This window comes from Pseudomonas sp. CDFA 610, from assembly GCF_021147865.1.
Classification (GTDB): domain Bacteria; phylum Pseudomonadota; class Gammaproteobacteria; order Pseudomonadales; family Pseudomonadaceae; genus Aquipseudomonas; species Aquipseudomonas alliivorans.
On record NZ_JAGTPM010000002.1, the window covers coordinates 288,357 to 346,027 of the forward strand.

The 57,671-nt window shown below is 60.1% G+C and carries 51 protein-coding genes and 3 tRNA genes (2 of these 54 cut by a window edge); 11 read left to right on the forward strand and 43 right to left on the reverse strand.

Annotated features, from left to right (window positions below; translation table 11 throughout):
- The 5 genes in view from KDX39_RS04295 to KDX39_RS04315 are tightly spaced (at most 40 nt apart) and all read left to right on the forward strand, a layout consistent with a single transcriptional unit that may run on beyond the window.
- A protein-coding gene (locus tag KDX39_RS04295; RefSeq protein WP_231659505.1) for a VWA domain-containing protein crosses the window boundary here: on the forward strand, positions 1-58 show its 3' end. It extends 1,661 nt beyond the left edge of the window; only the last 58 of its 1,719 coding nucleotides appear in the window; its start codon lies beyond the left edge, outside the window; the stop codon is at positions 56-58.
- Positions 55-1,719 carry a BatD family protein gene (locus KDX39_RS04300; RefSeq protein WP_231659506.1) on the forward strand — a complete coding sequence of 555 codons (1,665 nt, stop codon included), beginning with the start codon at positions 55-57 and terminating at the stop codon, positions 1,717-1,719. The genes KDX39_RS04295 and KDX39_RS04300 overlap by 4 nt, the downstream gene beginning before the upstream one ends.
- A 40-nt stretch (positions 1,720-1,759) precedes the next feature.
- Positions 1,760-3,004, forward strand: a complete 1,245-nt coding sequence (locus KDX39_RS04305) for an exonuclease SbcCD subunit D C-terminal domain-containing protein (RefSeq protein WP_184319311.1) — start codon at positions 1,760-1,762, stop codon at positions 3,002-3,004.
- A complete protein-coding gene (locus KDX39_RS04310) occupies positions 3,001-6,648 on the forward strand; it encodes an AAA family ATPase (RefSeq protein WP_231659507.1) in 3,648 nt (1,215 codons plus the stop codon). Before KDX39_RS04305 ends, KDX39_RS04310 begins: the two co-directional genes overlap by 4 nt.
- A complete protein-coding gene (locus KDX39_RS04315) occupies positions 6,645-7,244 on the forward strand; it encodes a glutathione S-transferase (RefSeq protein WP_231659508.1) in 600 nt (199 codons plus the stop codon). The genes KDX39_RS04310 and KDX39_RS04315 overlap by 4 nt, the downstream gene beginning before the upstream one ends.
- A gap of 246 nt (positions 7,245-7,490) precedes the next feature.
- Here KDX39_RS04315 and KDX39_RS04320 read toward each other — a convergent pair whose 3' ends face one another.
- From KDX39_RS04320 to KDX39_RS04345, 6 genes are all read right to left on the reverse strand, one after another.
- Positions 7,491-7,673, reverse strand: coding sequence for a hypothetical protein (locus KDX39_RS04320; RefSeq protein WP_099228107.1), 183 nt, complete (start codon positions 7,671-7,673; stop codon positions 7,491-7,493).
- Positions 7,674-7,860: 187 nt separating this feature from the next.
- Complete coding sequence (locus KDX39_RS04325; protein WP_231659509.1) at positions 7,861-9,033, reverse strand: lactonase family protein; 1,173 nt, start codon at positions 9,031-9,033, stop codon at positions 7,861-7,863.
- Positions 9,034-9,141: 108 nt separating this feature from the next.
- Positions 9,142-9,684: a hypothetical protein gene (locus KDX39_RS04330; protein ID WP_231659510.1), complete on the reverse strand. Its 543-nt coding sequence runs from the start codon at positions 9,682-9,684 to the stop codon at positions 9,142-9,144.
- A 112-nt stretch (positions 9,685-9,796) separates the two neighbouring features.
- Complete coding sequence (locus tag KDX39_RS04335) at positions 9,797-10,081, reverse strand: DUF5629 family protein (RefSeq protein ID WP_231659511.1); 285 nt, start codon at positions 10,079-10,081, stop codon at positions 9,797-9,799.
- 254 nt (positions 10,082-10,335) lie between these two features.
- Positions 10,336-11,328, reverse strand: coding sequence for an AraD1 family protein (araD1, locus tag KDX39_RS04340; RefSeq protein WP_099228101.1), 993 nt, complete (start codon positions 11,326-11,328; stop codon positions 10,336-10,338).
- Positions 11,329-11,361: 33 nt separating this feature from the next.
- Positions 11,362-12,675 (reverse strand): MFS transporter, encoded by a 1,314-nt coding sequence (locus KDX39_RS04345; RefSeq protein ID WP_099228099.1) that lies wholly within the window; start codon positions 12,673-12,675, stop codon positions 11,362-11,364.
- A 215-nt stretch (positions 12,676-12,890) separates the two neighbouring features.
- Between KDX39_RS04345 and KDX39_RS04350 the strand changes: the two genes are divergently transcribed.
- Together KDX39_RS04350 and KDX39_RS04355 are read left to right on the forward strand one after the other, a co-directional pair.
- Positions 12,891-14,633: an IlvD/Edd family dehydratase gene (locus KDX39_RS04350; protein ID WP_231659512.1), complete on the forward strand. Its 1,743-nt coding sequence runs from the start codon at positions 12,891-12,893 to the stop codon at positions 14,631-14,633.
- 120 nt (positions 14,634-14,753) lie between these two features.
- Entirely contained in the window at positions 14,754-15,467 is a 714-nt protein-coding gene (locus KDX39_RS04355; protein ID WP_231659513.1) for a FadR/GntR family transcriptional regulator, read from the forward strand.
- A 206-nt stretch (positions 15,468-15,673) separates the two neighbouring features.
- Here KDX39_RS04355 and KDX39_RS04360 read toward each other — a convergent pair whose 3' ends face one another.
- The 17 genes from KDX39_RS04360 to KDX39_RS04440 form a co-directional block, all read right to left on the reverse strand.
- Positions 15,674-18,064, reverse strand: coding sequence for an efflux RND transporter permease subunit (locus KDX39_RS04360; protein ID WP_231659514.1), 2,391 nt, complete (start codon positions 18,062-18,064; stop codon positions 15,674-15,676).
- A 27-nt stretch (positions 18,065-18,091) separates the two neighbouring features.
- Positions 18,092-19,138 (reverse strand): WD40/YVTN/BNR-like repeat-containing protein, encoded by a 1,047-nt coding sequence (locus tag KDX39_RS04365; RefSeq protein WP_231659515.1) that lies wholly within the window; start codon positions 19,136-19,138, stop codon positions 18,092-18,094.
- Positions 19,139-19,351: 213 nt separating this feature from the next.
- Positions 19,352-20,509, reverse strand: a complete 1,158-nt coding sequence (locus KDX39_RS04370; protein WP_231659516.1) for a glutathionylspermidine synthase family protein — start codon at positions 20,507-20,509, stop codon at positions 19,352-19,354.
- A 12-nt stretch (positions 20,510-20,521) separates the two neighbouring features.
- Entirely contained in the window at positions 20,522-21,331 is an 810-nt protein-coding gene (locus KDX39_RS04375; protein ID WP_231659517.1) for a DUF1190 domain-containing protein, read from the reverse strand.
- Between the two features lie 27 nt (positions 21,332-21,358).
- On the reverse strand, positions 21,359-21,784 hold the full coding sequence (locus KDX39_RS04380) for a DUF350 domain-containing protein (protein WP_184319287.1): 426 nt from the start codon (positions 21,782-21,784) through the stop codon (positions 21,359-21,361).
- Between the two features lie 13 nt (positions 21,785-21,797).
- Positions 21,798-22,460, reverse strand: a complete 663-nt coding sequence (locus tag KDX39_RS04385) for a YjfK family protein (protein WP_231659518.1) — start codon at positions 22,458-22,460, stop codon at positions 21,798-21,800.
- Entirely contained in the window at positions 22,457-23,482 is a 1,026-nt protein-coding gene (locus KDX39_RS04390) for an ion channel (RefSeq protein WP_210040634.1), read from the reverse strand. Before KDX39_RS04390 ends, KDX39_RS04385 begins: the two co-directional genes overlap by 4 nt.
- A gap of 73 nt (positions 23,483-23,555) precedes the next feature.
- Positions 23,556-24,122: a rhomboid family intramembrane serine protease gene (locus KDX39_RS04395; protein WP_231659519.1), complete on the reverse strand. Its 567-nt coding sequence runs from the start codon at positions 24,120-24,122 to the stop codon at positions 23,556-23,558.
- A 30-nt stretch (positions 24,123-24,152) separates the two neighbouring features.
- A complete protein-coding gene (locus tag KDX39_RS04400; protein WP_099228085.1) occupies positions 24,153-24,860 on the reverse strand; it encodes a PspA/IM30 family protein in 708 nt (235 codons plus the stop codon).
- Between the two features lie 26 nt (positions 24,861-24,886).
- Positions 24,887-25,540 carry a YjfI family protein gene (locus KDX39_RS04405; RefSeq protein ID WP_184319281.1) on the reverse strand — a complete coding sequence of 218 codons (654 nt, stop codon included), beginning with the start codon at positions 25,538-25,540 and terminating at the stop codon, positions 24,887-24,889.
- Positions 25,541-25,781: 241 nt separating this feature from the next.
- Entirely contained in the window at positions 25,782-28,448 is a 2,667-nt protein-coding gene (gene pepN, locus KDX39_RS04410; protein WP_231659520.1) for an aminopeptidase N, read from the reverse strand.
- 12 nt (positions 28,449-28,460) lie between these two features.
- A complete protein-coding gene (locus KDX39_RS04415) occupies positions 28,461-29,294 on the reverse strand; it encodes a DUF2797 domain-containing protein (protein ID WP_210070209.1) in 834 nt (277 codons plus the stop codon).
- Complete coding sequence (locus KDX39_RS04420) at positions 29,291-29,551, reverse strand: YeaC family protein (RefSeq protein WP_004884522.1); 261 nt, start codon at positions 29,549-29,551, stop codon at positions 29,291-29,293. Before KDX39_RS04420 ends, KDX39_RS04415 begins: the two co-directional genes overlap by 4 nt.
- A 28-nt stretch (positions 29,552-29,579) precedes the next feature.
- The gene (locus KDX39_RS04425; protein WP_231659521.1) at positions 29,580-30,452 is read right to left on the reverse strand and encodes a rhomboid family intramembrane serine protease; all 873 of its coding nucleotides are present in this window, start codon (positions 30,450-30,452) and stop codon (positions 29,580-29,582) included.
- Entirely contained in the window at positions 30,449-31,420 is a 972-nt protein-coding gene (locus KDX39_RS04430) for a metallophosphoesterase (protein WP_231659522.1), read from the reverse strand. The genes KDX39_RS04425 and KDX39_RS04430 overlap by 4 nt, the downstream gene beginning before the upstream one ends.
- Positions 31,420-32,310 (reverse strand): NAD(+) kinase, encoded by an 891-nt coding sequence (locus KDX39_RS04435; protein ID WP_004884525.1) that lies wholly within the window; start codon positions 32,308-32,310, stop codon positions 31,420-31,422. Before KDX39_RS04435 ends, KDX39_RS04430 begins: the two co-directional genes overlap by 1 nt.
- Positions 32,311-32,406: 96 nt before the next feature.
- Entirely contained in the window at positions 32,407-33,492 is a 1,086-nt protein-coding gene (locus KDX39_RS04440) for a GGDEF domain-containing protein (protein ID WP_231659523.1), read from the reverse strand.
- Between the two features lie 290 nt (positions 33,493-33,782).
- On the opposite strand from KDX39_RS04440, the gene KDX39_RS04445 reads away from it, so the two are divergent.
- The gene (locus KDX39_RS04445) at positions 33,783-34,766 is read left to right on the forward strand and encodes a DUF1853 family protein (protein ID WP_231659524.1); all 984 of its coding nucleotides are present in this window, start codon (positions 33,783-33,785) and stop codon (positions 34,764-34,766) included.
- Here the strand turns inward: KDX39_RS04445 and KDX39_RS04450 are convergent.
- The 5 genes from KDX39_RS04450 to KDX39_RS04470 all read right to left on the reverse strand — a co-directional run bounded on the left by KDX39_RS04450 (position 34,732) and on the right by KDX39_RS04470 (position 42,028).
- Entirely contained in the window at positions 34,732-36,012 is a 1,281-nt protein-coding gene (locus tag KDX39_RS04450; protein WP_099228073.1) for an arsenic transporter, read from the reverse strand. The two genes, KDX39_RS04445 and KDX39_RS04450, sit on opposite strands and share 35 nt — an antisense overlap.
- Positions 36,012-37,220, reverse strand: coding sequence for an MFS transporter (locus KDX39_RS04455; protein WP_210070206.1), 1,209 nt, complete (start codon positions 37,218-37,220; stop codon positions 36,012-36,014). Before KDX39_RS04455 ends, KDX39_RS04450 begins: the two co-directional genes overlap by 1 nt.
- A 313-nt stretch (positions 37,221-37,533) precedes the next feature.
- Positions 37,534-38,880 (reverse strand): MFS transporter, encoded by a 1,347-nt coding sequence (locus tag KDX39_RS04460; RefSeq protein WP_231659525.1) that lies wholly within the window; start codon positions 38,878-38,880, stop codon positions 37,534-37,536.
- Positions 38,881-39,001: 121 nt separating this feature from the next.
- Complete coding sequence (locus tag KDX39_RS04465; RefSeq protein ID WP_231659526.1) at positions 39,002-39,937, reverse strand: 1-aminocyclopropane-1-carboxylate deaminase/D-cysteine desulfhydrase; 936 nt, start codon at positions 39,935-39,937, stop codon at positions 39,002-39,004.
- 51 nt (positions 39,938-39,988) lie between these two features.
- Positions 39,989-42,028, reverse strand: a complete 2,040-nt coding sequence (locus KDX39_RS04470; RefSeq protein ID WP_231659527.1) for an NADPH-dependent 2,4-dienoyl-CoA reductase — start codon at positions 42,026-42,028, stop codon at positions 39,989-39,991.
- Positions 42,029-42,252: 224 nt separating this feature from the next.
- On the opposite strand from KDX39_RS04470, the gene KDX39_RS04475 reads away from it, so the two are divergent.
- Together KDX39_RS04475 and KDX39_RS04480 are read left to right on the forward strand one after the other, a co-directional pair.
- On the forward strand, positions 42,253-43,395 hold the full coding sequence (locus tag KDX39_RS04475) for a nitrilase-related carbon-nitrogen hydrolase (RefSeq protein ID WP_231659528.1): 1,143 nt from the start codon (positions 42,253-42,255) through the stop codon (positions 43,393-43,395).
- 2 nt (positions 43,396-43,397) lie between these two features.
- Positions 43,398-44,438 carry an AraC family transcriptional regulator gene (locus KDX39_RS04480; RefSeq protein ID WP_231659529.1) on the forward strand — a complete coding sequence of 347 codons (1,041 nt, stop codon included), beginning with the start codon at positions 43,398-43,400 and terminating at the stop codon, positions 44,436-44,438.
- 6 nt (positions 44,439-44,444) lie between these two features.
- On the opposite strand, the gene KDX39_RS04485 is transcribed toward KDX39_RS04480, so the two are convergent.
- On the reverse strand, positions 44,445-44,615 hold the full coding sequence (locus KDX39_RS04485) for a hypothetical protein (protein ID WP_231659530.1): 171 nt from the start codon (positions 44,613-44,615) through the stop codon (positions 44,445-44,447).
- 393 nt (positions 44,616-45,008) lie between these two features.
- Between KDX39_RS04485 and ilvA the strand changes: the two genes are divergently transcribed.
- Entirely contained in the window at positions 45,009-46,544 is a 1,536-nt protein-coding gene (gene ilvA, locus KDX39_RS04490; RefSeq protein ID WP_269439810.1) for a threonine ammonia-lyase, biosynthetic, read from the forward strand.
- A 95-nt stretch (positions 46,545-46,639) separates the two neighbouring features.
- Here the strand turns inward: ilvA and KDX39_RS04495 are convergent, their stop codons facing one another.
- From KDX39_RS04495 to KDX39_RS04560, 14 genes are all read right to left on the reverse strand, one after another.
- Positions 46,640-47,470 (reverse strand): DUF2242 domain-containing protein, encoded by an 831-nt coding sequence (locus KDX39_RS04495; RefSeq protein WP_231659531.1) that lies wholly within the window; start codon positions 47,468-47,470, stop codon positions 46,640-46,642.
- 220 nt (positions 47,471-47,690) lie between these two features.
- A tRNA-Asp gene (locus KDX39_RS04500) sits at positions 47,691-47,767 on the reverse strand.
- Positions 47,768-47,881: 114 nt separating this feature from the next.
- Positions 47,882-47,958 (reverse strand) — tRNA-Asp (locus KDX39_RS04505).
- A gap of 66 nt (positions 47,959-48,024) precedes the next feature.
- Positions 48,025-48,100 (reverse strand) — tRNA-Val (locus tag KDX39_RS04510).
- A 141-nt stretch (positions 48,101-48,241) separates the two neighbouring features.
- Entirely contained in the window at positions 48,242-49,006 is a 765-nt protein-coding gene (locus KDX39_RS04515; protein WP_231659654.1) for an SDR family oxidoreductase, read from the reverse strand.
- Between the two features lie 50 nt (positions 49,007-49,056).
- On the reverse strand, positions 49,057-50,268 hold the full coding sequence (locus KDX39_RS04520; RefSeq protein WP_231659532.1) for an O-succinylhomoserine sulfhydrylase: 1,212 nt from the start codon (positions 50,266-50,268) through the stop codon (positions 49,057-49,059).
- Between the two features lie 20 nt (positions 50,269-50,288).
- The gene (gene purF / locus KDX39_RS04525; RefSeq protein ID WP_004884541.1) at positions 50,289-51,797 is read right to left on the reverse strand and encodes an amidophosphoribosyltransferase; all 1,509 of its coding nucleotides are present in this window, start codon (positions 51,795-51,797) and stop codon (positions 50,289-50,291) included.
- 12 nt (positions 51,798-51,809) lie between these two features.
- Positions 51,810-52,397, reverse strand: a complete 588-nt coding sequence (locus tag KDX39_RS04530) for a CvpA family protein (RefSeq protein WP_004884542.1) — start codon at positions 52,395-52,397, stop codon at positions 51,810-51,812.
- Between the two features lie 129 nt (positions 52,398-52,526).
- Entirely contained in the window at positions 52,527-53,192 is a 666-nt protein-coding gene (locus tag KDX39_RS04535) for an SPOR domain-containing protein (protein WP_231659533.1), read from the reverse strand.
- Positions 53,176-54,480: a bifunctional tetrahydrofolate synthase/dihydrofolate synthase gene (gene folC / locus KDX39_RS04540; protein WP_231659534.1), complete on the reverse strand. Its 1,305-nt coding sequence runs from the start codon at positions 54,478-54,480 to the stop codon at positions 53,176-53,178. Before folC ends, KDX39_RS04535 begins: the two co-directional genes overlap by 17 nt.
- Positions 54,477-55,397: an acetyl-CoA carboxylase, carboxyltransferase subunit beta gene (accD, locus tag KDX39_RS04545; protein WP_004884545.1), complete on the reverse strand. Its 921-nt coding sequence runs from the start codon at positions 55,395-55,397 to the stop codon at positions 54,477-54,479. Before accD ends, folC begins: the two co-directional genes overlap by 4 nt.
- Positions 55,398-55,647: 250 nt before the next feature.
- The gene (locus KDX39_RS04550; RefSeq protein WP_099230028.1) at positions 55,648-56,268 is read right to left on the reverse strand and encodes a phosphoribosylanthranilate isomerase; all 621 of its coding nucleotides are present in this window, start codon (positions 56,266-56,268) and stop codon (positions 55,648-55,650) included.
- 59 nt (positions 56,269-56,327) lie between these two features.
- Positions 56,328-57,152, reverse strand: a complete 825-nt coding sequence (gene truA, locus KDX39_RS04555) for a tRNA pseudouridine(38-40) synthase TruA (RefSeq protein WP_231659655.1) — start codon at positions 57,150-57,152, stop codon at positions 56,328-56,330.
- A gap of 154 nt (positions 57,153-57,306) precedes the next feature.
- Positions 57,307-57,671, reverse strand: the 3' end of a protein-coding gene (locus KDX39_RS04560) for a FimV/HubP family polar landmark protein (protein ID WP_231659535.1). The gene runs 2,497 nt beyond the window's last position; only the last 365 of its 2,862 coding nucleotides appear in the window; its start codon lies off the right edge, out of view — the gene reads right to left on this strand; it ends in the stop codon at positions 57,307-57,309.

The window sequence follows — 57,671 nt, forward strand, 5'->3', positions numbered from 1 at the left end:
CGAGCTGCTGCGGCGCAAATTCCGCTACGAACAGCAACATCAGGAAAAGACCCGATGAGTCGCGCGTACCCTTTATTGACCGGCCTGCTGCTGAGCCTGTCTGTCCTGTCGTCACACGCGGCCGAATTGACGGCGAGCGTCGACCGCACGCGTCTGAATGCCGGGGAAACCTTTGAGCTGACGCTGGAAACCGATGACGTCACGCAGTTCGGCAAGCCCGACCTGGCCGCGCTGGACAGCGATTTCGAGGTGCGCGACACGCGTCAGGTCAACCGACTGACCACCCTGGGCACCAACAATCAGGCGACCACGCGCTGGATCGTCACCCTGCTGCCGCGGCAGACCGGCAGCGTGACGATTCCTTCCCTGCAACTGGGTGAACTCAAAAGCCAGCCGCTGACCCTGCAAGTGATTCAGACCGAACCCAGAGAGCAGGAACAGGATCGGCAACTGGCACCAGTGTTCATCGAGGCAACGCTGGATCAGGACAGCGTCTACGTCCAGGCCCAGGTCGTGCTGACACTGCGCATCTACCATTCGGTTCAGCTGTTCGACGACAGCAGCCTCAGTCCGCTTCAAGTGCCGGATGCCCGTATCGAGAAGCTGGGCGATTCGCGCACCTATGAAAAACTGATCAACAGTGTGCGTCATGGCGTCATCGAGATGCGTTATGCGCTCTATCCCCAGCACAGCGGGGTGTTGATCATTCCGTCCCAGGTGTTCAGCGCGACGCAGGTACAGCCTCAAGCCAGCACTGCACAGAACCAGGACGCCAATCCGTTCGGCCCGCAGCCGGGCAAGGTGATGCGCGTCAGCTCCGCCGAGATCCCGCTGAGCGTCAGGGCGGTACCTGCGGACTATCCGGCGCATATACCGTGGCTCCCGGCCCGCACGGTCAGCCTCGAAGAAAGCTGGAGCCCGGAACCGGGCAGGACTCAGGTCGGCGACTCACTGACTCGCACCATCATTCTCAAGGCCGAAGGTCTGGCCGGTGCGCAATTGCCGCCCTTGCCTGCCACAGAGGTGCCCGGCCTGCGTCGTTACCCGGACCAGCCACAACTGCGCAATCTGCCCAGCGAGCGCGGCCTGATCGGCACCCGTGAAGAACGCGAAGCGCTGGTGCCGGCACGTGCCGGTGCGATTGATCTGCCGGCCGTGGAAGTGACCTGGTGGAACACCCGTGAAGATCATCTGGAGCACACCAGCCTACCCGCCCGCACCTTGCAGATCAGCGGCAACCCCGGCCTTGGCGTTGACACACCGGTCAGCAATGACACAGGCGGCCTGACCGTCATTGGCCCGCCCGTCTGGCCGTGGCAGATGAGCACCCTGTTCTTCGCCTTCACGACATTGCTGGCCTGCCTGCTCTGGTGGCGCGCGCGCGGCCAGCCGGCAATCGCCAAAACCGTGCAGGCAGGCCCCAGCCCGCGTACTGTGCTCGACGACCTCAAGCGCGCCTGTCTGGCCAACGATCCGCAGGCCACGCGCCAAGCCCTGGATGCCTGGGCGCGCCAGCAACCGGAAACCCTGGCCGACATGGCCGCCCGTTTCGTGCCGTTGTCCGATGCGCTGGATGGCCTGAACGGCGCGCTCTACAGTGAGACCGGAAAACTCTGGCTGGGCGAGGACCTGTGGCGCGCGATTCGCTCCCTGCCCGCCGCCGAATACATTCAGGACCCGGCAGGCGATGCCGGGTTGCCGCCGCTGTATCCGAAGTGAGGATGCAGCCGGGCACACCTCTTCACGACAAGGTAATTCAATGCGTCTGTTCCACACTTCCGACTGGCATCTGGGTCAGAACCTTCACGGTCAGGAGCGCGATTTCGAACACGCCTGCTTTCTGACCTGGCTGCTGGCCCGTCTGGCCGAGCGCCAGCCTGATGTGCTGTTGATCGCGGGCGACATTTTCGACACCGTCAACCCGCCGGTCAAAGCCCAGGAGCGGCTGTACGACTTCATCGTCAACGCCCACGAACAGAATCCGCTTCTGACCATCGTCATGATCGCCGGTAACCACGACTCAGGCTCGCGCATCGAATTGCCCGCGCCGCTGATGCGTCGTCTGCGCACCCACGCGCTCGGCCGGGTGTTGTGGCTGGATGAAGGCGTGCTGGATGCCGAGCGGCTGCTGCTGCCTCTGCCCGACGCCGAAGGCCAGGTCCGCGCATGGTGCCTGGCGCTGCCGTTCCTGCGCCCCGCCGAAGTCACAGGTCCGACGCTGGGCGACGATTACCTGAAAGGCATTGCCCGGGTTCACGAGCGCCTGATCGAAGCCGCCAACCTCAAGCGACAGCCGGGTCAGGCGCTGATTGCCGTGAGCCATGCGCACATGGCTGGTGGTTCGGTGTCCGAGGACTCCGAACGCAGCCTGATCATCGGCAATGCCGAAGCCCTGCCCGCCAGCCTGTTCGGACCCAGCATTACCTACGTCGCCCTCGGCCATCTGCACAAGCCGCAACGGGTCAACGGTGAAGAACGCATCCGCTACAGCGGCTCGCCGATTCCGTTGTCATTCTCGGAGATCGGCTATCAGCACCAGATCCTGGAAATCAACTGCGACGGTGAAACCCTGACCAGCGTCGATACCTGCCTGATTCCACGTGCCGTCAACCTGCAACGCTTGGGCCCTGCGCCGCTCGCTGAATTGCTGGTACAGCTCAAGGAACTGCCCAACGTCGACCTGCTGGCCGACCCGGACCGACAGCCATGGCTGGAAGTGCGCGTGCGCCTCGACGAGCCGCAGCCGGACCTGCGCAACCAGATCGAAACCGCCCTGCAAGGCAAGGCCGTGCGGCTGGTGCGCATCGGTGCCGAATACGCAGGCAAGGGCAGCGCCGACGGCAGTGATGAGGATGCCGCACTGATCGAACTGGATCAGCTCAGCCCTCAGGAACTGTTCAGCCGCGCCTGGCAGGACAATTTCGGCAGCGAGGTGGATGAACAGACCCTGACCGACTTCGCCACACTGTTGCGTGAAGTGCAGCAGGAGAGCGAACAGCCATGAAAATCCTCGCCATTCGCCTGAAAAACCTGGCCTCTCTGGCCGGCCCGTTCGAACTGGACTTCACCGCAGAACCCCTGGCCAGCGCCGGTCTGTTCGCCATCACCGGCCCGACCGGTGCGGGCAAGAGCACGCTGCTTGATGCGTTGTGTCTGGCGCTGTTCGGCGCCATTCCGCGGTTGAGCAACATCGGTCAGTCGAAAGTTCCGGACATCGACGGCGACATCACCACCAGTGATCCACGCACCCTGCTGCGTCGTGGCACCGGCAGCGGCTATGCCGAAGTGGATTTCATCGGTATCGACCAGCGCCGCTATCGGGCGCGCTGGGAAACCAACCGCGCGCGGGACAACGCTGCGAAGAAACTTCAGGCCAGCCGCCAGACGCTGACGGACCTGGACAGCGAGCAAATCCTCAGCAATCAGAGCAAACGCGAATTCGAACAACTGATCGAGAGCCGTCTGGGCCTCAATTTCGAACAGTTCACCCGCGCCGTGATGCTCGCCCAGAGCGAGTTCAGCGCCTTCCTCAAGGCCGACGACAAGGAACGCAGCGAACTGCTGGAGAAGCTGACCAATACAGCGATCTACAGCCAGCTCGGACGCCGCGCCTACAGCAAGAGCAAGGAAGCCGAAGAAGCGCTCAAGACCCTGACCGCTCAGGCCAGTCATCTCAGCCCGCTGGATCCCGAGCAGCTTGCCGAACTCGAGCAGCGCATGAGCGAGGCCGGACAGCAGCTCAAGCTTCATCAGGCTCAGCAACGCCAACTGGAACTGCGGCAGCAATGGCTGACCGAGCTGCATCGGCTGCGCGACGAACAACTTGCCGCTCGGGAAAGCCTGACCGCCGCGCAGCAGGTGTGGGACGATCAGAGCAGTCAGCGTCAGACACTGGGGCAACTTGAACGTCTCGGTCCGCAACGGCATCGTTTCGCACGCCGGATCACTCTGAACGCGCAGCTCGCGCCACTGGCCGAACAGATTCGCCAGCACCGCGAACAACAGATCACGCTGCAGACCGGCCAGCAGCAGTTGCACGATCAACGCAGCCAGGCGCAGGTTCGGTTGCAGGACGCCCAGCAGGCGCACAACGTCGCCAAACCGCTGTTGCAGCAGGCCTTCGACGCGCAAAGTACCTTGAACCGGTTGGCGCAGGAATTGGGCAAGGCGTCGGAACAGCATCAGCAGGCCGAGCACCTCTGCAACCAGGGCCAGACCGCTCTGCAAATGCTGCTCGACCAGCAACAGCAGGTTGCCCGGCGCCTTGAGCGCATTGCCGAGCAATTGGCGAACAGCAGCGATCTGGCGCCACTGGCCCAAGGCTGGAACGCGTGGCGCGACCGCCTGAAAACCCTGACGCTCACCGCCAATCGCCTCAAGCACGGCAACCACGAGTTGCCTGCGCTGCAACAGCGCGCCAGCGAGGCCGAGCAACAACTGACAGCGCAACGCAGCACGCTGGAATTGCTGTACCGCGAGGCCGACTGCGAAGTCGCTGCCGTCACCGAACAACTGCAGATTCTCGGCAGCCTGTTGCAGGACAACCGCAAGCAACAGCGCGCTTTCGAAGAGTTGACGCGTCTGTGGGCCAGCCAGCAGGACATTGAACATCAATTGCAGGAGCTGACTCGTCAGCAACAGGATGCCCAGCAGGAACGCGAGGTATTGGTTACCCAAGGCATCAAGGTCAAGGACGAACTGGCCGTCGCAGAACAGACCCTGACCGTGACACGCCAATTGCTGGAGCGTCAGCGTCTGGCCCGCAGCGCCAGTGTCGAAGAACTGCGCGCCCAGTTGCAGGATGATCAGCCCTGCCCGGTCTGCGGCAGTGCCGAGCATCCCTGGCATAAACCGGAAGCCTTGCTGCAAAGCCTGACCCGACACGACGAAGATGAGCAGGCCGGCGCACAAAAGGCCGTCGACATCCTGACCGAACAGCGCAACCGGTTGCGCGAGCAGGTCGGCGGTATCATCGCCCGGCAAAAGGAACTGCTACGCCAGCATGATCATCTGACGCAACGTCATCAGGCTTTGGCCCCGGACCTGGAAGCCCATCCGCTCGGCGTCCAGTTGCTGGACCGCGACCCCGTCAAACGTGATGCCTGGCTGAGCCAGCAACTCAGCCACTTGAACGAAATCATCCAGCGCGACGAGCAGCGTCAGCAAGCCCTGCTCACCTTGCAGAAAGATGCCGCACGCCTGCAACAGTCGGTACAGACGGCGCAAGAAGCCAGTCAGGCCGCGGCTCATCACGTGACTGAACAGCTCCAGCAACTGAGCGCCGATCAGCAGCGTCTGGACGAAGAACTGGCCGCACTCGCGCCGCTGGTGTCTTCGCAGACTCTGGATGGGCTGCGTAGCGATGCCTCGAGCACCGTGATGCAACTTGAGCAGCAAGTGGTGCAGCGCCTCGATCAACTGGAGCAGCAAGGCGAAGAACAGCAGGAACAGCGTGAACGTCAGCAACGCATCGACAGCGAACAGGTCGAGCAGAAGAACCGCCTGCAGCGCGTTACAGAACAGCTGCAAGCCGTGACCGCTCTCGGCGAACAGCAGCAGGCCAGTCAGCAACGGTTACAGGATCTGCTGGGCAACCACACCAGCGCCGAACAGTGGCAACAGACGCTGGAACACGCCGTCGAGCAGGCCCGTCAGGCCGAAAGCTCGGCCGCCCAATCCCTGCAGGATATCCAGAGCCAACTGATCCAGCTGGCGGCCGAACTCAAGTCAGGCGAGCAACAGCATCAGGCCTTGCATCAGGAACTGACGGAGTTGGACGCCACCCTCACCGACTGGCGCAGTCAGCACGCAGAACTGGACGATGCAGCGCTGGACACCCTCCTGACCTACGATGACGAGCAGGTCGAACAGTTGCGTCAGCAGAAACACACGGCCGAGAAAGCTCTGGAGCAGGCGCGAATTCTGCTCAATGAGCGCGAGCAGCGTGTGCAGCAGCATCAGGCGCAACATGCGGACCTGACCGACAGCGACGCGTTGAATGTCGCGCTGTTGCAGGCTCAGGAACAGACGGCACTGAGCGAGCAGCACTGTGCCGAACTGCGCGCGCAATTGAGCGAAGACCAGCGCCGCCGCAACGCCAACAGTGAATTGCAGACGCGCATCGACGAAGCCACCGGCGAATACCAACGCTGGGCTCGACTGGCCGTGCTGATCGGCTCGGCCGAAGGCGACAAATTCCGCAAGATCGCCCAGGCCTATAACCTCGATCTGCTGGTGCACCACGCCAACGCGCAACTGAAACAACTCGTGCGCCGCTACCGCCTCAAACGTGGCGGCAGCATGCTTGGCCTGTTGGTGCTGGACACCGAGATGGGTGACGAGACGCGCTCGGTGCATTCGCTGTCCGGCGGGGAAACCTTTCTGGTGTCGCTGGCTTTGGCGCTGGGCCTGGCCTCCATGGCTTCCAGTACCTTGCGTATCGAATCGCTGTTCATCGACGAAGGCTTCGGCAGCCTTGACCCCGAGTCGCTGCAACTGGCCATGGATGCACTGGACGGCTTGCAGGCGCAGGGCCGCAAAGTCGGCGTCATTTCCCACGTTCAGGAAATGCACGAGCGCATCCCCGTGCAGATCAAGGTCCGACGTCAGGGCAACGGGTTGAGCACCATCGAAGTTGGCAGCTCATGACACCGGTGCTCTACTCCTTCCGCCGTTGCCCGTACGCTATGCGCGCTCGCATGGCGCTGCACTACGCTGGCTGTCAGGTGGACATTCACGAAGTCAGCCTCAAGGCCAAGCCGCCGGAAATGCTCGAACGCTCGCCCAAGGGCACGGTTCCGGTGCTGATTCTGGAAGACCGTGTTCTGGAACAGAGTCTGGACATCATGCACTGGGCACTGGCGCAGAATGACCCCGATGACTGGCTGCTGGCGGAGGATCCTTCGGGGCGCCAACAGATCGCCGACCTGATCGAAGAAAACGACCAGGTCTTCAAGCTGAATCTGGACCGATACAAGTACGCGGTGCGCTACCCGGAGCATCCTCCCGAGCATTACAGAGCGCTGGGCGAAATCTTTCTGCGCCAGCTGGAAGATCGACTGCAATCGGATGCTTATCTGCTGGGTGAACGACAGACACTCGCTGACATCGCCCTCGCGCCTTTCATTCGCCAGTTCTGTCATGTCGATCCGGGCTGGTGTGCGCAAAGTCCCTACCCTGCCTTGCGTAACTGGCTGCAGCGCTTTCTTGATTCCGGTCTGTTTGAAGCGATCATGCGTAAATAAACCGTCTGCCCACGACGGTCTTTTTCCGGCACAAAAAAATCCCCGTTACGGATGAGGTAACGGGGTCAAGGGGATTCAACGCTTTCGCGAGCAGGCTCACGTAACAGTCCATGCAGGGTCTGCCACGCAATGGGCAGTGGTCGCGTGGACCTGTGTGGGCGAACATGCTCGCGAAAGCATTGCCGTTCACGAATCCATTCCCCGGTATCGAAACCTTCGTTAACGGGGAATGGATTCACGCACGTTTCATTGCGCGGACTTGTGATCCAGCGCAGCGTAGAAGTTGGCGCTTTGTTGCAGATACTTCGGTGTGTAGGTCTGAGTGGCATGAGCCTTTTTGTCGCTGACCTCAACACTGGCGCTGGCAGGAAGTGCCACGGATGCGGAAATAGCCGATGCAGCAATGATGGAGAAAAGATTGAAGTTCATGTTGGTCACCTCTCTATGTCGGCGCTGCACGCTGCTTCTGTGCTGCTTTGAGTTATGGCCGTCTTGGCCGTGACTCAAACTTACGCCTGAGGGTGATTCAGCAGAAATCTTTTGTAGCACTAACTCATATCATCAGGATTGATAACGGGTTCAGCCCGCGGTTTACGCGGGCTGAAGCGTTTGTATCCTATTTGTCGCTCAGAAAATGCACATAAGAAGGTGCATCCACATCAAGTTTCTGCACCGTTTCGCCGATAATGCCGGTTTGCAGATCACGGCGTACCGTCACGATCTGGTTACTCTTCTGATTGGCGAACAGCATGAACTTGCCGCTGGGGTCGAAGCTGAACTCGCGAGGCTCCTTGCCTTCGACGGTGCGACGCTGGATTTCCTCGAGGATGCCGCTGGTGGGGTCGATGCGGAACACCACGACCTGATTGGCCTCGCCACGGTTGGTCACGTACAGGAACCTGCCGTCGGGTGAGGTGTGCAAGGCACCGCCGCCGTTCTTCTGGTCAACGCCCTTGTTTTTCATGTCCACGATCTGGGTCTGCTTGAAGCCGCCGTCCTGGTAGTCGAACACCACCACCTGAGCCGACATTTCCAGCACCAGCCAGGCATGTTTGCCATCGCGGCTGAACAGCACATGACGAGGGCCGCTGCCCGCTGGCAACTGTACAGTCGGCACCCTGGCAGGCTGCAGAGGTTTGGCCTGATCAGCGTCGTAGCGGTAGACGAACAGTTTGTCGGCGCCCAGATCGGCCGTTACCAGGTACTTGTCATCCGGGGTTGGCACCGCCAGATGAACGTGGGACGACGCCTGCCGTTCCGGATTGACCTTGCTGCCCGGGCCCAGTTGCAAGACCTGAACGGCGTCACTCAGCTGGCCATTCTTGCCGACCGGCATGACTGACAACGCGCCGCCCGGATCCGGGTTTACAGCGTAATTCGCCACGAACAGGTAGCGGCCGTCCTTGCTCAGGCTCGAGTGAGTCGGCTCCTCCCCTTTGGTTTCCACCTGGTTGATCGGCGCAACCTTGAAGGTCTTGGGTTCGATGGAGAAGCTGCTGACCTTGCCGACAGTGTCAGCCTGGCCAGGGCCGTTCTCGTTGACGACGAACAGGTAACGCTGATCTTTGGAAACCGTCAGCCAGGACGGGTTTTCGGTCTTGATCACCTGAAGCGGCTTGGGGTTGATCATGCCGGTCTTGCTGTCGAAGCCAAAACGGTAGATCCCCTCGCTCGCGCCCTGGGTATAGGAACCCAGCAGCAATTCGGAATCGGTCATGGTTTGAGCCTGCAGGGTGAAAGCGCTCATGGCACTGGCCATCGCCAGCCAAGGCAGAATTTTGTGGGGCATGGGGGCATCCCTTTTTGTTGAAGTTATGACGCCTGTCACGCGGCAATCAGCTCTATGACACTGACAACGGGGTGTAGTTTTGCAGGGCCTGCAATGGATCTGCGCTGACTAGCCTTCCGGCTGCCGGAGTCGGGCCTGCGTGTCGGCAGATGAGAGCCACGTGAACGCCATGCCCGGAACCAGCGTAGCCACGATTTCCTGCGTATGGTGAGTGAAATACTTGAGCTGACCGACAGGGTCGAGCGTGATGCCCGCCAGGATCAACGCGATGACAAGGCTGCTGACGGAAACACGCTGACGCGAGGGTTTGAGCGCCTGACGTGCAACCGGCAGCACCAGCACCAGCCCCACCAGAAACCATACGAACAGGCGCGGCATCAGGCGCTGACGATCCAGACCAACCTCCCAGAGCGCCCATACCGTGCTCAGCAACAGCATCAGGGTGAACAGCCAGACAGCGAAGCGCAGCCCGATTACCAGCAGAATACCGATGGCCGAGAAGCCGAACCCGCAAAGCATGTAGTAGAACGAACCGCCCAGGCCCGACAGCCTGAAGCCGCCGATGACCATGATCACGCCCAGCCCCAGCAGCAGGACGCCCAGAAATGTCGGCAACAGACGTGCACGACTCAACGCACCTTGAGTAGACATTGGATCTCCCTATCTTGTTTGGTCCGGCCCAGTCCATTGGGCCGACACTGGCGAAACCAGTGTGTACAGCGTCGAATCTAGCGGCTAACCGGTGAAGCGCACTTGATCTGGATCAAGCTTCGTCGGCGTCATCTTCATCGGAAGGCGTGAAGGCATCGAGGCAGACGATACGGTGGTCGGCGTTGCCATCATTGACGACCCAGCTTTGCAGCGAGTCGTCGAAGACCGCAGCCTTGACCTGATCCAGCGTGAAACGCCATACCTTGCGCTCGCGTCCGTCCATGCATTCGACGTTCAGCGCCTCACCCAGGGAAAAATCCCAAGCGTGAAGACCGTCGATTTCCAGCATCGAAGAAGCTTCAAGGGCAGCGAGCAAGGTGTCTGGGGTAGTGGTCATGAGCGTATCCGGCCTGCAAAAGCGCGAATGATAGGGCAATAGCTGAATGATTTGCCATGATCTTCACGAAGACCGCGACGGCAGTGACGACCAACGGACCGTGGGGTGGCTTGCCGGCGATACTGTTTCTGAGGCGACCTGTCAGCGACTTGACTGACGCCATCGCCGGCAAGCCGCCGCCCACATTTCACACGCATTCATCCAGCGACTCGCGTTTTATGGTCGCCGCGTTGAACGTCAAGGCTGCCCGCAGCTCACAACCTGCCAATCCCGCCCGGCTGGAACGCCGCTTCGCCAGGTGCCAGACCGTTGACCAGCGGTTTGCCGAACTCGGCCTGGCTGATTTCGAATTTATCCCCCGGCTGAGTCCGTACGCCGTCGGCGAAGGACAATGTCGCGGTGCCGAAGAAGTGCACGTGCACGTCACCCGGGCGCAGGAACTGGGCGTATTTGAAGTGGTGATACTCAAGGTTTTCCAGGCTGTGGCACATATTGGCCTCGCCGCTGAGGAACTCCTTTTCCCACAGCACTTCACCGTCACGCCATATCTTGCTGGTTCCCGACAGGTTCTGCGGCAGATCGCCGACGCGCAACTCAGGGCCGAACGAGCAGGCGCGCAGTTTGGAGTGGGCCAGGTACAGGTAATTGCGGCGCTCCATGATGTGGTCGGAGTACTCGTTGCCGATCGCGAACCCCAGCCGGTAAGGCTTGTGATCATGGCCGATCACGTACAGACCACTCAACTCCGGCTCTTCCCCGCCATCTTCAGCGAACGGCGGCAGCGAAAACGATTCACCCGGACGCACGACAATACTGCCGTCGCCCTTGTAGAACCATTCCGGCTGTACACCAGTCTCCCCGGCTTGCGGTTTGCCGCCTTCCACGCCCCACTTGAAGATGCGCATGGTGTCGGTCATGGCCGACTCGTCGCCCGACTGTTGGTGCATCTTGTCCCGTGCAGAGGCGCTGCCAAGGTGCGTCAGGCCTGTACCACTGACCAACAGGTGCGCCGGATCCGGATGATCCAGCGGCGGCAGAATGCGCAGCGCTTCCAGCAGTTGCGCGTAATCATGCGCTTCGCCAACCCCTCGCTGCTCGACCTGCTGCGCCAGCCCTGAACCGGCCTTGATCGCCGCCAGTGCCAATTCGCGCACGCTCTCGACGCCCTGCACTTCACGCACCTGATCGCCGTCCACCAGACCGACCCGACGCTCACCGTTGCTCAATTCAAATTGCACCAACCGCATGGAAATCTCCTTTCAGATAGTGGAAAGCCGGACCTAGCGCGCCTTGGCGCTGGCAGCAAACTCGGAGGCTGGCAGCACATGTTTGCGCTCCAGCACGTGATAAACGATGCCGGTCAGCACCAGGCCGAAAACCATGACGCCGGACAGGAAATACAGGCCTGACGCCAGGCTGCCGGTCACCTCTTTCAAGGCACCGATCACGAACGGTCCAATATAGCCGCCCAGATTGCCGACCGAGTTGATCAACGCGATACCGGCCGCCGCACTGGCACCGGCAAAGAAACGACCCGGCAAGGTCCAGAACACGGCCGTGCAGGAAAACAGCGCGAACGCCACGACACACAACGCCGCCAGTTGCGCGACCGGCAACGTCAGCCAGGCACTGCAGAACAGACCGAGGGCACCCAGCACATACAGCACCGCCAGATGGCCATAACGGTCGTTGAGGCGGTCGGAACTGCGCGGCACGATCAGCAGGCCGATGATGCCGAACATGTAAGGCACCGAAGACACGAAGCCAGTGGTCAGGTCACTGCCTCCGAACTGCTTGATCAGCGTCGGCAGCCACAGGCCAAGTCCATAGATGCTCAAGGTCACCGGCAGATAAAACAGCGCCAGCAACAGCACACGCTTGTCCTTGAGCGCATGCAGCGGATTGCCATGACGGGTCTGGCCATACTCTTCCAGATCCTTCTTCAGCTCGCCGGTCAGCCAGTCCTTCTCGTCCTGACTCATCCAGTTGACCTGCTGCGGACCGTCCGGCAGCCAGCGCAGCACCGGCCACGTCAGCAGAATCGCAGGCGTACCGATGACGATGAACAGCCACTGCCAGCCATGCAAGCCCAAAACACCATCCATGCCCAGCAGACCGCCGGATACGGGACCGGTGATCATCATGGCGATGGGTTGCGAAAGGATGAAAAGGCCGAGGATCTTGCCGCGATGACGAACCGGAAACCACTGGGTGATGTAGTACAGCACACCGGGAAAGAAGCCTGCCTCGGCCGCGCCCAGCAGAAAGCGCATCACGTAGAAGCTGTGCGGCCCCTGGACGAAAGCCATGCCGATGGTGATGGCGCCCCAGGTGATCATGATCCGGGCGAACCAGCGGCGTGCGCCAAAGCGTTCGAGCATCAGGTTGCTGGGGATTTCCAGCAGGAAATAGCCGATGAAGAACAGGCCTGCACCCAGCCCGTAGGCAGCGTCGCCAATACCGATGTCAGCGCCCATGTGCAGCTTGGCAAAGCCCACGGCAGAGCGGTCCACGTAGGCGATCAGGTAAAGCAGGATCAGAAAGGGAATCAGTTTGAACGTGATGCGGCGTATAAGCCGCAGTTCCTGGCTCATGAAGGCGGTCTCCCATTGTTTTTGTTATGGAACCTGCGGGGATCGCCTCAGTACCTGGGTGCCGATATGCAGCAACACCGAGGCAAGGGTCGTCCCTCAACTGAAAACGACTATATAGTAATACTATTTAAACTGACAACTCTTCCAATCGGCGTTTTTTAGGCTTACCTTAGCCAGCAGCATCGACATTAAGTCTTACAATAAGAGAGCCGATCATGTCTGACTCCGATAAAAAACCGACCCTCCGTTCTGCCCAGTGGTTTGGCACTGCCGACAAAAACGGCTTCATGTACCGCAGCTGGATGAAGAATCAGGGCATCGCCGACCATCAGTTTCAAGGCAAGCCGATCATCGGCATTTGCAATACCTGGTCCGAACTGACGCCCTGCAACGCCCACTTCCGTCAGATTGCCGAACACGTCAAACGCGGCGTGATTGAGGCCGGTGGCTGGCCGGTTGAATTCCCGGTGTTCTCCAACGGTGAATCCAACCTGCGCCCTACCGCGATGTTCACTCGCAACCTGGCGAGCATGGACGTCGAAGAAGCGATTCGCGGCAATCCGATCGATGGCGTTGTGTTGCTGACTGGCTGCGACAAGACAACGCCTGCCCTGCTGATGGGCGCGGCCAGTTGCGACATTCCGGCCATCGTCGTGACCGGCGGGCCGATGCTCAACGGCAAGCATGAAGGCAAGGACATCGGCGCCGGCACTATCGTCTGGCAGATGCATGAATCCTACAAAGCCGGCACGATCAGCCTGGATGAATTCCTGTCCGCCGAAGCTGGCATGTCCCGCTCGGCAGGCACCTGCAACACCATGGGCACCGCTTCCACCATGGCCTGCATGGCCGAAGCGCTGGGCACTTCGCTGCCGCACAACGCAGCGATTCCGGCGGTGGACTCACGACGCTATGTGCTCGCGCACATGTCCGGCATGCGCGCCGTGGATATGGTTCGCGAAGACCTGCGTCTGTCAAAGATTCTTACCAAGGCCGCGTTCGAGAACGCGATCCGGATCAACGCTGCCATTGGTGGCTCGACCAATGCCGTGATCCACCTGAAAGCCATTGCCGGACGCATCGGTGTCGACCTGGAGCTGGATGACTGGACCCGCGTTGGTCGCGGCATGCCGACCATCGTCGACCTGCAACCGTCCGGGCGCTTCCTGATGGAAGAGTTCTACTACGCGGGCGGCCTGCCCGCCGTACTGCGACGCATGAACGAGGCCGGACTGCTGCCCAACCCTGACGCATTGACCGTCAACGGTAAAAGCATTGCCGAGAACACCTGCAACTCGCCGATCTATGGCGAAGATCAGGTTATCCGTGCGCTGGACAACCCGATCCGCGCCGATGGCGGCATCTGCGTGCTGCGCGGCAACCTCGCACCACTGGGCGCGGTGCTCAAGCCTTCCGCTGCAACACCTGCGCTGATGCAGCATCGCGGTCGCGCCGTGGTGTTCGAGAACTTCGAGATGTACAAGGCCCGCATCAACGATCCGGATCTGGACATCGATGCAACCTCCGTCATGGTCCTCAAGAACTGCGGGCCCAAGGGTTATCCAGGCATGGCCGAGGTCGGCAACATGGGGCTTCCGGCCAAGCTGCTGGCTCAGGGCGTGACCGACATGGTGCGGATTTCCGATGCCCGCATGAGCGGCACGGCCTACGGCACCGTGGTCCTGCATGTGGCACCGGAAGCAGCGGCAGGCGGACCGCTGGCGGTGGTGAAGGAAGGCGACTGGATAGAACTGGACTGCGCCAGCGGCCGTCTGCACCTGGACATTCCTGAAGCGGAACTGGCGGCGCGCCTGGCCGACTGGCAGGCGCCACCTCAGTTGCTGCTGGGTGGCTATCGCCAGCTGTATATCGATCACGTCATGCAAGCGGATCAGGGCTGCGATTTCGACTTCCTGATCGGCAGCCGCGGCTCTGAAGTGCCGAGGCATTCTCACTAGTCGCTCTCCGACCTGAACGCTATGTCCTGAGCAGCGGCGGCCCTCACACGGGCGGCCGCCTTGGGCGATGCGCAGTGTTATGATGCGCGGCACTCACCGCCAGGATCGACGCACGTTCCCATGGACTACCGAAAGCCTTCAGACCGTAAAAGCATGCACGCGCGCATTGTCCAGGAACTGGGCATGCAGATCGTATCCGGTCGTTTCAAACCTGACGAAAAACTGCCTGCCGAGGCGCTGCTCTGCGAAGAGTACGCCGTTAGCCGTCCGGTGCTGCGTGAAGCCACACGGGTATTGGTTGCCAAGGGGCTAGTCTATTCAAGGCCGCGCGTCGGCACGGTGGTCAAGGAACGGCGCGAATGGCACCTGCTGGACCCGGATGTATTGCACTGGGTGATGCAGAGCTCGCCGCAGAATGAGTTCTTCAACCTGCTGACCAGCGTGCGTGCGGTGATCGAACCCGCTGTTGCGGCGTTGGCAGCGCAGCACGCGACGGATGAGGAAATCGAGTCGATCCATGAAGCGTATCAGCGCATGGAAGCGGCCCCGACGCCGGAAGACCTGCTGCAACCGGACCTGGATTTCCACAGCCGTATCGCCGACGCCACCCACAACGATCTGCTGGCTCACCTGTGCAACATGCTGTCGCTGGCATTGCGTGAAGCGCTGAAGTACTCGAACAAGCGGCCTAACCTGCATGAATTGGCCATGCCACGTCACAAGGCCATCCTCACCGCCATCCAGAACCGCGACGCCCTTGCCGCCCGCCACGCCTCGCTGGTGCAACTGGACGATGCGCGCAATGCACTGAGCGTGGTGCTGGGCGGGGTTTGATCCACGCCGTGCGCAGAACAGGGCCAGGCAGCTAGCGGCCGGTTGAGCGCAGAACCTGTGGGAGGCGGCTTGCCGGCGAAAGCGTCAGATCAGTCACTGATGAATCGACTGAAAACAAGCATCGCCGGCAAGCCGCCTCTCACGTTTTTTGCATTTATTACGCAGGCCCGTACACACTGAGCGCGCAGTGTGGGCACACCGACGTATCAATGCGAAAACAGTGAATTGCCCACCTTCCCGGCCATTTTCTCCGGCTTGATCAGGAACCGCGCCAGCGCTGGCAAGAGCCACAGCGCGCCGAACATGTTCCAGAGCAACATGAAGGTCAGCATCAGCCCCATATCGGCCTGGAACTTGATCGCCGAGAAGATCCAGGTGCACACGCCAATTGCCAGGCACAGACCGGTAAACAGCACCGCCTTGCCCGTGGACTTGAGGGTTTCGTAATAGGCTTCCTGCAACGGCAGTCCGGCGCGCAGGAAACTCTCGAGACGGCTGTAGATGTAGATACCGTAATCGACGCCGATCCCTACACCCAGCGCCACCACCGGCAGGGTCGCGACCTTCACGCCAATGCCCATGAACGCCATCAGCGCGTTGCCCAGCACCGAAGTCAGGACCAGCGGCAACACGATGCACAGCGTCGCCGCCCAGGAGCGGAAGGTGATCATGCACATGGCGGCCACGCAGATGTAGACCAGAATCAGAATGGTCAGCTCGGACTTCTTGATCACTTCGTTGGTCGCCGCTTCGATACCGGCATTGCCCGCCGCCAGCAGGAACTGCATGTCCGGGCGGTCGTTCTCCCTGGCGAAGTCCTGCACCGCGTGCACCGCCCGGTCGAGGGTTTCAGCCTTGTGGTCGTTGAGAAACACCAGCAGGGGCGCCAGCGAACAGGTGTTGTTGTACAGACCGTCGGCGCGGGCGATGGAGTTGTTGAGCACGTCCTTATTGCGCGACAGGGTTTCCCATTTCAGGTTGCCCTCGTTCATGCCCTTGATGACCTGCCTGGAAACCGTCACCAGCGAGATGGCGGACTGCACGCCCTGGGTGTTCTCCATTTTCCAGGCCAGCTCGTTGATCGCCGACATGGTCGGATAGGCCGAACAGCCTTCAGGTGGCGTCTTGACCATCACCACCAGCACGTCCGAACTGGTCGAGTAGTGATTGATGATGAACGCGTTGTCCTTGTTGTAGCGTGAATCGGGACGCAGCTCCGGCGCGCCCTGATCCAGGTCGCCGATTTTCAGGTTCTGGCTGTACCAGAGGCCGCCGCCGAAGGCGAGCAGCGCCAGCACAATGGAGACCGGCGCAACCTTTGCGCTGGCAAAGTTGGACAGCAATCGCCAGAACGGATGCTCGGACACCGCATCCTGTTTGCTGCGATTGATGGCCCGTTTGCTGATGCCTGCGTACGAGATCGCCACCGGCAGCAGGATCAGGTTGGTGAACACGATCACCGCCACACCGATGGAAGCCCCGATGGCCAGCTCGCGAATCACACCGATATCAATGATCAGCAGCGTGATGAAGCCCACGGCGTCGGCCAGAATCGCGATCATGCCGGGCAGGAACAATTGACGGAAGGTGCGCCTTGCCGCCATCAACGCGTTTTCGGCATCGCTGGATTGCAAGGCGATACCGTTGATCTTCTGCACGCCATGGGAAATGCCGATGGCAAAGATCAGGAACGGCACCAGCATCGAGTACGGATCTATGCCGAACCCTACGACATGCATCAGCCCCAGTTGCCAGATCACCGCGATCAGCGTGGTGATCAGTACGGCGATGGTGCTGCGAATGCAGCGTGTGAACCAGATCAGCAGCACAAGCGTGATCAGAAAGGCGATGCCGAAGAACATCACCACCATGAAAAGACCGTCGATCAGATCACCGACCTTCTTGGCGAAACCGACGATGTGAATCTTGATGTCGGGGTTCTGTGCTTCGTACTTGTCGCGGATCTTCTCTTCAAGCTGGTGCGAGAACTGCTGGTAGTCCAGCGCCAGCAACTTGCCCTGATCTGCCGGGTCCGGATAGGACTCCTGCAACGGCACATCAATGATGCTGGATTTGAAATCGTTGGCCACCAACCGCCCGACCTGCCCGGACTTGAGTATGTTGTTGCGCAACAGATCCAGGCTCTCATCCGAACCGTTGTAACTCTGCGGAATCACTTCGCCCCCGGCAAAGCCTTCCTCTGTCACTTCGGTCCAGCGCACGCTCGGGCTCCACAGCGATTTCAGGCCGGAACGGTCGACGCCGGGGATGTAGAACACCTCGTCGCTGATCTGACGCAGCGTCTCCATGTATTGTTTGGAAAAGATGTCGCCATTCCTGGCCTCCACCGAGATGCGCACGGTGTTACCCAGGTTCGCGAGATCGTTGCGGTGCGCCATCATGTTCTGGATGAACGGGTGGGACAGCGGGATCATCTTCTCGAAGCTGGTGGACGGGCGAACCTGAGTGGCCTGCCAGAACAGAAAAATACTGGCCAGCAGGCACAGAATGATCACGGCCGGGCGGTTGTTGAAGATCAGGCGCTCGAGAAAGGTCTCTTTTCCGCCGGAATGCTGGGTGTGTTGAAGATTGGTCATGCCTGAATGTCCCCGCCCTGAAAGGTCTTATTGTTGGGTCGTCTCGGCGCCCGTTGGCGAGGCGACGCGAACGCCTCCCTGACCTACCAGAATCAGATTGCCTTGAAGATTGGAGGTCACACCCGCCAGCGAGATCCGGTCGGGGCGGTTGAAGACCTGAAACGTTTCGCCGTCATCGTTGCTGCGCATCACACTGCCGCCATTGCCGACCAGCACGAGTGAGCCGTCAGCCAGCAGCGAAGCACTGGCCAGACCGAACTCCAGCGGACCGCGCGCGCCCTGCAGTTCGATGGGCTGCCACGTGTCACCGAAATCGGTGGAGCGGAAAAGGTTGCCGCGCAAACCGTAGGCCAGCAGCGTCGACGGACTGGCGGTGCCGATCACCCCGAAAAGCGAGCCCTGATACGGGCCTTCGAGTTTCTCCCAGGTCTGTCCTTCGTCACGCGAGCGAAACATGCTGCCAGCCTCGCCGACGATAAACAGCCCTGCGTCCTTGACCAGAGTGATGCCGTTGAGGTGGTATTGATCTTCGTTGTCCAGCCGATCGCTGACATCTTCCCAGTGCTGACCGCCGTCAGTGGTGGTCAACAAGGCACCGTAGGCCCCGATGGCCAGACCGTTCTGCAGGTCCTTGAACCAGACATCCAGTAAAGGTGCCTCGCGTGCCAGGTCTTCGAACTGCTTGTTCCAGCTCTTGCCGCCGTCGCTGCTGGCAAGGATCTGCGCGTCGTGTCCCACCGCCCAGCCGTGCTGTTCGTCGACAAAATAAACGGCGGTCAATAACTGGCGCGTCGGCACGCGGGCCTGGACCCAGCTCTTGCCCTGATCATCGGAATAAAGAATGTGACCGTGGTCCCCGACCGCAACCAGTCGAGCACCTGCGTGAGCAATATCCAGCAGCAGGCCACGGGCGGCTTTTGCCGATTCGATGGCGTAAACACTGGTCGTGCTGGCGGTTGCGGTTGGCGCCGGATCGGTCGCGGCCATGACCGGTGCAATCACCGCGCAGGCCATCAGGATTGTCAGGGACATGCCCGCGCGTAACCGGGTGCGCCGATAGACAGGCTCACTCATGGACGTTCCCCTCTTATTGTTATCAGGTCTGACACCGGCCCGCTCGTACGTATCAAACGCTCGCGAGCGCTCTGGCCGTACCTTTTGCAAGCCTCGCCATCCTAGGCAGTTTTGCAAATGCCTGACAATCGACATGTCGTTATCTTTTGTTAAGCGCACCCACTGTGATTGATGCGCTATCAGCGAGCCTGATACAGAAAGCGTCGATCGCCGTCAGTCAATGACGACGTGGGGCAGGAAACGGCTGGAGTCCTTGGTGATCAGGCTGTCGTCCTCCCGAATGCCGATACCCGAGGCCAGATCACCGATCACCCAGGAGCCGATCAGCGTATAGCTGTCGTCGAATCGCGGCAGCGGCGAGTACGCCTGTAGGATGTAGGGCGCGTCAGTGTAAGGCCCATCGACTGCGATGACCTGATCACCCGGCGTGCGTATCTCGATATTGGCACCTTCACGGGAGAAATACGGCTTGCGTACCCAGCCTTTGGGTACGGCCCGCCGAGGATCACGATCTACATGGGATTCCAGCAGGTTGGGATGGCCTTCGTTGAATTGCCACAGCAGCGGCAGAATGCCTTTATTGCTGAGAATGGCCTTCCAGGCCGGCTCGACGAACTGCGTGCCGCTGGCCGCTACGTATTCGCCGAACGACTCGTGGAAGATGTGCTCCCAGGCATGCAGCTTGAACAGACGTTCGATGGGCTGCGCTTCCAGGTCGACAAAGCGTCCTTCGGCGGTCAGACCGATGTCTTCGATGTCGATGTGTCGGGCGTCGATGCCGACATGAGCCGCCATCCGCCGCAGAAAATCGGTGGTGCCGCGGTCCTCGACGGAACCCGACATCGCCGAAAAATGAAACGGTCCCTGACGAGGAAACTCGGCGAATGCACGCACAAGGTCCTCGGCAATGGAATTGAACTGAGTGGCATGAGCAGGCAGAACACCGCGCTCCATCTGCTCTTCCAGCCACAGCAACTGCACGGCACCGGCCTCCATCAGGCTGGTCGGGGTATCGGCATTGATTTCGTACATCTTTGCCGGACCGATGCCATCGTAGGCGAAGTCAAAACGGGCATAAAGGTGCGGGTGCCCTTGCTTCCATGAGGTACGGATCAGGTCGAAGAACGACTCCGGGATGGCGAGCTGCCGCAGCAGCGCTTCGCTGTCCACGATCCGCCCCACGGCATCCATGCACATCTGATGCAGCTCCTGGGTCGGCGCTTCCAGATCGCGGGTAATCTGCTGTTCGGTGAACAGGTAATACCCGCGCTCATCCCAGTAGCGTTCGCCGTCGATGGTGTGGAAGTTGAATCCTTCCCGCTCGACGGTCGCTTGCCAGTCAGGTCGTTCTTCGATGCTGATCTTTTTCATGGGCCGGATCCGTCAGCCTCCAAAACTGCCACTGCTACTGCTGCTCTTGCCACCCCAGCCGCTGCGCGCCGACGCCTGACTGCCGAAGCCGCCGCGCGAGACCGTCGAAGACACCGATGAACCGGAACTGGAGCGTGATCCGAAGCTGGACCCCGAGCTCGAACCTGAACCTGAACCCGATCCGGAGCCGCCCAGACTGCGACCCAGCGTGTTCCTGTCGTAACTGCCGGAGCCTGAGCGTGCCTGGGTCGAACCGCCGAAGGTCTTGCCGCGCTCCATCTGGCTCGGCAAAGACGATCCGTAGTAACCGAACGAACCCGAGCTGCGGTCATCGCGTGTCTGGTAGATAGGCTGCGAGTAGTAACGGCTGCCGCCGCCAAAGCCGTTGCTCATCAGGTTGCCGATCAGCAGGCCGGTCAGCAGGCCTGTTGTACCGCTCATACCGGGCGGCGCAGACTGAGCGACCTCCTGCTGGGCCCGTTCCAGAGCATCCTTGGGCACATTACCTTCGAACCCCAGTTCGAACCCGCCCATTTTGGGCATGTACTTACCGTCGGAAGTGACCTGGCAGTAGTCCGGGATAAAATCAGCATCACACGAAGCCTTGTCATCATAGACCGGGGCAATGGCCCGGTGGTCCGACATCGCCTTCATGAAGGCGTCCGAGCAAACATCGACCGGAACCTTGGATTCGGTGCATTCCTGAACCGATTTGAAGCTGGCCCGTGCCGTGAAGTTGGGCTCCTCGTCTGCAGCGCCACAGCCGGAAATGGCCAGAGGCAGCGTGCTGACAAGCACCCATTTTACTGAACTGCGTCTCATCGATAATCTCCTTGACCGTCGCTGCTGTCAGACCGAGGGGGTCATGCAGGCTGCGTTGAGGAGACCGACACTGATCGCAACGCTGGCCGAATAGATTGCTGCAGCTGTTTCGCCCTTGGCAATGCGCGTCGACAGCCCTTTGAGCACCATGCTGGTTACGCCAAAAGCGGCCAGTTGCACCACCGCGGCGATTACCACCCAGACGATCACGTCCAGAATGCTGATGCTGTAGGTGATGATATTGCTGGCTGGCAGCGCGAAACCGATCAGCGACCCCCCCAGCGCCAATGCGGCGGCGCTGTTGTTCTCACGGATCAGCGCGAATTCCTTGTGCGGCGTGATGCGGCTGTAAATGAACTGGAACAGGGCGAACAGGATGGCCGCCACCAGGATGTACATCACAAAACCGAACACCGCAGTGGCGTTGAGCGACATACGAAGCGCGTCGATCATGAGGATTTCCTTGTCATAGAACGTTGATATCAGTGGATTGCAGCGTCACGCCAACCGCCGTGGTGAGGGTGATCTCACCCTCCTCGTCTTCCTCGACCGAGAACAGCAGGAACTCCCGACGATTGATCAGGCCTGTTTCGCGGGCGTACAGCATGCTCAGGTGTTTGACACGATAGGCACCGTCAGGGCTGACGACGTCTTCGTCCAGCGGCGTCAGTTCGGTCTGTCCGGTTTCGGTTCCCCATTGTCTTTCGAACACTTCACCTTCGTGCTCGTAGGTCGGCAGTCCGATCTTCGACGCAGGTCCGGTCAGGCGCAGCAACTCGTCCTTGCTGGTGATCGGCGAGGCACTGTAATAGCCGAACAGGATGATGTCCTGAATATCTTCAGGCGCGGGGCCATTGGTGACCACCTGCAGGAAATAGTCTTCGTTATCCAGATAGAAACGCTGAAGCGCCATGGACTGGCCAAGATCGATACGACCGACCGACCAGACCTTTTCGTCCCCTGGAATGACCACATAGGAATGCCCGTCGAGCAGCATCTTCAGCGAACTGTCCAGGCACAGCATGCGCCCGGACGCCAGGCCCAGAGGGCTGGAAAAACCCGTCGATCCGTTGGCACTGACCGACGTCTTGGGCGCTTCCAGCCCCATGGCACGTTTGAACCAACTCATAGTGCATCTCCTTGAAGCCGACTGGAGGCAATGTAGAAAATTTCCCCGCCGCGAACAGGCACGTCATTGGCGGGATTGATCTGAAACTGCGCCACGGCGCCAGCTCTGTAACCGATCAGCGTGGCGTTGAAATCCTGACGCAGGCGCATGTACAGGTCGCCGCAGGATGAGGTGTAGTCGTTGGGCAGCACATGGCGGAACTGCGTGGCACCCTCGCCGATGCACAACAGTTCGGTGATCACCGAACTGGAACCCGGGTCCTGAGACGAGCGGACCAGCATTTCGATGGCCATGTTCGAGGTACATTCCAGTTCGGGTGCATAGGTTCTGGCCAGTGCAGCCCGTTCGGAATTGTTGAAATGCGCCACGACATGTCCGGTCGGCCCGAGGCTCTTGAGGGTCAGCACGATTGCCAGGGTCAGGCTGTCGGACTGGGTGTGCACCAGAATCCGTTGCGCGCCTATGGCTCCGGCGCGCAGCAGCACGGCTGGCGAGTCCAGTGAATCGCCCTTGATGAACGAGGCGCGGCCCGGCATCGGGTTTTCGGTGATGATCGAATCACAGATCACCAACCCTGTGCGGCTGGTGGAGGTGTCCTGGCCCAGCAGTTCGACGATGCGTTCGCTGGTTTCACCGTCCCAGCCGACGAGTACGGTATGGCCGGTGAGAGCCGAGCAGTCGCCCTGTCCTTTCATGTTTCTTCTCCAGATGTCACCGACCGAAGTCGACGCCTTGCCAATGACGGTCGTCAGCAGGGCGATACCGCCCAGCATGATCCAGGTGGTGGTAATGAGCTTGCCCCACCCGGTTTTGGGCGACAGGTCGCCGTACCCGACCGTGGTCGCGGTAGTGAGGTAGAAGTAAGTGAAATCGACACCCTGAACCAGATGTTCTTCGCCCGCCAGCGTCAGCAGCAGCCAGGAGACGATGTAGTGCGTCAACAGCAGGACGCCAATGCCGGCCCAGCCGAATCGTTCGAAGAACACCGAGGCGTGGCGCCGAAGTAACAGCAGCAGGGTCATGCGTGCAAATCCATGATTCAGGTTCCCTTCCAGACGGGTCGGCAACGACGACCCGCAATCCACGGCATGCCCTTCAAACCACTCGGGTGGCTTCAGTCCGTAACGCTTTCGAATGCATCAGCCGGGCGACGCATATTCCCGCCAGCGCACCGGCCAGGTGCGACTCGAACGAAATACCCGGCATGGGGACGAATCCATAAATCAGTCCGCTGTAACCGGCCAGTGCGATCATCGCCAGAAGCAGGCTGACCAGACTGCGCTGATACCACGCACGCGCCAGTAAATAGGTCCACAAGCCGAATATCAAGCCGCTTGCACCGACATGAATGCTGGATCGAGCAAACAGCCATACCAGAAGGCCACCCAGTGCACAGATCAACCCTGCAACCCAGGCATAACGCTTCACGCCTTCGGTGGCCACCAGCCAGCTCAGCACCATGAACGGCAACAGGTTGCCAAGCAGATGCCGGAATGAACCATGAATGAAGGGCGCAAAAACGATGCCCTGCAAACCGGAAACCGTGCGCGGAATGATGCCGTACGTGACCAGATTGCCGGACGAGAATGCATTGACGAACTGCACGGCGACCAACAACAGCGACAACGCGAGGATGACCTTCAATCGTGCCGAAAAGCTCATCCGGTCTCCTCGCCTGTCTTCACTCGACGTTTACTGTGCAGGCGTCTGGCTTTTGGCTTTCAGACGCGCCAGCACGTCATCCGCACCGCCACTTCTGGCGCCAATGCCTGCTTCCTGAAGACGACGCTCCAGATCGCTGCCATTGGACTGACCGGCCAGCTCTTCAGCGGCTTCCAGCTTGGCGTCCTGCTCATCCTGACGCTGCTTGAGGCGGGCCAGCGAACCGACAGCCGTCTCGACCGCGCCGCTCGCGCCACCGGTGGCAGTCGCCGTTGCAACACGGGCTTTCTGTACGGTTTCGCGCGCTTTGGCCATTTCGACCTGCTGCTTGAGGCTCTTGATGCGCGACTCGGCTTTAGCGACCTGTTCCTGTAGCAGACCGACCTGCTTGCCGAACTGATCTGCCAGTTCCTTTTCCTGATCCCGCAGGGCCTCGATCTCGGCGATCTTGGTGGCGCATTCCACAGCCAGCGCCTCTTCACCCTTGTTCAGGGCCTGCATGGCGCGCCCTTCCCAGTTGGCAATGCTGGTGGCGTGTTCTTCCAGACGCTGTGCCGAAAGCTTGTGCTTGGCCTTGATGGTAATCAGACCGTCGCGAGCCCGGACCAGCGCGCTGTCTGCGTCACGGATTTCCTGGTCCAGGATGCGGATGGCGTTAGCGTCGACAATCGACTCGCCTACTTCGGATGCACCACCACGGACAGCGGTAACCAGTTTTTTCCAGATGCTTGTTGTCATGAATGCTTTGCTCCTGACAGGGATGTTCAGTAAATGAAGTGATCTTCGAAGGCTTCAGCCGCACGGATCACGTTGTCCGCAAGGGTCAGAATTTCCTGAACAATCACTGTGAGCGAAGACGCGGCGCTCAGTGCACCAAACAGGCAGTACACTTCTTGACCGTCAGCCAGCTTTTCGATCCCGACCGAAGACAGCGGAAACAGATCGCGACTGCGCAATACTTCGCCATTGAATGCGGCGACGTCCTTGATCTTGTTCACTTCGATCAGCGTGGCGTCGGCCAGAATCTGATCGCCCTCGACCGCGATGTAGACGGGCAGATCACCGAAGTCGGCCATGGTCAGCTTGATACCTGCCGCCTCACCCTCGATGACACCCATCTCGATCCTGCCCTCAGTGACCAGATCCAGTTCGGAAAAGGCTTTTTGCAGAGAGCTGATCGTCCAGTTGGTATTCTCGGTCATGAAATCCTCCAATTTGATCCTGTCACCCAGAAAGGGCTGTCTTAACGCTTTCTCGATCCCCCGCAGGGCATCGACATTTTCGGGCCGGATCCAGAACTCACGCTTGACCAGCCCGGCGTCCTTGAGTCGCTGACGCATTTCACGCATGTAATCGGTAGAGCTTTTCGAAGCCTTGGCCGGGTCAGTTGCGTTATCGCCCTTGGTTTTGCGAGGCATTGGCGCTTCCCCTAGTTGAGGGCCTTGGAACTGACATGCAACGTATCAGAAGTTTTCACGGCTGGATATATATCACATGTGAGATTTTTTGTAGGATCTGTCGCATTGTGACTGCGATAACTGCGCATGCAACCTCTGGTCTGAAACGCCCGGTCATACACTGCATAAAAAAGGGCCGTCCCCCACAGCGGACAGCCCTTCTGTTCAGGGTGCCGACATCACACCCTTCATCGCCTCGGCCTTACTCGGCCAGACTCTTGCTCACCACTTCATACACATCCGGCGACAGTTTGCCGGAAGCGAGAATGCGCTCCAGTTCAGCTTTCATCAGTGCCTGACGGGCGCTGTCGTATTTGCGCCAGCGCGTCAACGGGGCCAACTGGCGGGAGGCGATCTGCGGGTTGAAGCCGTTCAGTTCGATGACCAGATCCGCCAGGAAGCGATAGCCCGAGCCATCCGCTGCATGGAAGTTGATCAGGCTCTGGCCAGCGAAAGCACCGATCAGGGCGCGGACCTTGTTCGGGTTCTTGATGTTGAACGCAGGGTGCTGCATCAGGTCTTTGACCCTTTGCAGACCGCCCGGCTGGTTGCTGCCGGCCTGAACGCTGAACCACTGATCCATGACCAGCGCGTTGTCCTTGAAGTTCTCGGCAAACACGGCCAGCGCCTTGTCCCGCTCTTCGGTGAACGGCGAGTTCACCAGCACGGCCAGTGCAGTCAGGCGCTCGGTCATGTTGTCACTGGTGTCGAACTGGTCGATGGTCGCGGCCAATACCTGCGGCTTGCCGCTGAGCATGAGGTACGAAAGCGCGATGTTCTGCAATGCGCGACGGGCGAAATGCTCGGCTTCGGCGACGTAAGGCGTGACTTTCGAGATCTCACGGTTGGCCTGGTAACGCGCCCACAGACCTTCGAACAGACTGTCCGCCAATTGCTGACGAGCGAATTCACGCGCTGCGTGAATGGCTTCGACGTTGGCCACTTCGCTGATTTCAGTCAGGTAAGCCTCGCCCGGCAGCGACAGCATTTCCGCGACCATCGCCTGATCCAGTTGCTCGTCAGCCAGCACAGTGCCCAGTGCAGTCACCAGACGCTGGTCCATGACCAGTGCCTGGCCCTTCTGATGCTGAGCGATCATTTCCTGAAGGACCTGTACCGACAGTTGCTGACCGGCGTCCCAGCGGTTGAAGCCATCGCTGTCGTGCTGCATCAGGAACATCAGTTGATCGCGGTCATAAGGGAAGCTCAGCTTTACCGGCGCAGAGAAGCCGCGCAGCAACGAAGGCAAAGGCTTTTCAGTGACATCGACGAAGGTGAATGTCTGCTCGGCTTCGGTCACCGACAGCACACGCGTGCTGCCAGTGGCTGACGCTTCGCCCGACAGACGCAGCGCCATGTCGTGACCCTGGCTGTCCAGCAGGCCCAGTTCGACCGGTATCACGAACGGCTGTTTCTGATCACCCGGTTGACCCGGCGTGGTCGGGCAGCTCTGGCGGAAGGTCAGGCTGTAAGTGCCCGCAGCGCTGTCGTAGGACTCGCTGACCGCCAGACGTGGCGTACCGGCCTGGCTGTACCAGCGTTTGAACTGGGTCAGGTCGATGCCGTTGGCATCTTCCATCGCCTTGATGAAGTCGTCACAGGTCACTGCCTGGCCGTCATGGCGCTCGAAGTACAGATCACTGCCCTTGCGGAAGCCTTCGGCACCCAACAGGGTGTGCAGCATGCCGACCACTTCGGAACCCTTCTCGTAAACGGTCAGGGTGTAGAAGTTGGAAATCTCGATGAAGCTGTCAGGACGTACGGCATGCGCCATCGGGCCTGCATCTTCGGCGAACTGGTGAGTGCGCAGGTAAGCGACGTCCTGGATGCGCTTGACCGTGGCCGAGTTCATGTCGGCGGAGAAGCCGGCGTCGCGGTAAACCGTGAAGCCTTCCTTGAGTGACAATTGGAACCAGTCACGGCAGGTCACACGGTTGCCTGACCAGTTGTGGAAGTATTCGTGGGCCACGATAGCCTCGACGCGCTGGTGAGCGGCATCGGTCGCGGTCTCGGCACGGGCCAGCACGGCGCTGGAGTTGAAGATGTTGAGACCCTTGTTCTCCATCGCGCCCATGTTGAAGTCGTTGACGGCGACGATCATGAAGATGTCCAGGTCGTACTCGCGACCGTAGGTCTCCTCGTCCCAGCGCATGGACTTCTTCAGGCTGTTCATGGCGTGCTGGCACTTGTCGATGTTTTCCGGCTCGACGTAAATGCGCAGGGTCACGACCCGCTCGCTCATGGTGGTGAACGTGTCCTCGACACACCACAGATCGCCTGCAACCAGCGCGAACAGGTAGGCCGGCTTCATGAACGGGTCTTCCCAGGTCGCCCAGTGACGACCACCTTCTTCCTCGCCGCTGGCAACCGGGTTGCCGTTGGAAAGCAGGATCGGGAAGCTGTGTTTCTCTGCGCTGACAGTCGTGGTGAACTTGCTCATCACGTCAGGGCGGTCAAGGTAGTAGGTGATCTTGCGAAAGCCCTCGGCCTCGCACTGGGTGCAGAACATGCCGCTGGACTTGTACAGGCCTTCCAGTGCGGTGTTCGTTTCCGGGTGGATGCGCACGGTACTGTCGACCGTGAACCGCTCAGCCTTGGGGTGCAGGGTCAGGTGGTCTTCGGTCAAATGGTAATCGGCCTCCGTCAATTGGACGTCGTCCATGTTCACCGAAAGCAGCTCAAGGTGCTGACCGTCCAGCACCAGCGGCGGCAGACCTGCACCGCGTGCGGGGTTACGGCGCATGACGAGTTGCGCATGGACCAGCGAATGATCGTCGAACAGTTCGAACGTCAGGTTCGTCTCGTCGATGAGGTACTCGGGCGCCTGATAATCCTTCAGGTAGATCATGGTCGGTTGTTCGGTGCGCATGCTGGAATCCTTTTACTGATGCACGGCCAGTTGATAAGCCGTGTATTTGCGAATGTTGATCACGCCGGTATCGAAGATCAGGTATTGGCCTTTGATCCCGAGCAGCGTGCCCTCGGCAATCGGGTTCTTGTCCAGGTTGAAGCTCACGATCTTGGTCGGATACGCCTCGACCGGATAACGAAACTCGACGGGCTCGGCGTCATGAAGTAATTGGATGGCTTGCAGACCGAATCGTTCTTGCAATCCCAGCAGGCCCGCGCCGCAGGTTTCGAACAGCGCCTGACGGATGGCCTTGAGGTCCACCGGCTGGGCATCGCCCTTGAGCAAGGCACGCCAGTTGGTGCGATCGGCCACCTGACTGCGCAGCAGGTCTTCGACAAAGCCCGATTGCTGACGCGTGGCAACGCGCAGAATCGGCAGCGCCTGACTCGCCCCTTGATCCAGCCAGCGGGTCGGCAGTTGGGTGGAACGTGTGATGCCCACCTTCACGCCCGACGAGTTGGCCAGGTAGACAATGTGGTCAGTCATGCAGAACTGCTCGCCCCACGAAGGATCGCGGCAGGTGCCTTGATCGTGGTGGCATCTTTCCGGGCTCATGATGCAGACGTCGCACTGCGCCAGCTTGAGCATGCACGGGTAGCAATAACCCTGACTGTAGCTGGACTTGGTCTTGCGACCGCAGTGGCTGCAATGGATCGCACCCAGAAATTCCAGCCTGACCGTCTTGCCGATCAGCGGGTTGACGGCGATTTCAGTGTCGCCCAACCGAAAGGCGTACTGCACCAGCGACGAATCGTCCTGGCGCACGGACATCTTGTTGACGGCGCCACGTCCGATCTCGATCAATGGATGGCATCCGACTTGAACAGGATATTGGGCACCGGCGCTGACTTGGACGAGCATTCCTGCGGGCCCATGTAACCGGTGCGCTGGTCCTCAGGCAGGTTCTGCGCTTCCCAGGCGATCAACGCCTGCAGCGACAACTCGCGCTGCTCCTGGGTCAGCTTGCGACCGTCGGACCATTTGCCGATTTCCACGGCCAGTTTCAGGCTCTCGTAGATATCCGGGGTGATGTTTTCAATCATTTCTACAAAAGACGACATGGCGCACTCCAGAAAATAGCGGGCAATTCTAGGCCTTGCGGCGCGCAAGCGCACCACCCAGCAGGCCGGTGACACAACCGATGATCAGGCCGCCGACGTGGGCACCGTTGGCGATCTCGCCAAAACCGAGCATGCTCACCAGACCGGACATGCACAGCGCCAGCCAGACCAGCATCATCACCAGCACGCCGCGCGGCAGGCGATAGACAGGATTGGGCGCCAGCATCTGGAAAATCCAGCAATGGCCGAGCAGACCGTAAAGCACACCGGATAACCCACCGAACAGACTCGGACCTGATGACAGGTACTGAACATAGTTGGAGACAGCCGAGAACAACAGCGTCAGACCCAGTAAGTGCCAACTGCCCTGACGAATCTCGATCCGCCGCCCCAGCTCCCAGTACCACATGCCGTTCATGGCCAGGTGCAGGATGCCAAAGTGAATCAGCATCGGGGATACGATCCGCCACCACTGACCACTGGCCAGGGTCTCGTCCAGCGGCAGGAAGGTCGCGTAATCGCCCTGGACCCGGAAGTCCAGAAACGTCAGCCAGCGAATGGCTTCCAGATTATCGCCCAGCAACGTCAGGCCAGCGACGAGCAACGTGACCAGCAGCACCAGAGCCGTCACCGGGCAACGCCGCAACTGATGCATCAGGCCAGGACCGCCGGTGAGCGGTTGCTGAGTGCTGCCGGGCAATTGAAAGGCTTCGTCGCCCTGAGGGAAGCGCTCGTACAGTTCGCGCACTTCCTGCGCCAGGTCTGTGGAATCCGGCACCCAGAGCACTTGCTCCCCCACTTCTTCACTGACTCGGTGCGGAATCTGCAGACGGTGCAACAGGCTGACGAAACCGCTCAGGTCAGCGTTCAACGGCAAGCGCAGGGCTGCAACAGGACTCATCGTGAAACCTCGGGACGCTGTACATCGACCCAGACGAACTTGTCCGGATCGATTTGTGTTTCCTGATCCAGCCGGTAGGCGACCAGTTTGCCGTAGAGCACGGCGCTGTAATCCAGACAGGCCAGATTCGGGCGTATGGGTGCAGGAATGCCGCTGCGCCAGTAATGGCCGACGAACAGCATCGGCTCGTCAATGCCATAACGTAGCAGCGCATTCTTTTCGGAAGTGGACAGCGGGGTTTTGGCCACGCCCTCCGGCAACGCGTCGGGCTGGAAAACGATATCGCCATAGGTTTGCGGATCGTCTTCCCAGAATTTGGTGCGGAAAAAGGCACGGGTCAGGCCGTCACCACCGGTCAGGGTAAGGCCATGCGGCAGGCGCATGTCGGTGCCGCGCAGCAGGCGATTGAACACGTTGCTGGCAAAACTGCCGGGCACGGCCGACGCCTGGACGAAGTGTTTATCGATGCAACCGGTGCCGTGCAGGCCGCGCAGCGGGTCGATCAGGGTCGCATCCCAGCAGGCGTGCACCACCCGGAAACGCCCTGAATCGAGGTACAGCGGCAAGTCGTAGAACCACTCGACGAAGGCTTTCCACTCATCGGGATGCTGCTCGAACTGCGCCAGCGTCTCACCGATCAGCTTGGCGTGGCGCGGCGTATGCTCACGCACGAAACGGTGGCCGCTTTCCGGCAGCGCTGGCGTCATCCAGCCCAGTGCATTGAACTCATGATTACCCATGATGCAATACGCCTGACCGGCCTGGACCATGTCGTGAACAATATGCAGCGACTCGCGGATGCGAGGACCGCGGTCGATGATGTCACCGAGAAAGATCGCGATGCGCTCCGGGTGGCGCCACACGCCAGCCTGCAGGCGATAACCGAGAAGCTCCAGCAGATGCTCCAGGGTATGAGCACACCCATGCACGTCACCGATCAGATCGTAGCCACGCGCCGGATCGATCATCAGTCGCCTCCAGCACCAAGCCGGCTGCCCCAGCCGAGCTTGGTGCGGCAGACTTCGTAATAGTTATGGTCCAGAGGATGAATCAGGCGCAGCTTCTGCGGTTTCTTGCTGACCGTGATGGTGTCGCCGGGCGCACAAGTGAAATGGTTCTGCCCGTCGCAGGACACTTGCGGGTAGATGGTCATGTCCTTGGCCACCACGATTTTCAACTCACTGTTGCCGTCGACCACAATGGGGCGGCCGGACAAGGTGTGCGGATACATCGGCACGATGACGATGGCGTCGAGCTTGGGGTGCATGATCGGCCCGCCCGCCGACAAGGCGTAGGCGGTCGAGCCGGTCGGGGTGGCAACGATCAGGCCGTCGGCCTTCTGGCTGCACACGAACTGGCCGTCGATGTAGATCTCGAACTCGATCATCCGTGTGGATTTGCCGGGATGCAGCACCACGTCATTGAGCGCATCGCCCTGCCCGATCGCTTCGCCATGACGACGAACCTCGGCCTGCAGCAGAAAGCGGTTCTCGACCAGATAGTGCCCGTCCAGCACTTCGGCGCACTTGACCTCAAGCTCGTCGGGACGGATGTCGGTCAGGAACCCCAGGCTGCCTCGGTTGATGCCCAGTACGGGGACGTTGTGCCTGGCCAACGCTCGGGCGGCGCCCAGCAGACTGCCGTCGCCGCCGACCACTATCACCATGTCGCACACTTCACCGAGCATCTTGCGCGACGATGTCTGCAGGCCATGACCGGGCAGCACTTCGGCAATGGTCTCTTCAAGGATGACGTGAAGATGCCGGTCCAACAGGAATTTCTTGAGTCGGCGCACGGTATCGAGCACCTGGACACTGCCCAGGCGGCCGATGATGCCGATATTGCGAAATTGCTCCATGAGACTCCTGCTGCGGGTTCGAGACGGCTTGGAAAAGGGGATTATGGGCGAAAGCACCACGCAGCGGCAAACGGACGTGCAGCATCAGGCGCCGTTTCAGGGCTCTACGCCGGGAGATGGCACCCACTCTTGCATCTGATCACGCTCAGCGCCAGGGCAACCCGCCGTTGAGTCAACCAGAGGCAGGTTTTTCCAAAAGGCCATGTCCTTGCCTGCCCCCTTGGCCTGATACAGATTGATGTCCGCCGTCTTGAGCACTTGAAAAGCAGTTGACTGGGCGTCGATTTCTGCCAGCCCTGCGCTGCAGGTGAAGGGGTAACCGTTCGCTGCGTGCCTGATGGAATCCAGCAGGCGGCTCACATAGTTCCGTGCCTGGTGCTCGTTGCAGACTGGCAGGATCACACCGAACTCCTCGCCACCCAGACGGCCATACGCAAGACTGCCCACGGTTCTTTTCAGGCATGAAGCCATGCATCGCAGCACTTCATCACCGGCGTCATGGCCGGACTCGTCATTGATTCGCTTGAAGTCATCGATATCCAGCATCAGAAAGTAACCGGCACTCCGGGCTGCCAGATGCCCTTCCAAAGACTCCATCAGGGCGCGACGATTCAATATATCCGTCAAATGATCGATCAATGACAGTTCGCGAAAACGGCTTTCCAGTGACAGTACGTTTCGAATCGTGCGGGTGTAAGTGTGATTGAGCAGAATGCCGAGGCTGGTCGATGCAATAAACAACAGCGCGATGAATATATAAGCGACAGTGCCGGGCTCAATACCTTGCGCCGGAGAGAGAATGATCCAGGACAGCATCGTCACCACCACATAATCCCGGGTATAGACCATCAATAATGTCGATCCGAGAATAATCATTACCGCAATCGGCAATGCCCAATTGATGCCCATGGCACTGTTCAACTGGCTGGCTCTGGCAAAACAGCAGGCGACCACGACCACGAAGAGAACGCTTGCCAGCCGCCAGACCTTGAAATGTCTGGCGCGGCATTGCACGGCGCAGATCGAAAGAAGCCCAAGGGTAAGCACGACCTCCAGAGCGCCATAATGAACGCCTGGCGTCACCAACAGAACAATGACCCAACACAGGATCGCCAGACATTGCGCAAGTGCAACGGCGGGTGAGAGAAGATTTTTTATACGGGCCTGCATTTCACAGTTCATTGAAAACTCCAGGCCTTCCAAACCCTGCCATGACAAAGATTGCCACCTTCACCGCACCCGACTGTTAGCAACAAAATGGGCTTTCAAATCGGTTGCAACTCAGCGCCTGATTACAAACTCGTATTAAAATGCCAGCACCAAGATATGCCTGTCATTGTGACGACGCAATGATCGTCCTGTCAGAACTGACAGTGTGATAGCGAATTGATCACTTGAGTTTTGAAAAGTATTGGCCTGGTGCCTGAGAAAACACTCGACCTGCCAGACCCGACTCAGGCTATTCTCGATACATGACTTTATTTCCCGACCTGATCGACCTTCCACGTCAGTTGCGACACCCTGAGGTGCGCGACCTTGCGTGGGTCATTCTGGCGCCGCCCATGCTGGATGCCACGCCCTGGCCGCAACGCCATCCGCTGGCCGGAAGCGACTGGGTCGAGGCGCCACAACGACTGGCCGACTTCCTTCGCGAGCTGGATCAGGACAGCCGAGAGCTGGAGCACTGGATTGCGCAGGCTTCCACTCGCCGTCTGGGACGTTATTACGAAAGACTCTGGCAATTTGCAGTGCAGCACGCACCGGGCGTGGAGATCATCGCCGCCAACCTGCCGATCCGAATGGGCGGTCAGACGCTGGGGGAGCTGGACATGCTGCTGCGCGACCGCGACGGCGTGCATCACGTGGAGCTGGCCATCAAGCTGTACCTCGGACCGCAGGACGGCGACGGCAGCGACCCCGCGCAATGGCTCGGTCCTGGCTGTCATGATCGCCTGGACCGCAAGCTTGCGCACCTGAGCCAGCATCAACTGCCGATTTCATCACGCCCGGAAAGCCGCTCGACGCTGGCAGCGCTTGGCGTCGAGGCCTTCAACGCCGAACTGTGGCTGGGCGGGTATCTGCTTTATCCATGGCCGGGATCTGCCGATCCGCCTGCGGGAGCGCATCGGCAACATTTGAAGGGCCGCTGGCTGCATCAGCGCGACTGGGAGCGGTTCATGACGTTGAGCGCATCAGGTCGCTGGCAACCGCTGCCCCGCCACGCCTGGCTGGCACCGGCGCATTACCGGCAAGCATGGAGCAAGCAACAGTTGCAGGACTGGCTGATACAACTCGATCCGCTGGCCCCTGCGCAATTGCTGGTGCGTCTGACCGAAAACGCCGAAGGCGAATGGGAGGAAGCCGAGCGATTGTTTCTGGTGTCAGACCTGTGGCCAAACCTGGCCGACACCAGCCACCCGCTCAACCCAATCGCAGTGCCAGCGCCGCCAGTGTGATCAACAACACCGGCAGGGTCAGCACGATGCCGACCTTGAAGTAATAACCCCAGCCGATAGTGATGCCCTTGCGTTGCAGCACATGCAGCCACAGCAGGGTTGCCAGACTGCCGATCGGGGTGATTTTCGGTCCCAGGTCGCTGCCGATCACGTTGGCGTAAATCATCGCTTCCTGAATGGCACCGGTCGCATGACTGCCTTCAATGGACAACAGACCGATCAGGACCGTCGGCATGTTGTTCATGATCGACGACAGGAACGCAGTCATCACACCCGTCCCCATCGCAGCGCCCCAGATACCGTAACCGGCGAACCAGTCCAGCAGGCTGGCCAGGTAGCCGGTCAGTCCGGCGTTACGCAGGCCATAAACCACGAGGTACATGCCCAGCGAAAACACCACGATGTGCCAAGGCGCTTCCTTGATGACCTTGCGCGTGGAAATGGTGTGACCCTTGGCGGCAATGCCCAGTAACAGTACCGCGCAGGTCGCCGAAATTGCGCTGATCGGGATCCCCAGCGGCTCGAGTGCAAAACAGCCCACCAGAAGAATCAGCAACACCCACCAGCCGGCCATGAAGGTCGCCCGGTCCTTGATCGTGGTTTCCGGCTTATCAAGCTGGTCAGGATCGAAGTCACGCGGGATGTCACGACGAAAATACAGCATCAATACCGCCAGCGTGGCCGCAACGCTGACCAGGTTGACCGGTACCATGACCGCCGCATATCGATTGAAGCCGATCTTGAAATAGTCCGCCGACACGATATTTACCAGATTCGATACCACCAGCGGCAGGCTCGCGGTGTCGGAAATGAACCCGGCGGCCATGACGAACGCCAGGGTCGAGGCCGGGGAAAAACGCAGCGCCAGCATCATTGCGATCACGATCGGCGTCAGAATCAGCACCGCACCATCGTTGGCAAACAGCGCCGACACCAGCGCGCCGAACAGCACGAAGAACGCGAACAGACGCCGCCCCTTGCCATTGCCCCATCGCGCCACGTGCAGCGCAGCCCAGGAAAAGAAGCCCGCCTCATCCAGCAGCAAAGTGATGATGATCAGCGAAATGAAAGTGGCCGTCGCATTCCAGATGATGCCCCACACCACCGCAATATCACTGAGGTGAACCACGCCGGTCAGCAACGCCAGACCTGCCCCGAGCACTGCGCTCCAGCCAACACTGAGCCCTTTGGGCTGCCAGATGACGAGCGTGATGGTGAACAGGAAAATCAGCGTTGCTATTAGCATTATTTAGTCCGGGGCAGAAAGATCGCGAGAATGCCAAGCAGCGGCAGGTACGAACACAGGTTGTAAACGAAGAGAATGCCGTGGCTGTCGGCCAGACTGCCGAGCAAGGCTGCGCCAATGCCGCCGAAGCCGAACATCAAGCCGAAGAAAAGCCCGGCGATCATGCCGACGTTGCCGGGCACCAGTTCCTGTGCGTAGACCACGATGGCCGAAAACGCCGACGCCAGCACAAAGCCGATGATCACGCTCAGCACGCTGGTCCAGAACAGGTCTGCATAAGGCAGCGCCAGGGTAAAAGGCGCGGCACCGAGGATCGAGAACCAGATGACCGCCTTGCGCCCGATCCTGTCGCCAATCGGACCGCCGAAGAAAGTCCCCGCCGCCACCGCGCCCAGAAACAGGAACAGGTGCAACTGCGAACTGGCCACGGACAGGTCAAACTTCTCGATCAGGTAGAACGTGAAATAGCTGGTCAGGCTGGTCATGTAGAAGAACTTGGAGAACACCAGAAACGCCAGCACACCCAGCGAGGCAATCACCCGACTTCTCGACAGACCGTGAGTCGCAGCCTGCCCGGCCTTGAGCTTGAACAGGTTCAGGTGCGCGCGATACCAGCGGCTGATCGCGTAAAGCAAACCCAGGGAAAACAGTGCGAACAGACCGATCCAGGCCACATTGCCCTGCCCGAACGGGATGATGATCGCCGCCGCCAGCAACGGTCCAAATGCCGATCCGGTATTGCCACCGACCTGAAACGTCGATTGCGCGAGCCCGTAACGTCCGCCGGAGGCCAGTCTCGCGATACGCGAGGCTTCCGGGTGGAAGGTAGACGAGCCGATGCCGATCAGCGCAGCGGCGAGCAGAATCAGCGCGAAGGTGCCGGCCATCGACATCATCACGATGCCGATCAGGGTGCAGATCGAACCCACCGGCAACACCAGCGGGTTGGGATGACGATCCGTGTAATAGCCGACCCACGGCTGCAACAATGACGCAGTGATCTGAAACGTCAGAGTGATCAGGCCGATCTGGGTGAAGCTCAGGTCATAGCTGGCCTTGAGCATCGGATAGATCGACGGCAGGATCGCCTGGATCAGGTCATTGATCAGGTGCGCGAGGGCAACGGCACCAATGATGCGCATCACCAGCGGGCTGGATTGTGGGGTTGTCGTGGCCGTTGCCGCACCTGGCTGAGCACTGGTCGCCATGGGATTCATCCATAAAAGATTTTCGGGTGTCCCCGGACGGATGATTACAAGATGTGTCACGCGTACCAGGGCGCGCCAATGTGCCATTTTTCAGGGCAGGAGTGCCACGTTTTGTTGCGTTTTTGTACACCGGTTCAGCCAGCGGTGCGGATAACGCTTTTGACAGTGATCGTGCCAATGCTCTTCGTTGGGATGCCGCTCGGGACGCTCTGCGTCCCGATTGACTCTGATCGGCGGGATGTACCTGCGCGTACACCGTGAAGCGGAGCGTTACGGGAGGCATGCCCATGCGCAGCGATGGGCAAATAAGGCGTCATGCATGCGTCTGAGCTGAACCAATCGCTGCCTCGTCATCCGCAACCGCCACATCATGCAACGAAACCCTGGAAGTCTCGGGCAAGGCCAGACCACCCACCATCGCCATTACCGCCACGGCGATCAGGTAGAACGCCGGTGACAGGTTGCTGCCGGTCGTGCTGATCAGCCAGGTCGCCACCAACGGTGCAGTGCCGCCAAACAGTGTGTAGGCCATGTTGTAAGTGATGGCCGACGCGGTGTATCGCGTGCGGGTCGGAAATGTCTCTGACAGCAGCGCTGCCGTGACCACGCCACACAGCACTGCGCCGACTGCCAACAGCATGACACCGACCACTGAAGCTGCGAACGAGCCGGAGCTGGCCATCAAAAACGATGGAAACACCACCAGCATCAGCAGAATGCAGGCAGTGGCCATGGTGACGCGACGCCCTACCCGATCAGAATAGGCGCCTGCCAGCGGGCAGATCGCTGCGGCGAATGCCAGGGCAATCAGCGACACCAGCAACGCGGACGCCCGACTCAAACCGCCCGCCACCTGCAAATAGGTCGCGAAGTAGGTGGTGAACATATAGAACGACAACGCCGTCAGCGACACGAACGCACCCAGGCAGCAAATCGCGCCTGCGTGATTGCGCAGAGTGTCCTTGAGCGGTGAGTGGGCGACCGCGTGCTCCTTGGTGACCGCCTGGAAAGCCGGAGTTTCATCCAGCTTCCAGCGCAGGTACAAGCCCACCAACCCAAGCGGCGCAGCGATCAGAAACGGCAGACGCCAGCCCCAACTGCCCATGGCTTCAGAGGACAACGAGGCCTCGAGCGCATAAGCCACCACGGCCGCCGCCGCGAAGGCGGAAAAGGTCGAAACCGGCACGAAGCTGCCGTACCAGGCGCGTTGCGTACGCGGAGCATGCTCCATCAGGTAGGCGCAGGCTCCGGCGTATTCTCCACCGGCCGAAAAGCCTTGAGCGCAGCGAATGATGGTCAAAAGAATCGGTGCGGTCACTCCGATAGCGGCGTATGTGGGCAGCAAACCGATCAGGGTCGTTGCCGCCGCCATCAGCAGAATGGTCATGGCCAGCGTCCGCTTGCGGCCTATCCGATCACCCAGCATGCCGAAAAAGATGCCACCCAGCGGCCTGAACGCGAATGCCACGGCAAATACGGCGAAGGTTTTCAACAGCGCTGCGCTGGTGTCGCCGCTGGGGAAGAACTGCAAGGCGATGGTGGTGGCCAGAAAGCCATAGACGGCAAAGTCGAACCATTCGACAAAGTTGCCAATGGCAGCCGCCACGATGACTTTTCTCAGCGTGGCAGGATCGACGTGTTCTGCGGCGGTAGTTGTCATGCTGACCTCGGCGTATGGATCTGGGATGGATCGATTATCGAGACAGCGACCCGGACACCTCAGTCCAGAACAGTCATCCGCATAGTCAGGGCCGACGCCTCGGCGCATACAAGTACAGTTTTCATGCCAAAGGCTCTGGCACGGGCTTTAATCCCATCGCACGCCTGCCCTGCAACCCACCGGTATGGACAAAAACCAGGCGGGTGCCGGGTTTGAAGCGCCCAGCCAGCACTTCGTCATGCAGCGCCAGCAAGGCTTTGCCCGTATAAAGTGGCTCAAGCGGTACACCACCGTGTGCTTCACTGTGATCCATGAACTCCAGCAGGAGCGCATCCGTCCTGGCAAACGCGCCTCGGCTGGCATCAAGCAACTGCCAGCGGGACGGGTCATCAGTAACCAGTGCAGCGATGTTCTGTGCCACGCCATGATCATCCGGCACCGCCATCGCGCCATACACCGGGTGGATACCCTGCTCGGCAATGACCAGTCCGGCCAGCGTTGTGCCGGTCCCGGCGGCCAGCCACCAGCCGTGGTAATCGTCCCAGCCCGATTGCGAGAGCTGGCTGCGAACCAGCGACAACAGCCGCGCGCAGCCTTCGGTCCCCGGCAAACCGCCACCGCCTTCAGGAATCGGATACAGCTCTGGATAACGCGCCTGCCAGGGAAGCCAGAAATCAGCCGCATGCCGCTCGCGATAACCGGCGTAACCGAGCCAGTGCAACTGCATGCCGAACGCCTGCAAGTCGAGCACAGTTGGCGTTTCCTGCGGATGACCGCGCAACAGGCCTGCGGTCGGGAAACCAAAGCGCTTGCCCGCTGCGGCCAGTGCATGAAGATGATTGGAATGAGCGCCGCCCAGGCTGATCGCACCCGTTGCCCCGACGCGAACGGCCCGAGTCAGGTGCCCGATCAGCTTGAACCATTTGTTGCCGCTGATCAGTGGATCGATGAGATCCAGACGCAGGATCGCTAACTCGACCCCGGCCTGTTGCAGCCAGTCGAAGTCGAGGGTTTCAAGCGGTGCAACGGGCTGCCAGTCAAGGGCGTCACGAATCATGGTCAAGGCCGGTTATGGAACGGGCCGCAGTTTACCTGCCCGCGTGCAATGTCACAGCCCGGCGGCCAGTCGCGAGCCCTGGTCGATGGCCCGCTTGGCATCCAGCTCGGCTGCCACGTCCGCGCCACCGATCAGATGTACGTTCTGCTTCGCCGCGACCAGATCGTCGTACAGTTCGCGCAGTGGGTCCTGTCCAGCGCAAATCACAATGTTATCCACCGGCAGCAACTTTTCCTCTCCTTCTTCGCCAATGCGGATATGCAAACCGGCCTCGTCGATTTTCAGGTACTGAACGCTGTTGAGCATCTGCACCTGCTTGTTCTTCAAGCCGGTACGATGAATCCAGCCGGTGGTCTTGCCCAGACCGTCGCCAACCTTGGAGCTCTTGCGCTGCAACAGGAAAACCTGACGCGCCGGCGCATGGACTTCCGGCTTGATCCCCGCAACGCCACCCCGCGCTTCCAGAGTGGTATCAATGCCCCACTCCTTCCAGAACGCCTCGCGGTCCAGGCTTGTGGCGACACCCTGATGCACCAGATACTCCGACACGTCGAAACCGATGCCACCCGCCCCGATCACCGCGACGCTACGCCCTACCGGCTTGCGCTGCAGGATCACGTCCAGATAGCTGAGCACCTTCGGGTTGTCGATACCGGGAATAGCCGGTGTACGCGGAGCGATGCCGGTGGCCAGGATGATGTCTTCAAAACCTGCGCCCAACAGATCCTGCGCCGTCACACGAGTATTCAAACGCAAGTCGATACCGGTGTTCTGCACCTTGTGAGTGAAATAGCGCAGGGTTTCGGAGAATTCTTCCTTGCCCGGAATGCGTTTGGCGATGTTGAACTGGCCGCCGATTTCGCTGGCCGAATCGAACAGGGTCACCTGATGTCCACGCTCGGCAGCCACCGTGGCCGCTGCCAGCCCTGCCGGGCCTGCGCCGACCACGGCGATCTTCTTGATCTGGCGGGTGGGCAGATAATTGAGTTCGGTTTCGTGACAGGCACGCGGGTTGACCAGGCAACTGGTCAACTTGCCGCCGAAGGTGTGGTCCAGACAAGCCTGATTGCAGCCGATGCAGGTGTTGATCAGCTCGGCATGCCCGGCCGCAGCCTTGTTGACGAATTCCGGATCGGCCAGGAACGGTCGCGCCATGGACACCATGTCCGCATCACCCTCACTGAGAATCCGCTCGGCGACTTCCGGGGTATTGATCCGATTGGTGGTGATCAGTGGAATGTTCACTGAACCGCGCAGCTTGGCCGTGACCTTGCTGAACGCGGCGCGCGGGACCTTGGTGGCGATGGTCGGAATCCGCGCTTCGTGCCAGCCGATGCCCGTGTTGATAATCGTCGCGCCCGCCTGTTCGACCGCCTTGGCCAACTGCACGATTTCCTGCCAGGTGCTGCCGCCTTCGACCAGATCCAGCATCGACAGGCGGAAGATGATGATGAAGTTCGGGCCGACGGCCTGGCGCACCCGCGTCACGATCTCGACCGCCAGACGCATGCGGTTTTCGTAACTGCCGCCCCAGCGGTCGGTGCGGTGATTGGTATGCGCGGCCAGGAACTGATTGATGAAGTAACCTTCCGACCCCATGATCTCCACGCCGTCATAGCCTGCGCTCTGAGCCAGCGTCGAGCAGGTCACGAAATCGCTGATCTGTTTTTCGATGCCCTCTTCGTCCAGTTCGCGCGGCTTGAACGGGTTGATCGGTGCCTGAATCGCACTGGGCGCGACCTGCTTGCGGCTGTATGCATAGCGTCCGGCATGCAGAATCTGCAGACAGATCTTGCCACCTGCCTCGTGGACCGCCTGGGTCACGACGCGATGCTGCCCGGCTTCTTCCGGAGTCGTGAGTTTGGCCGCGCCGTCGTAGACGCCGCCTTCTTCATTCGGCGCGATGCCACCCGTCACCATCAGGCCTACACCGCCCTGTGCACGCTCGGCAAAGTACGCCGCCATGCGCTCGAAACCGCCTGGCTTCTCTTCAAGGCCGGTGTGCATCGAGCCCATCAGGCTGCGGTTGCGCAGCGTGGTGAAGCCCAGATCCAGCGGGGCCAGCAGATGCGGGTAATGAGCAGCAGTCATGGCGGAGCTCCATCGTTTCAATCACGGGTAGATGAGGGCCTCTGCGTGCCCTCTTCATCAAGATCCTGCGGACCTGTATGGCGCAACAGTAAAGAGCCACCCAATCACACTCAATGACCGAAAGTGACAAGTTATTGATCCAAACGCGCAGCACCCCTTGGCAAGCGCCGGGTGTAGTCCTACCCTAGTCGACAATTTCATCAAGGCAGCCGTGCGCCCCTCTTATGCGTAAATTCTTTGCCACTTGCCTCATCCTGGTGAGCCTGGCCAGCCTTGTCAGTTACGCGCTCTGGACCGAGCAGCGCCCCATGGGGCATTACCTGTCGGATCTGCGCATCCGCCTGGCCATCAATGAAGGGCAACCCGGCGAGCGGGGAAACCTGCTGGGCATCGAGCCCGAGCTGTTTCCCACTGATTATCAGGACCTGTCGCACTTGCATCGCAAACTCGCGGCCTATCTGCAGCAGGCGCGTGACCATGGGCTGATCAACGCCCGGACCATCGTTGTGCTGCCTGAGCACATCGGCACCTGGTTGTATGCCAGTGGTGAGAAGAACCAGTTCTATCAGGCGTCCACCGTGGACGAGTCCATGGACTGGCTGGCCTGGAGCAATCCTTTGAAATTCGTCACGGCGATGCTCGGCGCCGAGGGCGAAAAGCGTCTGGACGATGCACGCTTGCGGATGAAAGCGCGCTCCATGGTGCGCGATTACCAGAACGTTTTCGGCGGGCTGGCCAGAGAGTTCGAGATAACGCTGGTGGCAGGCTCCATCGTGCTGCCGAACCCTCGCGTGGAAGACGGACAACTGCAGATTGGCAGCGGTGCCTTGTACAACAGCAGCGTGACCTTTGGCAGTGACGGCAAACCGCTGGGCCAGCCCCAACGCCAGCTGTATGCAAGTCGCTACCAGAAGCGCTACGTCAAGGCGGCAGGCAACGCTCAGGTCAACGTGATCGACACACCTGCCGGTCGATTGGGGATCCTCATCGGCACCGACAGCTGGTATCCCGATAACTACACCCGGATGAATCAGCAAAACGCCGAACTGATCGTCGTGCCTGCCTTTGTAAACGGGAGGAACAGTTGGTCGAACCCGTGGCATGGCACCCGCACGCACGATACGCCAACACTGGATCTCAAGCCCGGCAGCCTGAGCGAACGCGAAGCCTGGCATCGCCTGACCCTGATCGCACGTGAACCACGCAGCACGGCCAGAGCCGGTATCAGCGTGTTCATGCGCGGACAATTCTGGAATCAGGGCACTTCCGGGCAAAGCTTCGTCAGCCACAGCGGTCAGATCATTGCCGAGCAGCCGGTTGAAAACAACGTTAACGGCGGCGCCCGCCTGATCAATGTCTGGCTCTAAACATGCCGAACCTGACCTTGCGCCTGGGTGATCTGTCGGTAGGTTTTGTCCAAAGCCTGACGGACGCTGTACGCAGTTTCGGGCACGATCCCGACCTGCTGCTCGAACAATACGGTCTGGATGCAACCCGTCTGGGCGAAGCCGGTGCACGGCTGTCGATCCCGCGCTACATGCGGTTGGGCCACGCCGCCATTCAGCTTACCGGTCAACCGGGGCTGGGGCTGCGCATGGGAGAACTGAGCAGGCTCGGCCAGGCAGGGCTCGCCGGTGTCACCGCAGCCCAAGCTCCGAATGTGCGCGAGGCGGCCCGCACGATGATCCGCTTCGAGCCTCTTTACGGCGCAAACTATCGAGGCCAGTCGAGCTTTCACGAAGACGCTGGCGGGGCCTGGATACGCTTCTACTCCATCAGCCCCTACAACAGTTACAACCGCTTTGTCGTGGACTCGATCCTGAGCGGCTGGATCACACAACTCTCGTCGCTGGCTGGCAGCCGACTGCATGCTCAGCGGGTGGAAATCGAGTTCGAAGCACCTGACTATGCAGCGCAGTACGCACACCTGAGCGACAGCCCGATTGCGTTCGGTGCGACCACCAATCAGCTTCGGCTGAGTCTGGACAGTCTGGCCATGAAAAACCCCGATCATTGCCCAAGCACCTGGCGGCATCTGCTGCAATTGTGCGAGAAGGAACTGGATCAGTTGACCCGCACACGCAGTCTGCGGGAACGCATCACTCAGTTGCTGGGCCCCTTACTGAGCGGGGCAAGAGAACCGGATCTGGAGGAAGTGGCAGCACGGTTGAAGCTGCCGACATGGACGCTGCGCCGCAAGCTGGCCGAAGAAGGCACCCGTTTTCGCGAAATCCTGAATGACACGCGCCGTGATTTGGCGATGACCTATATTCGCGACACTGAACTGGCGTTCGGGGAGATTGCCTATCTGCTGGGTTTTGCGTCGGCCGAAGCCTTTCAACGTGCGTTCAAACGCTGGAACGGACAGACTCCGGGGGAGTTCCGCCGTAGCCAGCGCCGAACTGCCTGACGCCCTTCACAGTTCGGTAGCGTCGTCGGCCGGCTCTACCGGGTCCAGTTCCGACGCACGATATTCGAGCAGTTCTTCTTGATATTCATCCATTTCTTCGCCCTCCGGCTGATTGAGTCTTGCGGTGATTTTTACTACGGTCAGTAAAGCTGGAATAACTGACCGCTGGATCAACATTAAAGTGCCAATGTGAAATAAAAATGTTGATACCCATCAATAAACGAAAAGGCTGACAGGATCTTCAGACGCAGGACGTCTTGAGATGTTGGCAATCAAGCCTTGACTTCATTGCCCCGGCCGCCCTACCCTCGGCGACATGAACCTCATCCAGCAAAACGTCGGCCAGATTATTATTACCGTCATTCCAGTCATGGCGGGTTAGCCGACGTTTGCAAAAAAACCCGCCCTGGTGGCGGGTTTTTTTCTGCCTCCAGAGCCACTGAATGCTCAACAGGAGTCAGACATGATCGCTATCCATCGCTCTATCGCCCTTATTGCAGCCGCGCATTTGATCGTTGCGTTTTCCTGCAACGCCTCCTGCAAAACAACGACCTGCAAGGACACGACGCGATGAGTCACGGCCAGCCTGATCTGCTCAATCACTATGCCCGCAAGATCCTCACCTCACGCGTCTACGACGTCGCCATCGAGACCCCGCTGCACGGCGCACGTCAGCTGTCCGAGCGACTGGGCAATCAGATCCTGCTCAAGCGCGAAGACTTGCAACCGGTGTTCTCGTTCAAGATTCGCGGCGCTTACAACAAGCTGGCACAACTGACCGCTGAAGACGCGGCGCGCGGTGTGGTCACGGCCTCGGCGGGCAACCATGCGCAGGGGCTGGCGCTGGCAGCCCGGGAGTTGGGCATCAAGGCGACCATCGTGATGCCGCGCACCACGCCCGAGATCAAGGTCGAAGGCGTGCGCTCACGTGGCGCAACGGTGGTGCTGCATGGCGATTCGTTTCCCGAAGCGCTGGCGTATTCGCTGAAGCTGGTCGATGAGCAGGGCTTTGTGTACATCCATCCCTACGACGACCCCGACACCATCGCCGGGCAAGGCACGGTGGCGATGGAAATCCTGCGCCAGCAGCCGGGGCAACTGGACGCGATTTTCGTGCCGGTGGGCGGTGGCGGACTGATCGCGGGTATTGCGGCCTACGTCAAATACCTGCGGCCCGACATCAAGGTCATTGGCGTCGAACCGGACGATTCCAACTGCCTGCAAGCCGCCCTGGCCGCAGGCGAGCGTGTGGTGCTCAGCCAGGTCGGGCTGTTTGCCGATGGTGTGGCGGTGGCGCAGATCGGCCATCACACGTTTGAAGTCTGCCGTCATTACGTGGATGAAGTGATCACGGTCAGCACCGACGAGATCTGCGCCGCCATCAAGGACATCTACGACGACACCCGCTCCATCACCGAACCGTCGGGTGCGCTGGCCGTGGCCGGCATCAAGAAGTACGTCGAACAGCGCGGCGTCAGCGGCCAGACCCTGGTGGCGATCGACTCCGGGGCCAACGTCAACTTCGACCGCCTGCGCCATGTGGCCGAACGCGCCGAGCTGGGCGAAGGGCGCGAAGCGATCATCGCCGTGACCATCCCGGAAAAGCCGGGCAGCTTCAAGGCCTTCTGCGAGGCCATCGGCAAGCGGCAGATCACCGAATTCAACTACCGCTACCACACCGACCGCGAAGCGCACATCTTCGTCGGCGTGCAGACCCACCCGGAAAACGATCCGCGCAGCGCGTTGATCGCCAGCCTGACCGAGCAGGGCTTTCCGGTGCTGGACCTGACCGACAACGAACTGGCCAAACTGCACATCCGCCATATGGTGGGCGGACATGCCGAGCGCGTCAGCGATGAAGTGGTGCTGCGCTTCGAATTCCCCGAACGGCCTGGTGCGCTCTTCAACTTTCTCAACCGCCTGGGCGGACGCTGGACCATCTCGATGTTCCACTACCGCAACCATGGCGCGGCGGATGGGCGAGTCGTCGCAGGGCTGGTGGTGCCCGAGGAGGAGCGGCATCTGGTAAGCCAGGCACTCACCGAGATCGGCTATCCGTATTGGGACGAGAGCGAGAACCCGGCGTACAAGTTGTTTTTGGGCTGAAGTCCCAACGCTGAGGACGCCGGGACGCGGAGCGTCCCATTGGCTCTGCTTACGTAAGTCTCGCAGATGCTTACGCCCGGTTCAGCACAGAGCAACTACTGTGCTGGCTGGGTCTCGACCGGCGCAGGCGTGGTCATTTCGACCGGCTGAGTCTCCGGCGGGGTAATCGTCTCGGCCTTGAAAGAAGCAGGCTCGTCCGGTGCCGGGACGGGCTCGCTGGCAGCGGGCGCTACGGACTCGGCCTCGGGCTCGGCAACCGGTTCAACCTTGGGCGCAGCCTCAACCGCTTTCGGCGCCAGTTGCGCAGGTTCGGCAGGTTTGGGCGCCACAGCAGCAGGCGCTGGGTCAGGCACACCCAGATCGGCCTTTGGCTTCTCGACGATATGCGCAGCTTTCTTCACATCCGGCGGCAGGAAGTTCTCGACCAGACCGAAAAAACGCTCGTAAAACTTGGCAGAGGCAACTGTCTCGCTGGCAACCTTGACCATCGAATCATCGGTCGAGCCAATCGGCATCGACACCGAGCCCAGCACCCCTACTCCGAGGCTCGCAGAGTTGTTGGTTTTCTTCAGTGCGTAGCGGTCCTGCAGGGCGTTGGCAAACATGGTCGAACTGCCCGCCGTCACGTCGGCCGCGCAGACCAGATTGAAGCTGATCTCGATGTGTGTTTCGCCCGTCTGCTGGAAACTCTTGCGCCCGGCAATCATTTTGGGATCGCTACTGGTGATGATGTAACCCTGACTCAGCAAGGCCCGGCGCCCGGCTTCACAGGACGACAGGTCAGTTGCCGGATAGCTGCGGGAAAATGTCCCGGCATCGTCGAAATGTTCATGGTCGTAGACCGCCTGCTTGGGCGAAGAACAGCCAGCAGCCAACAGCAGCATGGACACAGCGCACGCAGTACGAACGTTCAGTAACTTAAGCATCGATAATCCTGAGGAAGGAAATGACTGCCAGCAAGACTGCAAACTGGAAAATGGCGACAAGTCTGCAACAAGGCCGACGCAGGATCAACGCAGAGTTCGCAACGATTCGATACAAGGCGCGTTACGCTGGAATAAATTGCCAAATCGCAGGCAACAAAAAAGCGACCCAATGGTCGCTTTTTTGTTGCTTCAAGGAGTTCAAGGGCCTTGAAGCTTTGTATGGCGCAGCGGACGGGACTCGAACCCGCGACCCCCGGCGTGACAGGCCGGTATTCTAACCGACTGAACTACCGCTGCGTATCGCTTGTAAACCTGTTTGAAACAAACTTTGAATAGTTTGCTTCCTGTACATCAGACTGAATGACTTTAGTCCTTCAACCTCAGACCCGGCGAACCGAATCTGTACAAATATGGCGCAGCGGACGGGACTCGAACCCGCGACCCCCGGCGTGACAGGCCGGTATTCTAACCGACTGAACTACCGCTGCGCAGTGTGGACTTGCGTCCGATTTCAACTTTGAAAGCCCTCGTGCTTCAGCTTTCAAACTCAACGATGGTGGGTGATGACGGGATCGAACCGCCGACCCGCTGCTTGTAAGGCAGCTGCTCTCCCAGCTGAGCTAATCACCCTTTGCTTCGTTGAGGCCGCGAAATTTACGCACCTAACGAACCTAAGTCAATAGCCTGATTGAAGTTTTTTTAAAAACCGCTTCAATCGCACCCCATACACCAGTCAGCCAAACACACCTGCTTGCAAACGTAGACGTGCAACTACTCGGCGTACACCATCTTGCGGGTCATGCCGCCATCGACCACGAATTCCTGCCCGGTGACAAAACCGGCGTTACGGGAAAGCAGCCACGCGACCATTGCCGCCACGTCCTCCACTGTCCCTACCCTGCCCGCAGGATGCTGCGCATGATCAGCCTCCGACAACGGTTCGGCGCGGCGCAATGAAGGATCACGCGCGTCGATCCAGCCGGGACTGACAGCGTTGACACGTATCTCGGGACCCAGACTGATGGCGAGCGCATGTGTCAGCGCTATCAGACCGCCCTTGCTCGCAGCATAGGCCTCGGTATCAGGCTCGGACTGACTGGCACGTGTCGAGGTCAGGTTGACTATGCTGCCGCAATGCGCACGCAGATAAGGCGCACAATGTTTGGCCAACAGCATCGGCCCGCCAAGGTTGACACCCAGCACGCGATTCCAGTGCGACAGCTCAAGACTTTCCAGCGTGGTGTTATGCGGATCGGCAATCGCCGCATTGCACACCAGCGCGTCCAGTCGCCCAAAGCGCCGAAGCACCTCGGCAACGCCCGCGGCGACCTGTTCCTCGTTCGCGACGTCCATGGTGATGAACAGGGCATTTTCGCCCAGTGCACCGGCCACTTTCGAACCACGTCTGCGATCCAGATCGGCCAATACCACTTGCCAGCCTTCGGCAATCAGCCAGGCTGCAATGCCCAGACCGATGCCGCGTGCGGCACCGGTGACCAGTGCCACGCGGCCATTGTGGGTACTGGAGAATTTCATCGCCCAGTCGTCGCTCATCCCTTCACTCGCGTCGCTGCTCACTTCAGCCGTCACAAGGCCGCCAGACCCAGCGCAAGATCGGCCTGCAGGTCTGCGACATCTTCCAGCCCTACCGCAACACGGATCAGGCTGTCACGAATACCGGCGGCTTCACGCTCTTGAGGGGCCAGACGCCCGTGGGACGTAGTGCTCGGGTGAGTGATGGTGGTCTTGGTGTCGCCCAGATTGGCGGTGATCGAGATCAGTCGCGTCGCATCGATGAAGCGCCACGCGCCCTCTTTACCACCCTTAACCTCAAAACTCACGACCGCACCGAAGCCTTTCTGCTGACGCTGAGCCAGCTCGTGCTGCGGGTGGCTCTTGAGGCCGGCGTAATGGACCTTCTCGATACCGTCCTGCCGCTCAAGCCACTCGGCCAGCGCCTGAGCGTTGGCGCAATGAGCGCGCATGCGCAGGTTCAGGGTTTCGAGGCCCTTGAGAAAGATCCAGGCATTGAACGGGCTCAGGGTCGGCCCGGCGGTACGCAGGAATCCGACCACTTCCTTCATCTGCTCGCTACGCCCGGCAACCACACCGCCCATGCAACGACCCTGGCCGTCAATGAACTTGGTTGCCGAATGGACCACGATGTCAGCGCCCAGTTTCAGCGGCTGCTGCAGGGCTGGTGTGCAGAAGCAGTTGTCGACGATCAGCATCGCGCCCTTGGCGTGGGCGACTTCTGCCAGCGCGGCGATGTCCACCAGCTCAGCCAATGGGTTGGATGGCGACTCGACGAACAGCATTTTGGTGTTGGCCTTGATCGCTGCATCCCAACCGCTCAGATCCGCCAGCGGCACGTAGTCCACTTCGATGCCGAAACGCTTGAAGTACTTGTCGAACAGACTGATGGTCGAACCGAATACGCTGCGGGACACCAGCACATGATCACCGGCACTGCACAGACTCATGACAACCGCCAGCGTGGCAGCCATGCCGGTCGCCGTGGCGACGGCCTGCTCTGCACCTTCCAGCGCCGCCATGCGCTCCTCGAAGGAACGAACGGTCGGGTTGGTGTAGCGCGAGTAGACGTTGCCCGGCACTTCACCGGCAAAACGCGCGGCCGCGTCGGCGGCCGTGCGGAACACGTAGCTGGAGGTGAAGAACATCGGATCGCCATGCTCGCCTTCCGGCGTGCGATGTTGCCCGGCACGTACGGCGAGGGTGTCGAACCCTACGCCTTCAAGGTCGCTGTCGAGACGACCCGCATCCCATTCCTGAGTCATGCCGCTACTCCTGAAACCAATTAATTGTTGTACAGATCGATGATCGCGCTCACTGCCTGGGTCTTGACCTTGGAGGCGTCGTTACGCGCCTGCTCGATCTTGTTCAGATAATGCTCGTCGATATCACCGGTCACGTACTTGCCGTCGAAGACCGAGCAATCGAAGTTATCGATCTTGATCTTCTTGCTCCCGCTGACCGCTTCGATCAGGTCATTCAAGTCCTGATAGACCAGCCAGTCGGCACCGATGAGGTCGGCAACGTCCTGGGTGGAACGGTTATGGGCAATCAGCTCGTGAGCACTCGGCATGTCGATGCCGTAGACGTTGGGGTAACGCACCGCCGGAGCGGCCGAACAGAAATAGACGTTCTTGGCACCAGCTTCGCGGGCCATCTGGATGATCTGCTTGCAGGTCGTGCCACGAACGATGGAGTCGTCGACCAGCATGACGTTCTTGCCGCGGAACTCCAGTTCGATGGCATTGAGCTTCTGGCGCACAGACTTTTTACGTGCAGCCTGACCCGGCATGATGAACGTACGGCCGATGTAACGGTTCTTGACGAAGCCTTCGCGGAACTTGACGCCCAAGTGGTTCGCCAGTTCCAGCGCAGCCGTGCGGCTGGTGTCCGGAATCGGGATGACCACGTCGATGTCGTGATCCGGGCGCTCGCGCAGGATCTTGTCAGCCAGCTTCTCGCCCATGCGCAGACGCGCCTTGTAGACCGAGATACCGTCGATGATCGAATCTGGACGCGCCAGGTAGACGTGCTCGAAGATGCAGGGCGCGTACTTTGGATTGGCGGCACACTGACGGGTGTGCAGTTTGCCGTCTTCGGTGATGTAGACCGCTTCGCCCGGTGCCAGGTCGCGGATCAGCGTAAAGCCCAGAACATCGAGCGAAACACTTTCGGAGGCGATCATGTACTCGACGCCTTCGTCGGTATGACGCTGACCGAATACGATGGGACGGATGGCGTCCGGGTCGCGGAAGCCGACAATGCCGTAGCCGGTGATCATCGCCACGACTGCGTAGCCGCCACGGCAACGATTGTGCACATCGGTCACCGCCGCGAAGATGTCTTCTTCGGTCGGCTGCAGCTTGCCACGAACGGCCAGCTCATGGGCGAACACGTTCAGCAGCACTTCCGAATCGGAATTGGTGTTGACGTGGCGCAGGTCAGACTCGTAGATCTCCTTGGCCAGTTGCTCGACGTTGGTCAGGTTACCGTTGTGTGCCAACGTGATGCCGTAAGGCGAGTTGACGTAGAACGGCTGAGCCTCGGCCGATGTCGAACTGCCCGCGGTCGGGTAGCGCACATGACCGATGCCCATGTGCCCGACCAGACGCTGCATATGGCGCTGATGAAACACATCGCGCACCAGTCCGTTGTCCTTGCGCAGGAATAACCGGCCGTCGTGGCTGGTCACAATACCGGCAGCATCCTGGCCGCGGTGCTGGAGGACGGTGAGCGCGTCATACAGCGCCTGATTGACGTTCGACTTACCGACGATACCGACGATGCCACACATGCGACACAACCCCTACTTAGTGGAACTGGATTTACCGAGCACATCCTGCGGTATTGTAGACGGCAGGATCTGCTCCTTGAACGGCAGATCAGCAGGTACGCTGATGCCGCTGGCGAGCCACTTGCTGGACATCCCGAGAATCAGGTTTTTCGACCAGTCAGCGACCATGAGAAATTGCGGCACCAGCCTCGACTGCTGCCACCATTGATCCTGTTGCACCGGCCCGAGACTCAACAGTCCGACCGCTACAACGACAAGCAGGCCCCCGCGCGCCGCGCCAAAGACCATGCCCAGAAAACGATCGGTCCCGGAAAGCCCGGTGACACGAATCAGTTCGCCTATCAGAAAGTTGACCATGGCGCCTACCAGCAAGGTGGCGACAAATAGAATGGTGCAGCTCGCGATCACGCGGGCCGAGGGTGTTTCTATGTAGTTGACCAGATACTGCGACAGCCCCGCACCGAACATCCAGGCCACGACACCTGCAATGATCCACGTCGTCAACGACAGTGCTTCTTTTACAAAGCCGCGTTTCAGACTGATCAGGGCGGAGATGGCGACAATTCCCAGAATTGCCCAGTCAACCGGAGTAAATGGCACGTTGCAGCCTGCAGACAGATAAGGCGGCGCATTTTAGCAGAGCGCCCGCCTGCCGGTAAGCAGCGATTATCGGCGGACGCCATTTTCCCTGTAAACGGCGTCCCGGAGCATGCTCAGAGGACGGGAAGATCAGCCCTTTTCGGGCTGGAACCGCACCACGATGCCTTTGAGCTTCTGCTGCTTGTCGAGCTGGTCACGCAGGCGATCAGCCTCTGCGCGCTCGATAAGCGGCCCCACGAACACTCGGTTGACGCCGTCAGCGGTACGGATATAGGCATTGTAGCCCTGAGTACGCAGGGTCTTCTGAAGATTGTCGGCATTGGCACGGTTGGACATGCTGGCCAGTTGTACGGACCAACTGACTGACAAGCCATTCGCATCGACACCGCTCGGCGCAGCCTTGGCGACTGCCGGCGCGGGAGGTGCCGCCGGTGTCGCAGGGACCGGCACAGACTTCGGTGCCGGCGCAGGCTTGACTGCCGGTGGCGCAGAGGCCGCTGGAGCCTGTGCGGCAGGAGCAGGCGCTATCGGCATCGACGGCGGCTGATTGCTCACCGCCACGTCGTCCTCATCCGGAACAGGTTCCTGCGGCAATGCCTGAGGTTCGGGAACGGTCACGGGTTCGACCTGTACTTGCTGATTCGCAGGTGCCTGTGGGGCGGCAGGTGCGTCGACCTGAACCGGATGGCTTTCGTCCTGACGGGTGAACAGCATCGGCAGAAAGATCACCGCCAGGGCGATCAGCACCAGAGCACCCACCATCCGCTGCTTGAATACGTTATCCAGCAAAGCCATGTGCAGCGTCCTCGTCGGTATGCCGGGCCAGCCACTCGATGGCCTCGGCTACACAGTAAAAAGATCCGAACAGCAGAATTTCGTCATCGGCCGTGGCATGCGCACACTGAGCCTCCAGCGCCAGCGCGATACTCTGGTAGGACTTCACGCGAGCGCCAAGGTTCTCAAGCGCAGCCTGCAGCTCTGCGGCAGGTCGGCTGCGGGAGGTGGGCAGCGGCGCAACGGCCCAGTCCTGAATGCTGGAAGCCAGCTCAAACACTACACCGTCTAGATCCTTGTCGGACAACAGACCGAACACCGCCAGGCGTTTGCCGACAATTGGCCGCTGCGCCATGCGTTGCGCCAGAAACTGCGCCGCATGCGGATTGTGACCCACGTCCAGCAACAGCGTAAGCGCCTTGCCCTGCCAACGAACGGTACGGCGGTCCAGACGGCCGACGAGCCGGGTCTGTGCCAACGCCTCACTGACGATCTGTTGATTCAGGGGGTAGCCCAGCAGAGCAAACGCCTGAAGTGCCAGCGCGGCATTCTGCATGGGCAGATCAAGCAACGGCAGATCGCGCAGCTCCACCACCTCACCACCAGCGACACCGCGCCAGTCCCAGCCGTGATGACTCACTGAAAGGTCGAAATCGCGCCCCCTCAACAGCAGCGGGCAACCCAGCTCCAGAGCTTTGGCAAGCAATGGCTCGGGCGGATCTTGATCACCACACAGCGCCGGGCGACCGGCACGGAAGATACCAGCCTTTTCGAAAGCCACCGATTCGCGCGTGTCACCCAGCCATTCGGCATGGTCGAGACCAATGCTGGTGACCAGCGCGATGTCGGCATCAACGAGATTGACGGCATCCAGACGGCCACCCAGACCGACTTCCAGCACGACCGCGTCAAGCTTCGCCTGCTCGAACAGCCAGAATGCGGCGAGCGTGCCCATCTCGAAATAGGTCAGCGTTACATCACCACGCGCTGATTCGACCGCAGCGAAGGCATCGCACAACTCAAGATCCGTTGCTTCGACACCCTGCACCTTCACCCGCTCGTTGTAGCGCAGCAGGTGCGGAGAGCTGTAGACACCCACTTTCAGACCCTGAGCCTGCAACAGGGTCGCAACAAAGGCGCAGGTCGAACCCTTGCCGTTGGTGCCTGTTACCGTGATGACCCGAGGTGCCGGGCGTGTGAGCCCCAACTGCTGTGCCACCTTCCGCGAACGGTCCAGCCCCATGTCGATAGCGCTAGGATGCAGTTGCTCAAGGTAGGCGAGCCAGTCGCCCAGGGTCGAAGGGATCATACCGTGGCCGGAGCCGGTGGAACGACGATCGGCTCAATCACCGGTGCCACGAATTTAGGTGTCGGCAAATTCATCATCTGTGCCAGCAGGTTGCCCAGACGTGGGCGCAGCTCGCTACGCGCAATGATCATGTCGATTGCGCCGTGATCCAGCAGGAATTCGCTGCGCTGGAAACCTTCAGGCAGTTTTTCGCGAACGGTCTGCTCGATGACGCGCGGACCGGCAAACCCGATCAGCGCCTTGGGTTCAGCGACAATCACGTCGCCCAGCATCGCCAGACTGGCTGAAACACCGCCATAGACCGGATCGGTCAATACCGAGATGAACGGCAGGCCTTCTTCACGAAGACGCGCCAGCACTGCCGACGTCTTGGCCATCTGCATCAGGGAAATCAGCGCTTCCTGCATGCGCGCACCACCGGATGCGGCAAAGCAGATCATCGGGCAGCGGTTTTCCAGCGCGTAGTCGGCAGCGCGCACGAAACGCTCGCCAACGATGGCGCCCATCGAACCGCCCATAAAGGAAAACTCGAACGCCGACGCAACAACCGGCATGCCCAGCAGCGTGCCGCTCATGGAGATCAGGGCATCTTTCTCGCCTGTCTGCTTCTGCGCAGCGGTCAGACGGTCCTTGTACTTCTTGCCGTCACGAAATTTCAGGCGGTCAACCGGCTCCAGATCGGCACCCAGTTCCTCACGGCCTTCGGCATCCAGAAAGATGTCCAGACGGGCACGGGCACCGATACGCATGTGATGGTTGCACTTGGGGCAGACATCCAGGGTCTTTTCCAGCTCAGGCCGATAGAGCACTGCTTCGCAGGACGGGCACTTGTGCCACAGCCCTTCAGGAACCGAGCTCTTCTTGACCTCGGATCGCATGATCGATGGGATCAGTTTGTCTACCAACCAGTTGCTCATGCTTTATCTCTCCAGTACCGGTGTGGCTCGAACGCATGACGTTTTCACGCCAGACGCATGCCCTCAGCTAAATTCGTTAGTTGGCGATGAGACGGGGAACGGTCGACCGACAGTCTGACCTGCACACCCTCTACCACGGTTTTTTTACAACCCGGACGGTGCGCTTCGGCACCGCCCCTGACTCAATTCGACCCGCAAGACATGTGGCGGGGACAGGCTTATGGACGGCGGCCGAACCGCAGCCGTCACATCAGGCTCCCTGGACCGCACTCATGAAGGCGAGAATCTTTTCCCGATCCTTGATGCCCTTGCCCTTTTCGACGCCACCGCTGACATCCACCGCGTAGGGCCTGACCTGGGCAATCGCCTGTGCCACATTGGCCGACGTCAACCCACCCGCCAAAATGACCGGTTTACTCAAGCCGCTCGGAATCAAGGCCCAGTCGAACGTTTCCCCTGTACCGCCGGGTACACCTTCCACATAGGTATCAAGAAGGATGCCGCGTGCATTGCGATAGGCGCGACAGGCCTGCTCGATGTCATCACCCACTTTCACGCGCAACGCTTTGATGTAGGGACGATGATAGCCTTCGCATTCTTCCGGTGTTTCGTCGCCGTGAAACTGCAACATGTCCAGCGCAACTGCATCCAGCGTTTCATTGAGTTCGCAACGACTGGCATTGACGAACAGACCGACCGTGGTTATGAACGGCGGCAACGCGGCAATGATGGCGCGCGCCTGCTGCACGTTCACGGCACGAGGGCTTTTGGCGTAAAACACCAGTCCGATGGCATCGGCGCCTGCCTCGACAGCCGCCAGGGCGTCTTCTATGCGGGTAATCCCGCAGATCTTGCTGCGAACGGCTGACATGTAGTGAAAACCTCAGACCTTTCGGAAAGTCCGGATGTTAGCAAATGCTTGCCGGGGCGTCAGCCGTCAAGTTCGGCAAAGCCGGTCAGAAAATGCGGACCGATATAACGCTCTGGCAATGGAAACTGCTCGCGGTACTCGACCTGCACCAGATAAAGCCCATAGGGATGTGCGGTGACGCCCCCGGTACGACGCACTTTGCTCTCCAGCACGTCGCGCGCCCATTCGACCGGACGCTCGCCCGCCCCGATGGTCATCAGCACTCCCGCAATGTTACGCACCATGTGATGCAGAAACGCATTGGCGCGCACATCGATGACGATCATCTTTCCGTGCCGGGTCACGCGCAAGTGGTGCAGTTGCTTGACCGGTGACTTGGCCTGACATTGCCCGGCACGAAACGCACTGAAATCGTGGGTTCCGACCAGATGCTGTGCGGCCTCGGCCATTCGTGTCACGTCGAGCGGACGATGGTTCCAGGTGACCTCCTGCCCCAGATGCGCCGGACGGATCTGATCGTTATAGATCACATAGCGATAACGGCGAGCAATCGCCTTGAAACGCGCATGAAAATCCGCAGGCATCACGCGAGCCCAGGTCACGCTGATGTCGTGGGGCAGATTGATGTTGGCCCCCATGACCCAGGCCTTCATGGAGCGCTCGGCCCGGGTATCGAAGTGCACCACCTGCCCGCAGGCGTGCACACCGGCATCCGTGCGCCCGGCGCACATCAGCGAGACGGGCGAGTCAGCCACTTTGGACAGGGCATCTTCGAGGGTTTCCTGCACCGTGAGCACGCCGGAAGCCTGACGCTGCCAGCCACAATAGCGCGACCCCTTGTATTCCACGCCCAACGCGATTCGGGAAAAGCCCTCGGCAGCCATCTCGGCGGCCGGGTTATCTATGTTCGCCAAGGTGTTACAGCCTGTCGGTTTGCGAAAAGTCGGCCATTATACGGCCGCAAAAAAAAGACGCCACACCGGGCGCCAAATGCAGACGGCCGCAAAAGCGGCCGTCCTGGATCAGCAATGGATTGACTCAGGCAAGTCGCGAAAGCATGTCACGCGCTTCGCTTTTCTGTCCGTCATCACCCTCATTGACGACCTCGTCGAGAATGTCCCGCGCCCCGTCGGCATCACCCATGTCGATGTAGGCACGCGCCAGATCCAGTTTGGTCGCAGCCTCATCGGTACCGGCCATGAAATCGAAGTCCGGCTCGTCATCGAGCGCCATGGCATCTTCTGCGGTAAACCTTGGCTCGTCGAGTGGCGGATGCTCAAGGTTCTGCGAAAGACGGTCCAACTCGGCATTCACATCGTCGATTTCAGATGCGAAAGCCTGACTGGCCTGATCCGACTCGATTTCATCTGCCAGGGACAGGTCGAAATCGTCCGGCAGTTCCA

What these genes read in the sequence shown, in the direction of transcription:
- KDX39_RS04485 (WP_231659530.1), bottom strand. Translation starts at nt 44,615, where the DNA reads ATGTTGATCCAGCGGTCAGTTATTCCAGCTTTACTGACCGTAGTAAAA.
- KDX39_RS04360 (WP_231659514.1), bottom strand. Translation starts at nt 18,064, where the DNA reads ATGACCAATCTTCAACACACCCAGCATTCCGGCGGAAAAGAGACCTTT.
- KDX39_RS04335 (WP_231659511.1), bottom strand. Translation starts at nt 10,081, where the DNA reads ATGACCACTACCCCAGACACCTTGCTCGCTGCCCTTGAAGCTTCTTCG.
- pepN (WP_231659520.1), bottom strand. Translation starts at nt 28,448, where the DNA reads ATGCGCACCGAACAACCGACCATGATCTACCTGAAGGATTATCAGGCG.
- KDX39_RS04320 (WP_099228107.1), bottom strand. Translation starts at nt 7,673, where the DNA reads ATGAACTTCAATCTTTTCTCCATCATTGCTGCATCGGCTATTTCCGCA.
- purF (WP_004884541.1), bottom strand. Translation starts at nt 51,797, where the DNA reads ATGTGTGGCATCGTCGGTATCGTCGGTAAGTCGAACGTCAATCAGGCG.
- KDX39_RS04550 (WP_099230028.1), bottom strand. Translation starts at nt 56,268, where the DNA reads ATGTCAGCCGTTCGCAGCAAGATCTGCGGGATTACCCGCATAGAAGAC.
- KDX39_RS04440 (WP_231659523.1), bottom strand. Translation starts at nt 33,492, where the DNA reads ATGAACTGTGAAATGCAGGCCCGTATAAAAAATCTTCTCTCACCCGCC.
- KDX39_RS04455 (WP_210070206.1), bottom strand. Translation starts at nt 37,220, where the DNA reads ATGGCGACCAGTGCTCAGCCAGGTGCGGCAACGGCCACGACAACCCCA.
- KDX39_RS04350 (WP_231659512.1), top strand. Translation starts at nt 12,891, where the DNA reads ATGTCTGACTCCGATAAAAAACCGACCCTCCGTTCTGCCCAGTGGTTT.
- KDX39_RS04385 (WP_231659518.1), bottom strand. Translation starts at nt 22,460, where the DNA reads ATGAGTTGGTTCAAACGTGCCATGGGGCTGGAAGCGCCCAAGACGTCG.
- KDX39_RS04330 (WP_231659510.1), bottom strand. Translation starts at nt 9,684, where the DNA reads ATGTCTACTCAAGGTGCGTTGAGTCGTGCACGTCTGTTGCCGACATTT.
- KDX39_RS04355 (WP_231659513.1), top strand. Translation starts at nt 14,754, where the DNA reads ATGGACTACCGAAAGCCTTCAGACCGTAAAAGCATGCACGCGCGCATT.
- KDX39_RS04450 (WP_099228073.1), bottom strand. Translation starts at nt 36,012, where the DNA reads ATGCTAATAGCAACGCTGATTTTCCTGTTCACCATCACGCTCGTCATC.
- KDX39_RS04380 (WP_184319287.1), bottom strand. Translation starts at nt 21,784, where the DNA reads ATGATCGACGCGCTTCGTATGTCGCTCAACGCCACTGCGGTGTTCGGT.
- KDX39_RS04515 (WP_231659654.1), bottom strand. Translation starts at nt 49,006, where the DNA reads ATGAAATTCTCCAGTACCCACAATGGCCGCGTGGCACTGGTCACCGGT.
- KDX39_RS04425 (WP_231659521.1), bottom strand. Translation starts at nt 30,452, where the DNA reads ATGAGTCCTGTTGCAGCCCTGCGCTTGCCGTTGAACGCTGACCTGAGC.
- KDX39_RS04365 (WP_231659515.1), bottom strand. Translation starts at nt 19,138, where the DNA reads ATGAGTGAGCCTGTCTATCGGCGCACCCGGTTACGCGCGGGCATGTCC.
- KDX39_RS04395 (WP_231659519.1), bottom strand. Translation starts at nt 24,122, where the DNA reads ATGAGCTTTTCGGCACGATTGAAGGTCATCCTCGCGTTGTCGCTGTTG.
- KDX39_RS04495 (WP_231659531.1), bottom strand. Translation starts at nt 47,470, where the DNA reads ATGCTTAAGTTACTGAACGTTCGTACTGCGTGCGCTGTGTCCATGCTG.
- KDX39_RS04305 (WP_184319311.1), top strand. Translation starts at nt 1,760, where the DNA reads ATGCGTCTGTTCCACACTTCCGACTGGCATCTGGGTCAGAACCTTCAC.
- ilvA (WP_269439810.1), top strand. Translation starts at nt 45,009, where the DNA reads ATGAGTCACGGCCAGCCTGATCTGCTCAATCACTATGCCCGCAAGATC.
- accD (WP_004884545.1), bottom strand. Translation starts at nt 55,397, where the DNA reads ATGAGCAACTGGTTGGTAGACAAACTGATCCCATCGATCATGCGATCC.
- KDX39_RS04445 (WP_231659524.1), top strand. Translation starts at nt 33,783, where the DNA reads ATGACTTTATTTCCCGACCTGATCGACCTTCCACGTCAGTTGCGACAC.
- KDX39_RS04400 (WP_099228085.1), bottom strand. Translation starts at nt 24,860, where the DNA reads ATGACAACAAGCATCTGGAAAAAACTGGTTACCGCTGTCCGTGGTGGT.
- KDX39_RS04460 (WP_231659525.1), bottom strand. Translation starts at nt 38,880, where the DNA reads ATGACAACTACCGCCGCAGAACACGTCGATCCTGCCACGCTGAGAAAA.
- KDX39_RS04430 (WP_231659522.1), bottom strand. Translation starts at nt 31,420, where the DNA reads ATGATCGATCCGGCGCGTGGCTACGATCTGATCGGTGACGTGCATGGG.
- KDX39_RS04475 (WP_231659528.1), top strand. Translation starts at nt 42,253, where the DNA reads ATGCGTAAATTCTTTGCCACTTGCCTCATCCTGGTGAGCCTGGCCAGC.
- KDX39_RS04465 (WP_231659526.1), bottom strand. Translation starts at nt 39,937, where the DNA reads ATGATTCGTGACGCCCTTGACTGGCAGCCCGTTGCACCGCTTGAAACC.
- KDX39_RS04535 (WP_231659533.1), bottom strand. Translation starts at nt 53,192, where the DNA reads ATGGCTTTGCTGGATAACGTATTCAAGCAGCGGATGGTGGGTGCTCTG.
- KDX39_RS04405 (WP_184319281.1), bottom strand. Translation starts at nt 25,540, where the DNA reads ATGCCTCGCAAAACCAAGGGCGATAACGCAACTGACCCGGCCAAGGCT.
- KDX39_RS04370 (WP_231659516.1), bottom strand. Translation starts at nt 20,509, where the DNA reads ATGAAAAAGATCAGCATCGAAGAACGACCTGACTGGCAAGCGACCGTC.
- KDX39_RS04345 (WP_099228099.1), bottom strand. Translation starts at nt 12,675, where the DNA reads ATGAGCCAGGAACTGCGGCTTATACGCCGCATCACGTTCAAACTGATT.
- KDX39_RS04470 (WP_231659527.1), bottom strand. Translation starts at nt 42,028, where the DNA reads ATGACTGCTGCTCATTACCCGCATCTGCTGGCCCCGCTGGATCTGGGC.
- KDX39_RS04300 (WP_231659506.1), top strand. Translation starts at nt 55, where the DNA reads ATGAGTCGCGCGTACCCTTTATTGACCGGCCTGCTGCTGAGCCTGTCT.
- araD1 (WP_099228101.1), bottom strand. Translation starts at nt 11,328, where the DNA reads ATGCGGTTGGTGCAATTTGAATTGAGCAACGGTGAGCGTCGGGTCGGT.
- KDX39_RS04520 (WP_231659532.1), bottom strand. Translation starts at nt 50,268, where the DNA reads ATGACTCAGGAATGGGATGCGGGTCGTCTCGACAGCGACCTTGAAGGC.
- KDX39_RS04310 (WP_231659507.1), top strand. Translation starts at nt 3,001, where the DNA reads ATGAAAATCCTCGCCATTCGCCTGAAAAACCTGGCCTCTCTGGCCGGC.
- folC (WP_231659534.1), bottom strand. Translation starts at nt 54,480, where the DNA reads ATGATCCCTTCGACCCTGGGCGACTGGCTCGCCTACCTTGAGCAACTG.
- KDX39_RS04315 (WP_231659508.1), top strand. Translation starts at nt 6,645, where the DNA reads ATGACACCGGTGCTCTACTCCTTCCGCCGTTGCCCGTACGCTATGCGC.
- KDX39_RS04480 (WP_231659529.1), top strand. Translation starts at nt 43,398, where the DNA reads ATGCCGAACCTGACCTTGCGCCTGGGTGATCTGTCGGTAGGTTTTGTC.
- KDX39_RS04390 (WP_210040634.1), bottom strand. Translation starts at nt 23,482, where the DNA reads ATGACCCTGCTGCTGTTACTTCGGCGCCACGCCTCGGTGTTCTTCGAA.
- KDX39_RS04420 (WP_004884522.1), bottom strand. Translation starts at nt 29,551, where the DNA reads ATGTCGTCTTTTGTAGAAATGATTGAAAACATCACCCCGGATATCTAC.
- KDX39_RS04325 (WP_231659509.1), bottom strand. Translation starts at nt 9,033, where the DNA reads ATGCCCCACAAAATTCTGCCTTGGCTGGCGATGGCCAGTGCCATGAGC.
- KDX39_RS04375 (WP_231659517.1), bottom strand. Translation starts at nt 21,331, where the DNA reads ATGAGACGCAGTTCAGTAAAATGGGTGCTTGTCAGCACGCTGCCTCTG.
- KDX39_RS04435 (WP_004884525.1), bottom strand. Translation starts at nt 32,310, where the DNA reads ATGGAGCAATTTCGCAATATCGGCATCATCGGCCGCCTGGGCAGTGTC.
- truA (WP_231659655.1), bottom strand. Translation starts at nt 57,152, where the DNA reads ATGGCTGCCGAGGGCTTTTCCCGAATCGCGTTGGGCGTGGAATACAAG.